Origin of the sequence: Sphingosinithalassobacter sp. CS137 (assembly GCF_014334115.1) — a bacterium.
Lineage (GTDB): Bacteria > Pseudomonadota > Alphaproteobacteria > Sphingomonadales > Sphingomonadaceae > Sphingomonas.
In genome coordinates, this window is record NZ_CP060494.1 from 913251 (window position 1) to 969417 (window position 56167).

A 56167-nucleotide genomic window follows, 5' to 3' on the forward strand; every position below is an offset into this window, starting at 1 on the left:
AGGCCGCCTCGAAGGCCGTTTCGCCCCCGCTCCCAAGCCGCGCGCGCCGGTGGCGATGATCCTGCACCCGCACCCCTCGTCGGGCGGCACGATGAACAACCGCATCGTGCAGGAACTCTATAAGACGTTCCAGCGCCGCGGCTTCGCGACGCTGCGGTTCAACTTCCGCGGCGTGGGCAAGAGCCAGGGCACGTTCGACAATGGCGTCGGCGAGCTATCCGATGCGGCGAGCGCGCTCGACTGGGTGCAGAGCTTCCACCCCGAAGCATCGACCACCTGGGTCGCCGGCTTCAGCTTCGGTGCTTGGATCGGCATGCAGCTGCTGATGCGGCGCCCGGAGATCCGGGGCTTCATCTCGATCGCGCCGCCGGCGAACATGTACGACTTCACTTTCCTGGCGCCCTGCCCCAGCTCGGGCATCATCATCCAGGGCGAGAATGACGAAGTCGCGACCCCGGGCGCTACGCAGAAGCTGGTCGACAAGCTGCGCACCCAGAAGCACATCACCATTCATCACGACACCATCCCGGGCGCCAATCACTTCTTCCAGGACGAGATGGATCAGCTGATGGGCAGCGTCGACAACTATCTCGACATGCGGCTCGACCCGAACTCGCCGATCCGGTGACCGGCGCCGGGCTGGCGCTGACGGCGGCGACGTTGGGGCTCACCGGCGGCCTGTCGCTGCTCGCGGGCCGCACGCTTCGGTCGATGCCGGGCACGGTGCAGCCTGCCGCGCGACGCATGCTGCTCTGGTTCATCCCCGCCGTGGCGCTGCCGCTGATGCTGCTGCTCGCGCTGCTGGTGCCCGAGGGCAGCGAACGCGGGCTGAAGGGCATCGGCGCGATGGGCGGCACCTTCCTTCTGGTCCACCTGTTCCATCTTCGGCTGCTGCGGCGGATCGCGGCGCAACGCCCCCCGAGCCCGGCGAACCAGCCCTCAGGCTGACGCCGAGGCTAGACCACCCAGATCAGCACATTGCCGAGCACCACGGCGGCGCAGACCAGCATCAGCACGCCCTTGGTCCGGTCATGCTGCTTCGCGATCATCCAGCTGCCGCCCCCGGCAAGCGCGAAGACCGCCAGCACGGCAAGCGCCATTGTGGTGCTGGCGAGCGGGGAAAGTTCGCCGGTCATGCCGGATTCTCCTCGGCGCGTGCAGCGGTGCGCACGGGCTCGCCGCTCGACAGCACTGCACCATAGGCGGCGGGATCGACGTTGCCGCCAGAGAGGATCACCAGCATTCCCGCCTTCGGCTCCGCCTTGCCCGCGAGCAGCGCGGCGAGTGCGACGGCGCCGCCCGGTTCCACCACGACGCGCAGGTTGCGGGCAGCCCAGCGCTGCGCAGCGCGCACTTCGGCCTCGCTGACCGCCAACCCAGCGACTCCGCGATTCGCCAGAACGCCGAAGGTGAGCGGCGAAACCTCCTTCGTCTGGAGCGCGTCGCACGCAGTAGGCGGCGGGTTCGGGCCGACCGGCTCGATCCAGCCCGATTCGAGGCTGCGGCGCATGTCGTCCCAGCCTTCGGGTTCGACCACCGTCATTTCCGCATCGGGGAGCGCAAGCGCGAGCCCCGCCGCCAGACCGCCGCCACCACAGGGAGTGAGGATTTGCGCGGGCGCGCCGAGCCCCATCGCGCTCATCTGGGCGGCGGCTTCGATCCCGGCGCTCCCCTGCCCCTCGATCACCCAGGCATCGTCGAAGCTGGGAACGAGCGTGGCGCCGCGCGCATGGGCGAGATGCGCAGCGATTTTCTCGCGACTCTCGGTCGCGCGGTCATAGGCGACGATCTCCGCACCCAGCGCCAGCGTTGCCTCGCGCTTCACCGCGGGCGCGTCGGCGGGCATCACGATCACCGCGGGGATGCCGAGCCGCTTCGCCGCCCAGGCGACACCTTGCGCATGGTTGCCCGAGGAGAAGGCGACCACTCCCTTTTCGCGCGCCGCTTCGTCGAGCGCGGTCAGCCGGTGCCAGGCACCACGCAGCTTGAACGCGCCGATCGGTTGCAGGCACTCGGCCTTGAAAGCGATGATTTCGCCCCCAACTGGTGCGGTCAGCACCGGAGAAGGGGGCAGGATTGCCGCGACTTTCGCCGCAGCATCGCGCACGCCGGCGCGGGTCGGTTGTCGCACGATCGTCACGGTTCGCCCTCGCAATGAAACTCCGGCACCCTACACACTTTACATAGGGGAGTGGCGCCCCTATGTGGCGCATCCGCTGCCCCATGGGACTTCCAACCGCAAGGCAGCTTTTGTGTCGAACTACCCGTTGGAGGTCCCTTGAATTGGCCAAGCATCATCGCGCGCTGGGGCTAGCTACCGCCCGTATCGAAGCCGGTAGCGGCTACGACATCGCTGTGACGTGCCCGGTGGAGCCGGTCACGCTCGTCCGTCCGCATGCCGCGGCACGGGCAGCCCGATTCTTCGTCGAGAAGTTTCCGGGCCGGTCGATGTATGCCGTGAAGGCCAATCCCTCGCCCGAACTGATCGAGATCCTCTGGGACAACGGCATCACGCACTATGACGTGGCGTCGATCGGCGAAGTGCGAATGGTCGCGCGGACGCTTCCCGACGCCACCTTGTGCTTCATGCACCCGGTGAAGGCAGTCGAGGCGATCGAGGAAGCCTATTTCCAGCACGGCGTGCGCGTCTTCTCGCTCGATACGATGGAAGAGCTGGAGAAGATCGTCCGCGCCACGCGCGGCGCCGAGGATCTGACGCTCTGCGTGCGGCTGCGCGTCTCGTCGGACCTTTCCAAGCTGAGCCTCGCGGCGAAGTTCGGCGCGGGCCAGGGCGAGGCGAAGGAACTGCTCCAGGCGGCGCGCCAGGCAGCCGATTCGCTGGGCGTGTGCTTCCATGTCGGCAGCCAGGCGATGTCGCCCGACGCCTATGCGCAGGCGATGGAGCGCGTGCGCATCGCGATCGTCGAGGCATCGGTGCTGGTCGACGTCATCGACGTCGGCGGCGGTTTCCCGTCGAGCTATCCCGGCATGGAGCCCCCGCCGCTCGAGCGCTATTTCGAGACGATCCACCGCACCTTCGAGGATCTGCCGATCAGCTATTCGGCCGAACTGTGGGCCGAGCCGGGCCGCGCGCTGTGCGCCGAATACAGCTCGCTGATCGTCCGCGTCGAGAAGCGCCGCGGCGACGAGCTGTACATCAACGACGGCGCCTATGGCGCGCTGTTCGACGCGGCGCATATCGGCTGGCGCTTTCCGGTTCGGCTGCTGCGCGACGAGGAGTCGCGCGCGAAGGACATGGCGTTCAGCTTCTATGGCCCGACCTGCGACGATCTCGACCATATGGCGGGACCGTTCGATCTGCCGGCGGACATCCGCGCGGGCGACTATATCGAGATCGGCATGCTCGGGGCCTATGGCTCGGCGATGCGGACCGCGTTCAACGGCTTCGGCTCGGACGCGACGGTGATCGTCGGGGACGAACCGATGGAGTCGCTCTATGACGGCGCCTATGAGGAGCCGGCCGACAATGTGGTGCGCATCGGCGCACGCTGAGGGCCCAGGACGGGGCGGTTGGATGCGCAAGGCTTCGCAACCGCCCCGCTCTCTCCTATGCCGACGGCAATGGCGGATTCCCTTCCCCAGCTGACGCTTCGCACGTCCGATCGCGGCAACGGCGCCGTCTTCGATGCGTTTTTCGCAGGGTATGACCGTGCTTTCATCCTGCCTGACGAGAAGGAGGACGAAGCCGGGCTGCGCGCGTGCCTGGAACTGAACCACGGCGACGCACGCAAGACGATCGAGGCGCGGTACGGGCCGTTCGTCGAATGGGTAGCGCTGGCCGAGGTGAACGGAGCGCCGGTCGGCGGCGCGAACCTGCTGGCGACGCTCGTCCCGGACGGACGCGGCCGCATGCAGGCCACCGCCAACCTCAACTATGTCTACCTCCTGCCCGAGGCGCGCGGGCGCGGACTGCTGCGACCGCTGGTGGCGGCGGTCCGTGGCGCAGTGGCGGCGCGCTTTCGCGAGGGCGGGGCCCCCTTGCTCTTCCTCGAGCAGAACGATCCGTTCCGGATGACCGCCGAGGACTATGTGCGCGACAGCGAAGCCGCCGGGATCGACCAGGTCGACCGGCTGCGCATCTGGGCAAGGCTGGGCGCGCGGATCGTCGACTTCCCCTATGTTCAGCCGCCGCTCGCGCCCGACCGCGCGCCCGAGGACAGCTTGGTCTATGCCGTGCTCGGAGCGCCGGAGGATGCACTGTCGGCATGCGTTCTGGGCGGCCATCTACGCCGGTTCTTCGCCATTTCGGTGCTGAAGGGCGCCCCGATCGACACGGTAGCCGAGGTTTCGCGGCAGCTCACCGCCCTTGATGCCGACTGCCAACGCGGAGCATCGGTCGCACTGCTCGACCCGGCGCCCTTGCTCGAAGCGCTGCACGGCGTTCCTCCGCAGGACGGCTCCGGCGGGTTCCGCGAGCGACTCGTGGCGCTGGAACACCGGGGGGAGCGGCGCTAGGCTCCGCTCCGGGGGGCGAGGATGCAGCTTCAGAGACAATCCGCGGCGAGTGACGGTCGAACCTTTCGCGAAGTGCCGATCTTCGGCCAGCTGCGGGCAACGGCGTTCAGCTATGCCTTCGAACTGACGTTGGAAAAGGCGGCCGGCTGGCGCGTCGGGCGGCGCCGGACCGAGCCGGCGCGCACGGCCTTTCGCCTGCGCGACATCCAGGCGGCGCTGGCGCGCGAAACCGGCAGCGCCACCCATGCCTGCCTGGTCGAGCCGCTCCGCTCGTTCCTCGACGACGTGACGAACGGCGGCATCGGGAGCAACGGCCGACCGCTGATCTTCGCGGCGAGCGGAAGCGCGATCGACAGCGCCGAGCGGCGGCTGACGCTGATCCGGCCCGAATGCTGGCGCTACGAGTTCGAAGGCAAATGCACCGAGCTCCACGTCCCCGACGCGGCGCGACGAACAGCGCTGCGCCTGCAGGACGGTTTCTGCGTCTTCGAGAGCGGCCGGATCTTCTATGTGCTGACGCTCACTCAGCCGCTCGATCCGGTCGATTCGCTCGACGAATATGGCGTGCTCCAGCTCCAGCAGCTCGCGATCGAGCCGGAGCTTCGGATCGACGATGCCGAGTATCTCGGATTCGAGTGGGAGGCGGAAACCGGCCGTCCGCCCTTGTCGCTTCTCGCGCTGGCGGAACGGCGGTTGCAGCTGCTGGAAGCGGAGGCAGTGGAAGCCCCGAACGGAGTCGCCAGCATCCTGCGCCGGCACGGCCTGCTCCGCCCGCAGGACCGGCGCAGGCCGCTCGCGCCCGATGCGCTGCGCAGCCTGTGCGTCGCGATCGAGGATGAGCGGCTGCTCGACACCGCGCAGCGCGCCGAGCGACTGTTCGATGGCGATCGCGGCCAGGGATCGGGAACCAGCCTGATCGACGCCGAATGGGAGAAGGCGATCGCGGCGTCGCCGCCCGGGGCGCAGCCGCCGCATCGCGGTACGGACGACGATTTCGCGCGCAGTCTGCTCGTCTTCGCCGGCCTGGCGCAGGGGATTCCCGACTTTCCCTATCAGGACGAATCGGAAGTCCATGACTCGACGCGCGCGACCTACCGCTCGGTCGAATCAGCGATGTACGTGCATCCGTGCTTTCTGATGGAAGTCGCCAAGAGCTGGCGCACCTTCAATGCGAAGCGCCCGGAAATCGGCACCTGCCCCTATCTGCTGCTGAAATGGCTGGTGGCGACGCACGACGAGCTGATCGTATGCGACATGGAAGCGCAGCTCGACAGGATGCTCTACGACGCCGATCGGATCGCGGCACGATCCGAGCCGATGTCGGACGTGGCGCAAGTGCTCGACACCGCAATCCACTTCTTCGGGTCGGGCAACCGGATCATCGAACGCAATCTCGAGCGCCGGCTGACGCTGTTCCGCTGGGCATCGATCTATCGATCGGGCAATCTCTTTCGCTACCCGCGCGAGCGCGAGGCGCTGGCGGCGGTGCAGCAGTCGATGGGGACCGATGCGCGCTTCCAGCGCACCCATGAAACGGTCGATCGGATCGAGGCGCTGATCGAGGACGTATCCAATCTGAAGGGCAGCTATGGGCAGGCGCGGACCAACCGCATCCTGCTGGCGCTGGCGCTGCTGGGCGTGATCGGCGCCGCGAAGGACATCGGCGAGCTGATCTCGCCCGTGCGCTGGACCTCGATTGCGATCGGCGCGGGGCTGGCGGCGCTGCTGGTACTGCTGACGATCGGAGACCGCTTTGCGCGCAGGCGCTAGCTCAGCCGGTCCCGGAACGTTTCCCAGCCGAATTCGCGGACGATCTCCAGGCTGTCGTCGCGGCTGTCCCAGAGCGCGATCGACGGCAGCGGGACGCCGTTGAAGGTAGTCGTCTTCACCATCGAATAATGTGCCTGATCGAGGAAGGCGATCCGCTCGCCGGGCTCGGGCCGCGCGGCGAAACGGAAGTCGCCGAGAATGTCGCCGGCGAGACAGCTCGGTCCGCCGAGCCGGACCAGCACGCCGCCGTCGGCCGGTTCGCCCAGCAGCGCGGGACGATAGGGCGCCTCGATCACATCGGGCATGTGGCAGGTCGCTGAGATGTCGAGCACGCCGATCGGCATGCCGTTGTCGAACACGTCGACGAACTCGCCCACGAGCACGCCCGCATCGAGCGCGATCGCCTCGCCGGGTTCGAGGATCACGTCGCAGCCGGTCTCGGCGCGCACCTGCTTCAGAAAATCGACCAGATCGTCGCGCTGATAGTCAGCGCGGGTGATATGATGGCCGCCGCCGAAGTTGAGCCATTTGAGCTGCCCGAGATAGGGGGCGAGCCGCGGCTTCAGCGCTTCCCAGGTGCGGCGGAGCGGCGGGAAATCCTGCTCGCACAGGGCATGGATATGGATGCCGTCGATCCCCTCGAGATGCTCGGGGCGCAGCTGGTCGGCGGGATGACCGAGCCGCGAATGCGGCTGGGCGGGATCATATTTGGCGACTTCGCCTTCCGAGTGCATCGGATTGAGGCGCAGGCCGATGTCGAACGTCTCGCCACGCGCGCGCGCGGCGGCCGCCGCCTCGCGGAACCGCGCGGCCTGACCGGGCGAATTGAAGATGACGTGATCGGAGAGCGCGAACACCTCGTCCATCTCATCGGCCTTGTAGCCGGCGCAATAGGTGGCGACCTCGCCGCGGAAATAGGAGCGGCCGAGCCGCGCCTCCCACAGCCCGGAAGTCGCCACGCCGTCGAGATATTCGCCGACGAGATCGGCGAGCGACCACATCGAGAAAGCCTTGAGCGCCAGCAGGAGCTTGATGCCGGCACGATCGCGGACGTCGGCGAGCACCGCCAGGTTGCGTTCGATCGCCGCCCGATCGACCACGAAGCAGGGCGAGGGCACGCGATCGAGGTCGAGCCGGACGAAATCCCCCGCCCCACCCGACTTGGTGGTCATGGCGGGCGCATGGGTGCGGGAATCGGTCATCATCTTTCCTCCTCGGTACGGGGAGGGGAACCGCCGGCGAAGGCGGTGATGGAGGGGACGCTCCACCGAAGGAGGGACTCGCGCTCCTCCCCCTCCACCATGCCGTGCATGGTCGCCCTTCCCCTTGCGGGGGAGAGTCGATCGATCAGAACCGCAGAGGCTCGGGCAGTTCCTTCACCTGCCAGGGCAGGCCGTGATCGTTCAGCATGTCCATGAACGGATCGGGATCGAACTGTTCCATGTTGAACACGCCCTCGCCCTTCCAAGTGCCGTTCAGCATCAGCGCGGCGCCGATCATCGCCGGAACGCCGGTGGTGTAGCTCACCGCCTGGTTGCCGGTCTCCTCATACGCCTTTTCATGGTCGCAGATGTTGTAGACATAGACCGTCTTCTGCGCGCCGTCCTTCTCGCCGGTGGCGATGTCGCCGATGTTGGTCTTGCCCTTGGTCGTCGTGCCGAGAGTCGAGGGCTCGGGCAGCACCGCCTTCAGGAACTGGAGCGGCACGATCTCGCGGCCTTCGTAGAGGATCGGCTCGATCGAGGTCATGCCGACGTTCTGCAGCACCTTGAGATGCGTAAGATACTGCTCGCCGAAGGTCATCCAGAAGCGGATGCGCTTGATCTCGGGCAGATGCTTGGCGAGGCTTTCCAGCTCCTCATGGTACATGAGGTACATGTTCTTGGTGCCGACTTCGTCGAAGTTGAACACCTGACGCTTTTCGAGCGCGGGCGTTTCGACCCATTCGCCGTCCTGATAGTGGCGCGCCGGCGCCGTGATCTCGCGGATGTTGATCTCGGGATTGAAGTTGGTCGCGAAATGCTGGCCGTGATCGCCGCCGTTGCAGTCGAGGATGTCGAGCGTCTCGATCCGGTCGAGCAGATGCTTCCTGATGTACATGGCGAAAACGCTGGTGACGCCCGGATCGAAGCCCGAGCCGAGCAGCGCCATCAGCCCCGCCTGCTTGAAACGGTCGTGATAGTCCCATTGCCAGCTATACTGGAACTTCGCCTCGTCGCGCGGCTCGTAGTTCGCCGTGTCGAGATAGTGGACGCCGGTCTTGAGGCAGGCCTCCATGATCGACAGATCCTGATAGGGCAGCGCCAGGTTGACGACGAGCGCCGGCTTCACCTTCTCGATCAGCGCCGCCGTCTGGTCGATGTCGTCGGCATCGACCTGCGCGGTGGCGATGTCGGCGCCGAAACGCTCCTTCACCGACTTTGCGATTTCGTCGCACTTGAACTGGCGACGGCTGGCGACGGTGATCTTGCCGAACAGATCGGGATTCTTGGCCATTTTGTGGACCGCGACCGAGGCGACGCCGCCCGCACCGATTACCAGAACGTCCTTCACGTGGGAGCTCTCCGAACTTGGGTGAGATTTGGCGAGCGCCATAGCCGAGCGCCCATGCGATGCAAAGCGCGGCACCGCGCCTTCGTTCCCCCGGCGCGCCGGCACTGTCGGGTAATCTGACAGTAACCATCCTCGGCTCGGACGCGTTAACCAGCGATGCGCCCGCTTTCGTGTGGAAACCGCGTTCTGGCACTGGTCCTGCGTGCTCCTTCCCGCGACAGCAGCGAAGGAGACGCAGATGCGCAAGCGCTTTATCATTGCCGCCGCAGTATTGGCAGCGATCCCGGGCACGGCCCTGGCGATGGACAAGGTTCCCGGCGGCCCCGGCGGCGGTGGCCATGGTGGCGGCGGCCACGGCAATCACGGCGGCGGGTCGCCGACGTCGGTGCCCGAGCCGGGCACGATCGTGCTGCTGGGCGGTGGCGTGGTCGCGATGGGCGTCGCGCGGCGGATGCGCCGCCGGCGCTGAGGTTCAGCCGAACAGCCGCGTCAGACTGCGTTCGAGCATCAGCAGCTGCCACAGCGTGCGGCCGTGCTCGGCGCGGCCCGCGCGGTGGTCGGCAGCGAGCGTGCCGACGACCTCCAGATCGAACCAGCCGCTGTCCTTGAGCATGCGCGACTGGGCGAGCCGCGCCGCTTCCTCGGCGAGCGCCTTTCGGAACCAGGCACTCACCGGCGTGACGAACCCCATTTTCGGCCGATAGAGGATCTCGTTCGGCAGATAGGGTTCGAGCACCTTCTTCATCAGCCACTTGCCCTGCCCCGACTTGATGCGGAGCGACGGCGGCAAGGTGGCAGCGAACTGCACGAGGCGGTGATCGAGCAGCGGCTCGCGCGCCTCGAGACTCACTGCCATGCTCGCGCGATCGACCTTGGTCAGGATGTCGCCGGGCAGCCAGTGTCGGATATCGGCATATTGCGCGCGATCGAGGCCGGTGCGCGCCGGCGCCTGGCGCATCGCCTCGACATAGCGCTGCTCGGCGCGGTGGCCGCCCAGCGCAGCCATCGCGCGTTCGGTGTAGAGCCGGCGGCGAAGCCCGGGGTGCGTGACGCCGACCGCCTTGGGATAGGCGAACTCGCCCCCCTCGGCGAGCGCGAGCAGCGTCGTCTTCGCGCGGAACGGGCGCGGCGCCCAATCGGCCTTGGGGTAGAGACGCCCCAGCGTGCCGAACACCGGCTCGCGAAAACGCTGCGGCAGCAGGTCGCGCACCCGCTCCTCGGCGGCGTGGAAACGGTAGCGCCGATAGCCGGCGAACGCTTCGTCCGCCCCGTCGCCCGATAGCGCCACCGTCACGCTTTCCCGCGCCAGCGCGCACACGCGATAGGTCGGCAGCGCCGAGGCGTCGGCGAACGGCTCGTCGAACGCGGCGACCAATGTGTCGATCAGCGCGAAATCGTCCGACGCGACCATGCGGCTGTGGTGGCGCGTGGCGAATCGCTCGGCGACGCGCTGCGCATACGCGGTCTCGTCATGATCGGCCTCGTCGAAGCCGATGGTGCAGGTCTTGACCGCGGCCTTGCTCGCCTCCGCCATCAGCGCGACCACCGCCGAACTGTCGACTCCGCCCGAGAGGAAGGCGCCCAGCGGCACGTCCGCCACCATCCGGCTACGCACCGCCGCGCGCATCCGGTCGATCAGCTCGGCCTCGAGATCGCGCGGCTTGCCGGTCGCGCGGTTCGAGAAGTCGACATCGAACCAGCGCACCGGCGCCGGCACGGGCTTGCCGCGCTCGAGCAGCAGGAAGTGCCCGGCCGGGAGCTTCTTCACGCCCGCAAGCAGCGACGCGTCATCGGGCACATAGCCGAGGCCCATGTAATCCTCGACGGCGCGGAAATCGGGGCTGCGGCGGAACAGCGGGTGCGCGAGCAGCCCCTTGAGCTCGGAGGCGAAGGCGACCGCGCCGTCGGACAATTCAGCATAGTGAAGCGGCTTCACTCCGAATCGGTCGCGCGCGAGGAAGAGGCTGCGGCGCTGCGCGTCGTAGAGCGCGAAGGCGAACATGCCGTTCAGCCGCTCGAGCAGATCGGGCCCCCACGCGCGCCAGCCGTGCAGCAGCACTTCGGTATCGCTGTGCGTCTCGAACCGGGCGCCCAGCGCCTCCAGCTCGGCACGCACTTCGCGGAAATTGTAGATCTCGCCGTTGAAGACAGTGACGAGCGACAGATCGGGCGTCGCCATCGGCTGCGCGCCGCTTTCCAGATCGATGATCGCGAGCCGGCGATGGCCGAGACCCACGCCGGGCGCAGTCCACACCCCCGCCCCGTCGGGTCCGCGATGGGCGAGCGCCGTCGTCATCGCATCCACGCGCGCCGGGTCGACCGGCTTGGGCGTGGCGGGATAATAGAGGCCGGCGATGCCGCACATCAGCGTTTCATCGCCTCAAGGACGGGACAGGAAGAGCACGCGCGCCTAATCGGCTCCGGACGCGCGATCCGCAAGCCCCTCGACCGGCCCGAGCGCGGCGAGGAAGCGTTCGATGGCGGGGCGCGTCTCGCCCTGCGCGCCCTCGGCGGAGACCAGCACCGCGACGCCCGCCTGCGAACCGCCAAGCAGCTTCGCCTTCAGCGTTTCGAGCTTCACTCGCGCGGCACTGCCGGTGAGCGCGTCGCCGACCCGATACCAAGTGACGGTCTCGCGCTCGATCGGGCCGGGGTGCGTCATGCGCAGCGCAGCGCCGCCGTCGAGCGGCGGCAGATCCTCGATGCGGACCCAGCGATCATTCTGGCGGATCGCGCCCTGGCCGAAGCCGACCAGTTCCTTGCCTTCGTACTGGCTGCCATAGACCGCCACCACCAGATCGACAGGCACGCCCGAGCCGTCACGATAGCGCGCATGCGCGAAGTGATCGGCGCCGGGATAATTCGGAGACCAGGGAGCGGATTGGCTGAGCGGCACCGGCTCCCAGCCAGGCACCGCGGGCAACGTCACCTGCGGCGGGAGCGTGGCCGCGCGCGCGGCGATCGCGCTGCTCCAGGCGAGGAACAGGCTCGCCATCGCCAGCACCAGCAGCCCTGCGACGGGCGCGTCGATGCGGCGCGCGGCCGGCGACGGGAAATCTGCAGGATCGAACCAGCGCGCATCGGGATCGCGATCGAACCAGCGCCAGCCGATCGCGAGCACGCCCGCCATCACCACACCGAAAAAGACCCAGCCATAGAGGATGTGATCGAACCCGGTCGCAGCCTCGACCGAAGTATGGAAAGCAGCGAAGATCGTGCCCCAGGCGCGCAGTCCGTTGGCGATCATCGGCACGGCCAGCGCCATGGCGAGGAAGGCGATCCGACGCGGCCAGGAAATATAGCAGACGTTCGCAACCAGCACGCCATAGGCGAGCATCGCGATCACGAACTTTGCGCCCGAACAGGCCTCGGCCACTTCGAAATAGCCATTGGGCGTGGTGATGAGCACGCCATCCACCGTCGCCGGGACTCCAGTGACGTGCAGCAGCGGCATCAGGATCGCGACGGTGAGATCCTGCAACGGCTTCTGGAGCGCCTCGCCGAAAGGCACGAGGAAAAGCATGTAGGCGAGCGGAAACAGCAGCGCACGCGCGACATGCGGGCCGAGCACCGTCACCACCGCGCCCTGCAGCATCAGCACCAGCCCGAGATGGCGGAACAGCGCGACACCCGCCGCATCGCCGAGCAGCCAGCCGAACCCGCCCGCGCCGACCAGCGCCAGCCCCGGCCACCAGCTCGCGGGCGCCAGCTGCGAAAGCCCGGCGCGGCGTTGCCACACCAGCCAGCCCACCACCGGCCCGACGAACAGGCAATGGCCGAAGGTGGTGTTGGTCCAGTAGATCGTCGCGAGATCGGCGACGTCACCGCGAAAAAGAAACAGCAGCACTGCCCAGGCACCGGCGAGCACGGCGCCATGGCGTTGCCAGCCGCGGCCGAAACGGACCTCGTCGGGCGTGAACTCCGACGCCGGATAGGCGAGCGTCACGCCGCCGACCGCCGCGGGGATCGAAGCGGCAGCCCCAGCACCTCATCGAGCGGGGCGAGCCGGGCTTCCCAGCTGTAGCGCTCCATCACCTGGCGCCGTGCGGCGGCGCCGAGCTCGGCGGCCTTGGCCCGATCGGAAAGCAGTTCGGTCACGGCTTCGGCGATTTCGCCCACCGTGGATCCGACGCGGATCGTGCCGCGATGATCGATTCCCTGCGCCGCGGCCGTGGAAGCGACCATCGGCCGCGCCATCGCCATCGCCTCCAGCACCTTGTTCTGCACGCCGCGCGCCAGCTTCAGCGGCGCCACCGTGACCGCGGCGGCGGCAAGCCAGCCGCGCACATCGGCGACTTCGCCGGTCACCATCACGCCGCGCTGCTTTGCCAGCGCCTTCACTGCCTCGGTGGGATTGCGCCCGACGATCGCGAATTGCGCATCGGGATGCGCGATGCGGATGTGCGGCAGCATCGTTTCGACGAACCAGGTCACCGCCTCGATGTTCGGGCGATAATCCATCTGGCCGGTGAAGACGATCAGCGATCCCATCGAATCGATGCGTTTGAACTGGGCGGCCGGATCGAAGAAATCGGTATCGATCCCGTTTTCGATCGCGTGCACCCGATCGGCGCCCGTCCGCTCGCGAAACAGCTGCGCCTCGGCCTCGCTGACGAAGAGATTGGCGTCGGCGCGTGCGGCGACGGCCTTTTCATGCTGGAGCAGCAGCCGCGATTCGCGCGCCAGCATCCAGCCCATCGGCCCCTTCGCCCCCTGCGCATAGGCAGCGAATTTGGCCGAATCCATGTCCACGAAGTCCATAATGACACGCTGGCGCGGCCGCGCCGGGAGATATTGCGCCATCTGGCTGGAGAAGACGAAGATGGTGTCGATCGCATGGCGCGCGAGGATATTGTCGACTGCCTGACGCAGCGGCTGGTTGTCGAACGCCGTCAACGACATCGGCCGGTGCGACATCAGCGCCTGCAGCCCCGCCGTCACCTGCGGCTTCGAGCGCCAGATGATCGAGCGGTTGCCGGTGTATTTCGCAAGACCGCCCTTGCGCTTCAGATCGGCGGGATCGTCGGCGAAGGCGATCAGATGGACGCGCTTCTTTTCCGACAGATGCTTGAGAATATGAAAGCCGCGGATCTTGTCCCCGCGATCGGGCGGGAAGGGAATCCGGTGCGCGAGGAACAGGATGTCGCCCATCACCCGAGGCCCTTCGAAATCCAGGGGCCGAGGCGATTGGCGATCGGAAGCGGCAGGCGCTGCCACGCCGCCACCTGCAGCCGGTAGCGTGGGTTCTGCGGATTGACGACGCGCGGCGCCGCGCCGTTGGCGGTGCGCGTGAAATAGGCGAGCGGCCGGGGATCAAAACCCCAGTTCTTCTTGAAGGCGGCGGCGCCCGTGCCGGTCTTGGATCGGCCGAAGTCGAAGCGACGGCACCCGCGCTCGCGGGCATGGCTCATCAGACCGAAATACATATGATCGTTCGCGCGCAGCGCGCGTGCGGCGGCCGTTCCGCCGCCCCAGTAAGGATAGACGGTTCCGTTCCAGTACAGGCTCAGAACGCTTGCCACTGCCACTCCCCGATGCCGAACGGTCAGCATATCCGCGGAATTGCCAAATTCCCGTAAAACCTCCGAAAAGAGCCTCCGGGGAAATACGGGGGTCCCCAAGTTGCGGACCGACTCGGCATAGACGGCATAGTGCGCCGCAGCGTCATCGACGTGACAGCCGACGGATATTTCGAGTTCCTTCTCGAACGAGCGGCGCACCTCGGCACGCTGCTTGCGCGGAACGGCCTTGAGCTCGGCCTCGTCATCCTCGGCAAGATCGCGGGTGAAGCCGCAATAGGTGGTCTCGTCCGCCATCCAGGCGCCGCCCGGATGCGCCCCGCCACGAAGCTCGACCGTCGGACAGCTCAGCCGGGCGGCCAGTTCCCATGCGGCTTCGGCGAGAGGAGCGACAGGCCCCGCTCCCTCGGCAAGAATGCCGCCGCCGACGCCGAAGCCCGCCGAGACGAGCGCGCGGCCGAACAGCGGCGAGTGAACTTCCGTGAGCGGCAGCACGCCGGCGACTTCGCCATTGGCACGCTGGGCGATCAGATAGTGCGCCTTCTGACCGCAGCCGCGCGCAACCGCCGTGCTCCAGGCAGGCAAGTGAAACGGCGTGCCCTCGGGATGATCGTGCACAAAGGCGCCGATCCGCGCCCGTTCGATCGGGTCGGCGAGGTCGGCGCTGCGCAACGCCAGCGGCCGCGAGAGCAGCGGCGCGTTCAAGCGCGCACCTCTGCGACGCCGTCGAGGACGCGATCGACTCGGTCCCAGCGGTGGGCCGCGATCAGCGCCGCCAGCTTGCCGCGCATCGCGCCAAGCCGGGCATAGTGCCGCAGGCGGGATTTGAACGGCGCGGAATCGACGCGCGGCTGGCCGGGATCGATCTCCCAGGGGTGGAAGTAGAAGACCGCGGGTGCGCCCTCCGCATTGGCCGCGCGGATCGCCCGGTCGGTGACGCTGGCCGGGAGCAGGCGAAAGAAGCCGCCGCCCGCCGTCACTTCGCGCCCCATGAACCGCGCGAGCGTGACCGGCAGCTCGATCAGACCCGAATCGTTCAGCGGGCGATAGGCGCGGCGCGGCGCATCGGGCATGCCGTAATGATCGTGCCGGAGCGGCGCGACGCTGGACGAATAGGCATAGCCCTCCTCGGCCAGCACGCGGTGCGCCCAGGGCGTGCGGCTATCGAACGAGAAGCTCGGGGCACGATAGCCAGAGATCTTCGCTCCCGTCGCGTCCTCCAGCGTCGCCCGGGCGCGAGCGAGATCGGCGCGGAACTGCTCGGGCCCCATGGTGAAGACGCGCTGATGGTCCCAGCCGTGGCTGGCGACTTCATGCCCCGCCTCGACGATCCGCCGCATCAGCGCGGGATAGCGGTCCGCCACCCAGCCGAGCGTGAAGAAGGTCGCGGATACGCCACCTTCGGCGAACAGCTCGAGCACTGCATCGGTGTTCCGCTCGACGCGGTGTTCGAGCACACTCCATTCCTCGCGCGCGATCACCGTTTCGAAGGCGCCGACCTGAAACCAGTCCTCGATATCGACCGAGAGGGCGTTGGCGACCATCGACCCGCCTCAGGCGGCCGTGTTGCGGAGCGCGGAGATGTCCGGCCGCTTCGCGCCGTCGCTTTCGACCCAATCGACCAGCAGCGTCAGCACGCGCCGCAGCGCCTCGTCCTGCCCCCGCAGCTGAGTCTCGAGGTCGGCGATGCGGCGAGCGAGCGTCGCGTTGTCGCCAGCGCCCGCTGCCTCTGGGCGCGGTTCCGCGTCCTTGACGGCCGGGGCGGATGCGGACGCGGGCTGCGCCACCGGCTCGGGCGGCGCGACCGGCGCAGGCCCCGACCGCGGATCGGCCGACAGCGGCGTGTCATGATCGAGATCGGCGATCACCGCGTCGAGTTCCGGACCACCGAACGTGTCGATCCGCTCGATCGCGCCATAGAGGAGCACGCGGCCGGCGAGTTGGTTCAGCCGGCGCGGACTGCCGCTCGACCAGCGGTACATCGCCGCGACGGCATCGTTGGTGAAGCGCGGCTTGCCGCGCCAGCCGACGATCGAAAGCCGATGGATCAGATAGGGCTCGACCTCGTCGGCCTCCATCCCGCTGAGATGGTGCATCGCGATCACGCGCTGGCGCAGCTGCTCCAGCCGCGGGTCCGAGAGAGTCGCGCGGAATTCCGGCTGGCCGAGCAGGAAAATCTGCAGCAACGGAAAGCCGCCGGCCTGAAAATTGGAGAGCATCCGCAGCTCTTCCAGGCTTTCGAGCGGCAGTGCCTGCGCCTCGTCCACCACCAGGAGGGTGCGCCGGCCCGTCCGGGCGACGCCGTGCAGCCCCTTCTCGATCGCGGCGAGCATCGCCGCCTTCGGTTGGCCGAGCAGATCGAGATCGAGCCCGGTGCCGACCATCAGCAGCAGATCCTCCGCCTGCACCTGCGTCGAGACGATCTTGATGACGTTGAGCCGTTCCTCGTCGATCTGGCCGAGGAGGTGCCCCATCAGCGTCGTCTTGCCCGCGCCGGGATCGCCGGTGACGACGACGAAGCCCTCCCCCTGCGAAAGACCATAGCCGAGATAGGCCATCGCCTTGCGGTGCGTGGCGGTATCGAACCAGAATTTCGGATCTGGTGTCAGCGCGAACGGCCGGCCGCTCAGTCCGTAGTGGTCATCGTACATCATCTCACTCCGCGGGAAGCCCCCCTCCCCGTTCAGAAACCGTAGCGCAGGCCCAGCAATGCCTGGGCGGCGACGCTGTTGTCCGCTTCCGCCGCCTGGCCGACACCATAGATGCCGAGCGCCGCAGTGGCGCCGAGGCGGCCGAAGCTGTGCGAATAAGCAGTATTCGCGCCCCAGCCGAACAGCCCCTCCGAACCCGGCAGGCCACTGTCGTAATAGTTCACGAAGAGATTGCCGCTCAGCTGGCCATAGGCGCCGACCTGCTGCCCCGCGAAGAATTGCGCGTAGAAAGTGTCGTCGCTCAGCCCGTTCACGCTGAACCCGGAGCCGACATCGGGCGCGATGAATTCGCGGTTCGAATAGCCCGCGCCCAGCCCCATCCGCAGCGGACCGCGATTGATCGCGAAGACCGCGTCGATGCCGCGCGCGCGATAGTTGGCGGTCGCGATCGACTGGAAGACGCCCGGCAGGCAGCCGCCCGCAGCCGAACCGGAAGTGCCGAACACGCATCCGTTGTAACCGCTGTTGAACGGATCGGAGATCGGGCGGAAGTCGGTCGGAAGCGATGCCAGGCCGTTGCGCAGTTGGCGGCCGAAACTCTGCACGCTGTCGTAGACGCCGACCTGGATCGCGCTCGCGCGGCCGAGCTGATAGCTCAGCGAACCCGTGTAGCTCCAGCTTCCGTAGCGCTTGCCGACGCGCGCCTCAAGCGAAGTACGCGTGCTGGGGCGCCAGATCACGCCGGCATCCCAGAAAATGCCGTCGATGTCATAGGCGATGCGGCGCGGCGAGGCGGGATCGGTGACCTGGCGGCCATTGCCGTCCGTCACGGGATTGCCCGAGGAGTCGCGCAGCGGATCGCGCTGGCTGATCTCGATCTCCTCATAGCCGACGCCGCCCACGACCGCGAGGCCGCGGCCGACCGGCAGCACTGCGTCGCCGCGCGCATAACGCCCCTCGTAGCGCTGATCGAGCTGGCCCGCCTCCTCGCGCTCCCAGGCGCCGCTGGCGGTGAGGCCGACCGGCAGGACCGCGCCCGCGCGAACGCCGACGCTGGCAGTCGCCAGATGCGACGTGGAATCATCGTAGAAGTCGATCGGCGGCTGGCCCGTCGGGGCGCCGGTCACCCCCGGCGCCTCCACGCGCGTATAGCCGAAGCGATAGCCGGCGTTGACGTTCGCCGGACCGACGCGCGTGGCGAGAGTCGGCCCCGCATAGCCCGAGTAGATCTGGCTGACGTTGCTCGTGTTGCCGATCAGGCTGCCGGGGACGTCGCCGCGGATGTCGGCGCGCGCGCGCGTGGCGACCGCACCGCCTTCGACGCTGAAGCCGGGCAGCACCATGGCGGCGGCGCGGGCGACGCCGGTATGCACCGAGCTGTCCGCCAGATCGTCCTCATAGGCGAAGCGATGCTCATAGTTGTACGAGACTGCCACCTGGACGCGGCGCGTCTGCACCGAAGCGTCGACACCGGCCGAGACGCGCGTGTAGGTGAGCACGTCATCGCCCGATAGATCGCCGGTGAGAACCTGCCCCACTTCGATATAGGGCGCGATGTCGGCGCGCCGCTGGCGATCCTGCGCCGCGGCCGGAAGCGCGAGCGTCGCCGCGGCGGCGAGCGCGATCGCCGAGCACGTCGTTCGCGCAGAGAAGGCACCGTTCGGCAGAGTCACTTCGCCGCCTCCCCGTAATAGGAGCCGAAGCGATAGCCGCTCGGCTGAAACGAAACGCCGTTCAGCACGAGCTGGATATGCTCGCAGGCGTCGACCATGGCGACGGCCTCGCGCAGATCGCCCTCATTGGTCTGGTCGGCGCGCACGACCAGCATCACCTGCCCGACGTGCAGCGCCAGCACCGAGGCGGGCGACGCCGCGAGCACCGGCGGCGAATCGAAGATGACGATGCGGCGCGAATTGGCCGCGGCGAGCGCGTCGAGCACGGCGCGGGCACGGTCGCTGGCGAGCAGTTCGGTGTCGTTCGCCGATTTCGTGCCGGCGGGCAGGATCGAAAGCTGCGGAATATCGGTATCGAGGATGCATTCCTCGACATCGGAGATGCTGCCCGAAAGCGCGTCGAGCAGGCCCGGACCCTCGTCCGCGCCGAGCCGCTTCAGGATATCGGGCTTGGCGAAATCGGCGTCGACGAGCAGGATTTCGAAGTCCTTCTCGGCCGCCATCGAGAGCGCCAGATTGATCGCGCAGAAGGTCTTGCCCTCGTTCTGCCGCGCCGAACAGACGAGCACCATGCGCGCGCGATCGGCGTCGGCACCGGCGACGGCCCGCGCGGTGAGCAGCAGCTGGCGCTTCACCAGCCGGAATTCCTCGGCGAGCGGCGTGACGGCGCTGCCGGGCACGATCATTCCCAGCTCGCTCAGCCGCTCGCGATCGATCGCGACGCGGCGGCGGCCCGGCGCGGCGGATCGGGGCGCCGGATGATCCGGTACGTCGCGGACTTCGGAGCCGCGGCGAATCGTCGGTCCTTCGGGAGCCTGCGCCTTCTCGAACGCAGGCTGTGGGGCCGGTGCCGGGGGAGCGGCGGGAGCCGGCGCGGGGACCGGAGCCGATCGCTCGCGCACTTCGACTGCGGGAGCGACGGGCACTCCGAAATGATAATGCTCCGCCGCTCGCTCGAGCAACGTTCCCTTGTAGCGGCGCGATGTGGAGTCGTTCATCTGCCCCTCCTCACGCGATCATGCCGCGCTGCACGAATTCCACGCCGACAAGGCCGACATAGGCGATCACCAGTGCGACGGTGCCGCCCGCGAAGAGCGTGAGCCGCTTGCGCCGCAGCGCGCGCTGCGCATCGGTGACGACTTCGCCGATCGCGCCGATCACCGGCATGCCGCTCGCCTTTTCCAGCCGCCGCGCGGTCGGGAAGGTCGTCTGCAAGCGGCCGAGCGCGAAGGCGGCGCCGACGCCCGCGCCGAGGCCGACGATCAGCACGGCGGTGAGCAACAGCGGGCGGTTGGGCGAAGTCGGCACGCGCGGCGCCGTGGGCGGATCAATCACGCTGAATTTCACCGCGTCGGTTTCGGTCTGCACCTGCGAGCGCAGCCGCACCTGTTCGCGGTCGGCGAGAAGCTGCTCATATTGCGCCCGGAGCACCTGATAATTGCGTTCGCTCGCCGATTGTTCGGTAGCCGCGCCGGGCTCGGCCTCGAGCCGCTCCTGCAGCTGCTCCAGATCGCCTTCGATCTGCGCCTTGCGCTGCGTGAGCGCCGCCACTTCCGCCTGGCGATCGGCCTGCATCGACTGGAGCCCGACGAGCGCGGGATTCACGGTCGATCCCCCGCCGCCATATACCGGCTCGCTGCGGGCTGCCGCACGTGCCGCCGAAAGCTGGCTCTGCAGCGCCACCACATCGGGATGATTGTCGGTCCAGCCGCGTGCCCGCGCTTCCGCGAGCTGGCCTTCGATCGCGGCGAGCCGCGCCCGGGCCGGGCCGGCGGTGGCGGTTCCACCGCCACCCGCGACGGTGCGCGGCGTGGCCGCGATCCGTGCATTGACCGAGTTGAGGCTGCTCTGCGCGGCGACGAGATCATTCTCGATCCGCGAGAGCTCGGTGCGCGCCGCCGACAGGCGCTCGGAAAGCGATCCGGTGCCCGGCAGCGATCCGAGGAACCGCTGCTCGAATTCGGCGCGCGCGGCCTCCGCTTCCTGAAGCTGGCGCTGGCGCTGCTCGAGCTGCTGGTCAAGGAAGCGCAGCGACTGGCTGGTCTCGTCGCGGTCGCTCGCCAGATTGTCCTCGACGAAGATGTCGATCATCTTCTGGACGATCGACTGGGCCAGCCGCGGATCGCCCGCCGTCGCCGAAATCTCGAACAGATTGTCCTGCTGGGCAGTGAGCTTGATCATTTTCTGGAGCGAGGCGACGCGATCCGCCACGTCGCGGTCGCTGGCGACCGTGTTGGCGAGTTCGGTGCCGCGCACGACCTTCTCCAGATTGACCGCAGACGTGAGCGTCTGACGCACGCGATCGATCTCGCGCTGCTGCTGGGCCACCTGATTGACGTTGGTCTGGTTGGGCAGGATCTGGCGCAGCTGGACGAAGACCCGTGCGCGCGATTCATAGACGTTGGGGATCTGCGACACGACGAGCCAGCCGAGCAGGCACACGCCCCAGGCGACCGCCAGCGCGATCCAGCGGCGCATCCAGATCGCGTGCAGCGCAGCGCGAAGCTCGTCGTAGAGACCTCCCATGCGCGGCTCCTCAGAACATGCTTTCTGGGATGATGATCACGTCGCCCGGTTCCAGGCGCACGTTGGCGGAAACATCCCCGTTCTTCAGGAGATCGGACAGGCGCAGGCTATATTCGCGCTGGCGGCCCGAGCTTGCGTCGAACCGCACCAGCCGCGCCCGGTTGCCCGAGGCGAATTCGGAAAGCCCGCCGACGGTAATCATCGCGTCGAGCAGCGTCATGTTCGCGCGATAGGGGATCGATGCCGGCCGCTCGGTGGCGCCGACGATCCGCACCTGCTGGCTGGAGGTGCCCGAGAAATTCTCGACGATCACCGATACGATCGGGTCGCGGATATATTCGCTGAGCGCGATCTTCATGTCGTCGGCCAGCATCGCCGGCGTCTTGCCGGCGGCGGGCATGTCGCTGATCAGCGGCGTGGTGATGCGGCCGTCGGGACGCACCTGAACCTTGGTCGAAAGCTCTGGATTGCGCCAAACGAACACCTGAAGCGAATCCATCGGGCCGATGATATATTCCTCGCCGGGCGCTTCACGGGTGCCGCCGAAGGTTGCCGGCGGCAGTTCGGGGCGGCTCGCGCCCATACAGCCGGCGAGCAGCAGCGCAGCCACAAGCGGCACCGCGAGAGTCTTGCCGAATCCGTACAAACCCATTTTCGAACCTCCCGCCACGCACGGCTACTCGCCGGCGACGTCTCGACCGGCCAATCCGCGCAGGAACGGTGAAGCTATGGGGGGCAAGAGGTAAAATTAGCGTTAGGAGTTTCTGCCATTCGCCAGCAGTTCGCGCGCAGGCGGATGGCCTAGGAACGCGCTTGGGCTCGCCGTCGCGCCATAGGCCCCGGCAAGGAACACCGCGACGAGATCGCCGACTTGCGCCTCCGGCAGTGCCGCTCGATCCGCCAGCCGATCGAGCGGCGTGCACAGCGGACCGACGACCGAGATCGTGCCCGCGGGCCTTGCCTGCATCCGCGCCGCCACTGCGACCGGATAGTTCCGGCGGACGACGGTCCCGAAATTGCCGGTCGCGGCGAGCTGGTGATGCAGCCCGCCATCCACCACATAGAAGGTTTCGCCGCCGCTCTCCTTCGTGTCGACGATGCGCGTCAGGTAAACGCCCGCCTCTCCCACCAGCCAGCGGCCGAGCTCGATCGCGAAGCGGCTGTCGTCCAGCCCCGGCGGGCGGCTTGCCAGCGCCTCACCGAGCGCCGCGCCGATCGCTTCGACATCGACGGGCGCATCGCCCGCGAAATAGGGGATGCCGAATCCGCCTCCCAGGTTGACGAGCGGCGGCACCCGGCCGACCCTTTGCGCCAGCGCGGCGGCGAGCTTCACCGTCTCGGCCTGTGCCTCGATGATCGCCGCGGTGTCGAGCGACTGCGACCCGCCGAAGATGTGGAAGCCCTGCCAGTCGGCATTTTCCGCGAGCAGGCGGCGGACGAGGTCGGGCACGCGCTGCGAATCGATGCCGAAGGGGGAAGCGCGGCCGCCCATGCGCATCCCCGATCCGCGCAGCTCAAAGTCCGGATTGACGCGCACCGCCACGCGGGGAGCGATACCCAGCCGCAAGCCGATCGCCAGCGCCCGATCCGCTTCGCCTTCGGACTCGAGATTGATCGTCGCGCCCGCGCGAAGCGCAGCCTCCAGCTCGGCGTCGCGCTTGCCGGGGCCGGCGAAGCTGATGTGCGCGGCGGGCTTCACCGCCAGCGCCTTCGCCAGCTCGCCCGCCGAAGCCACGTCGAGACCGCCGACCCGCGGCGCGATCGCTTCGAGAAGCGGCGCGAACGGATTGGCCTTGATCGCATAGTGGATCTCGACCTCGCCCGGCAGCGCGGCGCGCAGCCGCGCGATCCGCGCAGCGACAATGCCGAAATCATAGACGAAGAGCGGCGTGTCGCCTGCCTCGGACGCCCAATCCCCTGCCGTACGCCCGGCGATGGTGAGCACGTCCTGTCCGGCGAATTCGGGAGGGATCGGCCCCATCGGCTTCGCGCTCGTCATGCTCGTTCCCTTTCGCCGAGCGTCGCCTTCAGCATGGCGCGATCCAGCTTGCCGTTCGGATTGCGCGGCAGATCGGCACGCCAGACGAACTCGCGCGGCTGCTGGAAGCTAGGCAGGTCGCGGCGCAGCCGGGCGCGCAGTTCCTCCTCGCGCGTGGAGTCGCCGCGTACCACCACGACGACCGCCTGCCCCAGCCGATCGTCGGGCACGCCGAACGCCGCTGCCTCGGCCACTTCACCGCCGGCCAGCACCGCATCCTCGATCTCGGTCGGGCTGATGCGGTTTCCGGCGCTCTTGATCATCTCGTCGTCGCGGCCGACGAAGCGGAGCAACCCGTCGCTCCCTTCGACCACCGTGTCGCCGGACCAGACGGCCATGCCGTGGCTTTCGGCAAAGCCTGGCGCAGGCCGGAAACGCTGCGCGGTCCGCTCGGCGTCGCGCCAATATCCCTGTGCCACCAGCGGTCCCGCATGGACCAGCTCGCCCGGCTCGTCGGGGCCGGCGCGGCTGCCGTCGGGACGGACGACCAGGATCTCGGCGAACGGAATCGCGCGCCCGATCGAATCCGGGTGAGCGTCGATCAGCGACGGATCGAGATAGGTCGAACGGAACGCTTCGGTGAGGCCATACATCGCGTAGAGATCAGCCTGCGCGAACCGGCCGCGCAGCCCGCGCACCATGCGCGGAGTCAGCGCGCCGCCGGTATTGGTGAGCCGCCGCACGCGCCCCGCCGTCTCCTCGGGCCACTCGGCCTCGAGCAGTTGCACCCACAGCGGCGGCACGCCGGCGATGGTCGTGACGCGGTGGCGCTCCACCGCCTTCACGACGTCGCGCGGCGTGAGATAGTCGAGCGGCACGACACAGGCCCCCGCCGCCCAGCTGTTGAGCAGCTGATTCTGGCCATAGTCGAAACTGAGCGGCAGCACCGCGAGCTGGCGATCGTCGGGAGTGACCTTCAGATAATGCGCGACGCTGATCGCACCGAGCCAGAGGTTTGCGTGGCTGAGCATCACGCCCTTCGGGCGCCCGGTGGAACCCGAGGTATAGAGAATCGCCGCCAGATCGGTCGAATCGGCGGCCGAGGGCGGCAGCGCATCCCCCGCCTCCGCGAGTTCCTCCTCGGTGACGATGCGGCAACCCGGCGGGACGTCGCCCGGCTCGAGCGTGGCGATCCGGGCGGGCTGAGTCACGAGCAGCTCGGCCCCGCTGTCGGCGAGGATATGCGCCACCTGCGCACGTTTCAGAATCGGATTGATCGGGACATGCACCTGGCGCGCGCGCGGCACCGCCAGCGGCAACAGGCAGGCAGTGCGCGTCTTGGGAAGCCAGCTCGCCACGCGGCCGCCGAGGCCCGGCCCAAGCGCCGCCAGCACATGCGCCAGCCGCCCGACCCCCGCCTCGAGCTCGGCGTAGCTGAGCGTTCCCGTGCGATCCTCGAGCGCGGCCGCATCCGGACTGCCGCGCAGCGGCAGCGCGTCGATCGGATGCGGCACGGGATCGAGCGGGATCATCGCATCCCGCATAGCGCCACTGGCCGCTCCGCAGAAACCCCCTTGGTCTTGGCATCGCCGTCGACAGCCGCTAGCGACGCTGCACCAGCGAAGGAGACGGCGCGTGCTGCCCGAAAGAACGGTCGAGGTAGAGAACACGGTGCGTGCGGTGCTGCGCGACGTGCTTGGCCTGGCCCCCGCCCGCGCCGCGGCGTTCGATGCGGCCACGCCGCTGTTCGGCGCGCTGCCCGAACTCGATTCGCTGGCCGTTGCAGGTGTGCTCACCGAGCTCGAGGATCGGCTCGGCATCCTGATCGAAGACGACGAAGTCGATGGCGAGATGCTGGAGACGTTCGGCGCGCTCACTCATTTCGCGGCGGCCAAGGCATTGAAATGATCGACGGGTACGACTGGGCCGGCGGGCGCGAGGCGATGCTGCGCTTCGGCCCGGTCGACGCTCCGGTCGTGATCCTGGCACTGCCGCTGTTCGAGGAAGCGAACCGCACCCGCGGCTTTTCCGTGACTCTGCTACGCGCACTCGGCGAGCACGGCATCGGCGGCGCGCTGCCCGATCTGCCCGGCACCGGCGAAAGCCCGATGCCGACCGAGGAAGCGACCATTCAGGGTTGGCGCGCCGCCTTCGCCGCGGCGGCTGCGTCGATCGACGCGCCCTCGATCCATGCGGCGGCGATCCGCGGCGGCGCACTGCTCGACCGGGACGCGGCAGTGGCGAGCCGCTGGCAATTCGCCCCTGCCGCAGGCGATGCACTGGTCCGCGAGCTGCTGCGTGCACAGCGAGTCGCCGAACCCGATTCGGCAGTTACGCTGGATCTCGCCAATCCAGCCGACGACGGCCCGCCGGTGACGCTGGCAGGCAATCGCATTGCCCGGGGGCTGCTGCGCGAACTCCACGTCGCCGAACGGAGCCGCGAAGCGCCGCTCCGAGTGGTGCGGCTGGAGAGCGATCCGGCCGTCGCCGATGCGCGCGTGCCCGGCGTGCCACTCTGGCGGCGTGCGGAACCGGACAACGACCCCGCGCTCGCGGCGGTGCTCGCGCGCGATCTCGCGGAGTGGGTGCGGCAATGCGGCGGCTGATCGCGTTTCCCTGCGCCGGCGAGACTCTCGTCGGCACGTTGGACCTTGCCGAGGGCCCCGAGGGCCTGTTGATCGTTTCCGGCGGCAACGAAGTGCGGATGGGCGCACATCGCGGCATGGCGCTCCTCGCGGGGCGCGTGGCGGCCGAGCTGGGCGTTTCCGTCTTTCGATTCGACCGGCGGGGAATCGGCGATTCAAGCGGCGAGAATCGGGGGTTCGACAGCAGCCGCGACGACATCGCAGCGGCGGTGCGCGCCTTTCGCGATGCCGTGCCAGGGCTCCAGCGGCTGACCGGACTCGGCAATTGCGACGCAGCGAGCGCGCTTGCGCTGTTCCACGAACATACCGGCTTCGATGCACTGATCCTCGCGAACCCGTGGACGATCGAGGCGGTCGACGATCTGCCGCCTGCCGCGGCGATCCGCGCGCGCTATGCCGCCAAGCTTAGGGATCCGCGCGAATGGCTGCGGCTGGTACGCGGCGGCGTGGACATCCGGAAGCTGGCCCGCGGCCTGGCCAAGGCTTCCGCCACCCCTGCCCCCGCCGCACCAGCCAGGCTGGCGGCGCGGCTCGCCGGTGCGCTCGATGCCTCGCCGGTACCGGTCACGATCCTGCTTGCTGCAGGCGACAATACGGCGATCGCCTTTCGGGACGAGTGGAAGGCGCCGATGTTCGATCGGGTCCGTACACGCGCCGCCCTGCACGGCCGCGATACCGACAGCCACAGCTTCGCGCGCGAGGGCGACAAGCAATGGCTGTTCGAGCGCGTGCGCGAAGCGCTCGGCTGAGCGCTCCACGCAACGATCAGCGCGTCATTCCGCCGCGCGGGCGACGTTCTCAAAATCGGCTTCTGCCAGGAAACGCTCGGCATCGAGCGCAGCCATGCAGCCGGTGCCCGCCGCCGTCACTGCCTGGCGATAATGCTTGTCCATCACGTCGCCGCAGGCAAACACGCCGGGTACGTTGGTCTTCGTGGTGCCCGGAGTGACGATGACATAGCCGTCGTCGTCCAGCGCGACATGGCCGCGGAACAGCTCGGTCGCCGGATGGTGACCGATCGCGACGAACCCGCCCTCGACGTCGAGCCGAGAAAGCTCGCCGGTCTGCGTGTCCTTCAGCTGCAGCGCGACCAGCCCGGCCGGATCGCCCTCCCCCACGAAACGCTCGACCTGCTTGTTCCAGAGCACCGTGATCTTCTCGTTCGCGAACAGCCGATCCTGCAGGATCTTTTCGGCGCGCAGCGAATCGCGGCGGTGGATCAGCGTCACGTCATGGCTGTGATTGGTGAGGTACAGCGCCTCCTCGACCGCAGTGTTGCCGCCGCCGATCACCGCCACCTTCTTGCCGCGATAGAAGAAGCCGTCGCAGGTGGCGCAGGCACTGACGCCCTTGCCCTTCAGCAGCTCCTCGCTCTCCAGTCCCAGCCACTTGGCCTGGGCGCCGGTGGCGATCACCAGCACGTCGCCGACGTAAACGGTGCCGCCGTCGCCGACGAGCCGGAACGGCCGTTGGCTGAGGTCGACGTCGACGATCGTGTCCCACATCATCTGTGCGCCGACATGCTCGGCCTGCGCCTGCATCTCCTCCATCAGCCAGGGACCCTGGATGACGTCGCGAAAGCCGGGATAATTCTCGACATCGGTGGTGGTCGTAAGCTGGCCGCCCGGCTGAATTCCCTGGACGACGATCGGCGCCATGCCCGCGCGCGCGCCATAGATGGCCGCCGACAGACCGGCAGGGCCGGAGCCGAGGATGAGCATGCGCGTGGAGTGGGTTGCAGTCATGGGTCCGTCCGATGTTGGCGATGCCGCATCTAGGGGAACGGCACCGCCATGCGCAACATGGGGCGTGCCGGTGATGCGGCAATGGACGGAGCGGATATTATTGCTGTGGCGCCGCCAAGCCGGGCTTGCTTGCGACGCAGCGACCGATCAGAGCACCGCCCAGGCGAGCGCCACCCAGACCAGCAGCGACGCGCAGACGGCAAGGCCCAGCAAGAGCGGCGCGGCCACGTGCGGCATGTCGCTGGGCTCTGCAAAATGCGCGGGCACGTCAGAAAGCTTCCGCATGGTGCCATCTCCTTCCGCCGATCGTCTCATGCAATCCTTGTAGAAGGTTTTACGACGCACGCCTTCTCCGGAGAGGTGCGTATTTCGATGCGAGGACGAGTATCGGCGGGGAATGGTGGTAGCGGAGGAGGGACTTGAACCCCCGACACGCGGATTATGATTCCGCTGCTCTAACCAACTGAGCTACTCCGCCATCCCGCCAGGCGCAAAGGCGTTCCCGTGCGCGGAGCGCGCCACATAGGTCCGGCCCGTGCGGCGGTCAAGCGAACATATGACGTGAATAGGCCTCCCAGGGTCCGTCACGATACATCCAGCTCGCCAGCCCAGCGATCGCGAGCGGTCGCGGCGTGAAACCGGCGCTCAATTCGGTGAACAGCGCCCGCGCCATTCGCGGCTCCACCTTGTTCTGGATCGTCACGTGCGGCCGCCACCCCGCCTGATCCTGCGGCACCAGCATGCCGGTGAATGCCTCCGACAGCGCGTCGCGAATCTGCTCGAGCTCGGGCGATTCGATGCGGAAGGCCACTCCGCCGCCAAGGTTCAGCAGCCCCGCCAGCATCGCACGCGGTGCAGCCACGCCGCGCGTTTCGGCCGCGAGGCGCCGTTTGAGCTCCCCGCCGAGCTCGGGCGCAAGATGGTGGAAGAGCGTGCAATGCGCCGGCACCAGGTTGCGCTCGGGCGGGAAGTGCCGCCGCCGCAGCCCGTCCAGAAAGGCGAAATCCTCGCCGCCGAACAGCGCCGTCACGATGAGCGGCGCCGTGCGGCTCAAATCTCGACCTGACTGCCCAGTTCGACCACCCGATTGGTGGGAAGGCGGAAGAACTCCATCGCGCTTTCGGCGTTGCGGAGCATCCAGGCGAACACCTTCTCGCGCCACACCATCATCCCCGGCTTGGCGGAAGGCAGCAGAGTCTGGCGGGCGAGGAAGAAGCTCGTTTCCATCATCCGGAACTCGTCGCCGCAAGTATGCACCTTCTTCAGCGCCGCGGGCACGTCGGCATCCTGCATGAAGCCGAAGCGGATCACCATGCGGTGGAAGCCCTTGCCGAGATCGTCGATCCGGACGCGATTCTCCTCGGCGACGAACGGCTCGTCGAGGATCTTCACGGTGAGCAGCACCACGCGCTCGTGCAGCACCTTGTTGTGCTTGAGGTTGTGGAGCAGCGCGTGCGGCACGCCTTCGGGCGTCGAGGTCATGAACACGGCAGTGCCGGGCACGCGAGTCGCCGAATTGGCGGCGCTCTCGATGAAGATCTTGATCGGCATCGCGCTCTCGCGCAGCCGCGCCATCATCAGTTTGCGCCCCTTGGACCAGGTGGTGAGCAGACCGAAGATCACCACGCCCACCAGCAGCGGGAACCAGCCGCCATCGGGCACCTTCGTCAGATTCGCGGCGAAATAGGCGCCATCGACGATGAAGAAGAGCGCGAGCAGCGGGATCGCGTAGCGCTTCTTCCACTTCCACAGGAAGAACAGCACGACCGCGAGCAGGCAGGTGTCGATCAGCATCGCGCCGGTGACGGCGATGCCATAGGCGGCGGTGAGGTTCGACGAGCTCTGGAAAGTGAGGACGAGCAGAATCACCATTACCATCAGCAGCCAGTTGATGAGCGGGATGTAGATCTGTCCCGCCGCCGCGGCGCTGGTATGATCGATCCGCAGCCGAGGAATGAAGCCAAGCTGGATCGCCTGCTGCGTCACGGAGAAGGCGCCGGAGATCACTGCCTGCGAAGCGATGATCGCGGCCGCCGTCGCGACGAGCACCAGCGGCAACTGCAGCTGCTGCGGCGCAAGCAGGTAGAAAGGATTTTCGAGCGCGAGAACGCCGTCGCGGATCAGCAGCGCGCCCTGTCCCAGATAGTTCGCCATCAGCGCCGGCAGGACGAACCACAGCCACGAGATGCGGATCGGCCGGCGACCGAAATGGCCCATGTCGGCATAGAGCGCCTCGGCACCGGTGACGGCGAGCACGACCGATCCCAGCGCCAGAAACGCCGCAAGCGGATCGTCGACGAAGAACATCACGGCATAGTGCGGCGAGAACGCCCACAGCACCTGCGGCGTCTGTACGACGCTGATCAGCCCGAGCGTGGCGATGGTGAGGAAGTAGAACATCATCACCGGCCCGAAGAAGGCGCCGACGCGCGCCGTTCCGGTCCGCTGGATCGAAAACAGGCCGACCAGGATCACTACCGCCAGCGGCACCACCCAATGCTCGAACGGCGGAGCGGCGACCGCCAGCCCCTCGACCGCGCCGAGGACGGAGACCGCCGGAGTGATCATGCTGTCGCCATAGAACAGCGCAGTCGCGAACACGCCGAGCATCACGATGCCCGCCGCCCAGCGACGCTCGCCCGAGCGGCTGGAAATCAGCGCCAGCAGCGCCAGGCTGCCGCCTTCGCCCTTGTTATCGGCGCGCATGATGATCGTGACGTATTTGAGCGTCACCACGATCATCATCGACCAGAACATCAGGCTGATGACGCCCATGATGTGCGGCGTATCGAGCGCGAGCGGATGATGCCCCGCAAAGGTTTCGCGGAACGCATAGAGCGGGCTGGTACCGATATCGCCGAAGACGACGCCGACCGCGCCGACGGCGAGCTTCCACAGCGCCTGCTGGTGTGCATGGCCGCTATGCTGATCGGGCAGGATCTCGGGCGCCGCGTCGGGCGCGCCGTCTTGCTCGGTCACGGGTGCAGCGATCGGGCCGGTGTGAAATGCGACTTGGTCATGCGACCGGTTCTTTTCGTCTCGGGACGCGGGCCGTTAGCACGCGCACCATGCACTCGCAACAAGCGGAGAAACACGGTGGATTCACGGCTGCTGGCCGAACAGCGCATCGGCTTCGGCCCGGGTCGGCACCGATCGTAGTACAAAGCTGCTGTTGATCGTCACCACGCCGGGCAGCCGGCCGAGGTGTTCGCGGTGGAGCCGCTCGTAATCGTCCAGATCGCGGCAGACGATCTTGAGCCGATAATCCTGCCCGCCCGAAACGAGCGCGCATTCGACGATTCCGTCGATCTGGGCAACCGCACGTTCGAATCGGGCGAGGTCTTCCTCGACCTGGGTTCCGAGGGTGATGTCGACCAGCGCGGTGACGCGGAAGCCGAGTCGGCGGTGGCCAAGCCGCGCCGCATAGCCGAGGATATGCCCCGACGCCTCCAGCGCCTGGATTCGCCGCGTGCACGCCGATTGCGACAACCCCACCTGGGCGGCGACTTGCGTGACCGGCGCGCGCGCGTCACGGGCAAGCAGCTTCAGGATTTCGCTGTCAATAGCGTCAATCTGCATGAAATCCCCTTCTCTCCGGCGATGGGCAGGGCTTCCATGTGCCGCAGTGCAGCCACGCGCGCAACTTTGCAGGGACTCGCGGCGCGGATCACGGCTAAGCTGCGGGCACAGCAAGGAGAGGTTCGAACATGCGCGTCGGTGTGCCCAAGGAGATCAAGAACCACGAATATCGCGTCGGCCTGACGCCGCCCTCGGTCGCGGAGCTCGTTGCGGCGGGGCATGAGGTGATCGTCGAGACGACCGCCGGCGGCGGGATCGATTTCGAGGATCAGGATTATGTCGACGCAGGCGCGCGAATCGTGCCGACCGCGGCGGACGTCTTCGCCCAGGCCGACATGATCGTGAAGGTGAAGGAGCCGCAGCCGCAGGAGATCGCGATGATCGAATCGCGGCACACGCTGTTCACCTACCTCCACCTCGCCGCCGATCGCCCGCAGACCGAGGGGCTGGTGAAGTCCGGCGCCACCTGCATCGCCTATGAAACGGTGACCGGCGCACGCGGCGGCCTGCCGCTGCTCAAGCCGATGAGCGAAGTCGCCGGGCGCATGTCGGTGCAGGTCGGCGCGCATTATCTGGAGAAGGAACAGGGCGGTCGCGGCGTTCTGCTGGGCGGCGTGCCCGGCGTGGCGCCCGCGCGCGTGGCGATCCTGGGCGGCGGCGTCGCCGGCGTGAACGCGGCGCAGATGGCGGTCGGCATGCGCGCCGACGTGACCATCTACGACATCAACAACGACCGCCTCGCCGAGCTCGACATGTTCTTTTCGAGCCAGATCAAGACCGCCTATGCCAGCAAGGCGGCGATCGAGGCGGCGGTCGCCAAGGCGCATCTGGTGATCGGCGCGGTGCTGGTGCCGGGCGCGGCGGCTCCCAAGCTGGTGACGCGCGAGATGCTCAAGACGATGAAGCGCGGCAGCGTGCTGGTCGATATCGCCATCGATCAGGGCGGATGTTTCGAAACGTCGAAGGCGACCACGCACGACGATCCGGTCTATGAGATCGACGGCGTGACGCATTATTGCGTCGCGAACATGCCCGGTGCAGTCGCGCGTACCTCCGCTTTCGCGCTCAACAACGCGACGTTGCCCTTCGTGCTGGCGATTGCCAACAAGGGCGCGGCGCGGGCGATGGCCGAGGACGGCCACCTCGCCAATGGCCTGAACGTCTCAGACGGCAAGATCCGCCACGCCGCAGTCGCCGAGGCGTTCGGCATGGAATATGAGGCCTGGAACGGAACACACTGAGAACATTGCGCGTTCGGCCATCGACGACATTCTGAAGAGGAACGACGATGGCCGACGGCAATCCCAAGGCGGAGCCCTTCTCGAACGCCGAGAAGGATCCCGAGGACTGGACCACCGGCGACGAGCCGATGACGGGCGCCCAGGCCTCCTATCTCAAGACACTGAGCGAAGAGGCCGGCGAACCGTTCGACGAGACGCTGTCGAAGGCGGAGGCATCGAAGCGGATCGATGCGCTGCAGGAAAAGACCGGGCGTGGCTCGGACGGCTGAGGTCGGGTTCGCTGTTAGCGCGCCTGCGGCGACTCTGCCGTGGGTGCCTCGACCTGCGTGGATTGCTCGAGGAAGCGATCGAGCAGGAAAAGCCGCATCACCAGATCGTTGCGATAGCTGGCATCTTCGGGGGTGAGTTCCACTGCGCGCGCCCACCAGCGCCGTGCACCGGCAAAGTCGCCCGCCCGGACATGGGCGAGCCCGCGATAGAAGGGCGGTCCCGGATGCTCTGGCCACAGTTCGATCGCGCGGTCGAACGCCAGCTCGGCCGGAGGAGAGACATTGTTGCCGTCGCGCTGCGCCAGCGCGAGTCCCAACCCCGCCCAGAGCGAACCGTCCTGCGGCGCGGTCCGCACGGCACCGAGCATCACCGCGGCGGCGTTGTCGTAGTTGCCGCGCCGAGTCATCGCGTCGGCCGCGACGAAATAGCCCCGCGCGAAGGTCGCCTGGCCGTACATCGCGTTGCGCAGTGCGACGAGGTCGGGCTCGACGATGCCGGGCCTGCTGCCTGCATCTTCGACCGTGCTGCCGGCCAGGCCGGGGCTTCCCTGCCAGGCGTAGCCTGCCGCGCCGAGCATCAGCGCCGTCGCCGCGAAGGTCCACAGCCGCCGCGGATAGCCGGCGAGCCACAGGACGACCGCCGCCAGCAGCGCGACCAGCGCGAGTGCAATCCAACCGATCATGACCGGCGCCTCCTGAAACTCCGCCGCGCGATCAGCACGCCCAGCGCCAGCAATGCCAGCGGTGTGAGCCAGAGCGGCGCTGTCGCCCAGCTCCACGGGGGATCATAGGTCACATAATCGCCGTAGCGCGCGATCAGCCATTCGCGGACGTCGTCGGGCGATTCGCCGGCCGCGATCCGCTCGCGCACCAGCCCGCGCATGTCGCCCGCCATTTCGGCGTCGCTGTCGGCGATCGACTGGCCCTGGCAGACGAGGCAGCGGAGCTCGTTCATCAGCGCCTTTGCCTGCGCCTCCTGCCGCGGATCGGAAAGCTGGCGATAGGCAAATTCGGCCTGAGTGTTCGTCTGTGCCGTCGCTGGCGCTATCGCAGCCGCAAGCGCCGCCAGCGGCCCAAGCGTGCGGAAAAGGATGCCGGGCGCCGTCATTCCGCTTTCCGCAGTGCTTCGAGCAGCTCGGGCACGTCCTCGGCGCGAATGTCGCCGATATGCTGCGCCACGATCGTGCCGTTGCCGTCCACGACGAAAGTCTCGGGCACGCCCGACGATCCGAGTGCAAGCTGGATCTCACTCGTCGAGGCGTCGCCGATCGCCGTGTAGGGATCCCCGTTGCGCGCCAGGAAGCCGCGCATCGCCTCGGCCGTGTCGCGCACGGCGATGCCCTGGATCTCGACGCCCGCTTGCTTGAGCGCCATCAGCTGCGGCGCCTCGGCGATGCACGGCGCGCACCAACTGGCGAAGATGTTGAGCAGCCGGGGCTTGCCGTCCGCAAATTGCGCGGACGAGACCCCCGGCCGGCCTTCGAGCAACGGCTCGAGCGCGAATTCCGGCAGCGGCTGCCCCACCATCCGCGATGCCACCGCCCGATCGGCAGGCGACAACAGCCCGCTCCAGACGAGAGCGAGCAATGCCACGAATGCCGCCAGCGGCAGCCAGAGCAAGACGCGCTTCATTCCGGCTCCCCGTCCCGTTCGCGGCGCCAGTCGCGGCGCACCCGGCCGAGCAGCGACAGCGCGCCGCCCAGCGCGATCAGGCCGCCGCCGGCCCAGATCAGCGTGACGAACGGCTTCCACCACAGCCGCAACTGCCAGCGCCCCTGCTCCGCCGATCCGCCGAGCACGCCATAGAGCTGCCCATTCCACAAGGTCGCGATCGAGGCCTCGCTGGTGGTCGTCACCGGCGCGGAAAAGAAGCGCTGCTGCGGCGTCAGCTGGAAGAGCACGTCGCCGCCGCGGTCGACGTTCAGCCGTGCCTCGATCGCCGACCAATTCTCGCCGAGTGCAGGACGCACTTCCATCAGCCGCACGCGGAACGGCCCGACCTCAACCGCGTCGCCGACCCGCACCGCCGCCAGGCGCTCCTGCGTGAACGCGGTGTCGCTGGCCATGCCCGCGATCGCGACCGCCACGCCGAGGTGGCCGATCACCATGCCCCAGGTGAAGAGCGGCGTGCGCCGCAGGTTGCGCTTCCACAGGGGTGCGACGCTCGCCACCGCAAGCCCCGCCGCCAGCGCAATGCCGAGCAGCGGCATGATCCCGGTTGCCGGAGCCGTCAGCAGCACGGCCGCCAGCGCCAGGACGGCCGCGGCGATCGCCGGCAGCATCCGCCGCGCGAGCGCACGCGAACTGTCGCGCCGCCAGCGCAGCAGCGGCCCCGCCGCGGTCGCTGCGACCAGCGCCAGAGCGATCGGCCCGGCGGTCTTGTTGAAGAAGGGCGGTCCGACCGAAAGCTGCTCCCCCAGCGCCTGGGCGACGAGCGGATAGAGCGTGCCGATCAGCACGATGCCGAGGATCACCGAAAGCAGGAGGTTGTTGAGGATCAGCGCGCCCTCGCGGCTCACCGGCTCGAAGGTGGCGCCCGCCTTCACGGTGCCGATCCGAGCCCCGAACAGCGCGAGCGCGCCGCCGATGTACAGCGCCAGCAGCACCAGGATGAACGTGCCGCGCTCAGGATCGACCGCAAAGGCGTGCACGCTCGTCAGGATGCCCGAACGGACCAGGAAGGTGCCGATCATCGACATCGAGAAGGCGACCACCGCCAGCATCACCGTCCAGGCACGCAGTCCGTCGCGAGTCGCCAGCACCGTCACCGAATGGAGCAGCGCAGTCGCCGCGAGCCAGGGCATCAGCGAAGCGTTCTCGACCGGATCCCAGAACCACCAGCCGCCCCAGCCGAGCTCGTAATAGGCCCAGTAGCTGCCGGCGGTGATGCCGATGGTGAGGAAGATCCAGGCCGCCAGCACCCAGGGCCGCATCGCCCGCGCGAACGCCGGCCCCACGTCGCGAGTCACCAGCGCTCCGACCGCGAAGGAAAAGGCGACCGACAGCCCGACATAGCCGAAGTAGAGCGTGGGCGGATGAAAGGCGAGGCCGGGATCCTGCAGCAAGGGATTGAGCCCCAGCCCCTGCGGCGCCGCCGGGTCGAGCCGTGCGAACGGATTGGAGGCCCAGAGCAGGAACGCATAGAAGCCGAGTGCGATCAGCGCCTGTGCGCCCAGCGTGGCGGCCAGCGTGCGCGCCTCCAGCCGCCGCTCGATCAGGCCGATCGCCGCCCCGGCAAGGCCGAGCACCGTCACCCACAACAGCATCGAGCCTTCGTGATTTCCCCAGGCGCCTGCGATCTTGTAGAGCAGCGGCTTGGCCGAGTGGCTATTCATCGCGACCAGCAGCACCGACATGTCGGACCGCACGAACAGCGCGATCAGGATCAGGAAAGCGAGCAGCCCGAGCAGCCCCTGCACGATCGCCACCCGGCGAGTCGCGAGGAGGAAGAGCCCGCCCATATCGCCGCCCTGACGCGAGGAGACGACGCCCGCCCAGGCCAGTGCGAACTGGAGCAGCCCCACGGCCGCGGCGAGCCAGAGGGCGGCGAGCCCCGCTTCGGCGATCATTGCTCGATCGCGTCCATCTTGCCGGCCAGTTCGGGCGGCATGTAGCGCTCGTCATGCTTGGCGAGGAGATTGTCGGCGGCGAAGCTTCCGTCCGCCAGGAACCGGCCCTCGGCAACGACGCCCGATCCTTCGCGAAAGAGGTCGGGCGCAACGCCGGTGAACGCCACCGGCACCTGCGCCACGCCATCGGTGACGACGAAGCGGATCGAGACGCCGTCGGACTGGCGCTCGATCGATCCGTCCTCGACCATTCCGCCCAGCCGCACCGCGCGGTCGGTAGGCGGCGCCTTGGCCGCGACGTCGGCGGGCGCATAAAAAAAGGCGGCTTCGTCGCGCAACGCCGAGAGCGCGAGTCCGCTCGCCCCGCCCACCGCGCATAGCGCGAGCAGCCCGAGCACGAGCCGCTGATGCTTCGCCTTCATGGCCGTTTCCTCAACGATTCGGCGGCCGCTTCGGCACGGCGCATCGCGCGCCAGCTGAGCAGCGCGAGCAGCGCGGCGCCGCCGATAGTGACTGCATAGGCGGCGATGACGAAGGGCCAGGGGTTCATCCGCGCGCCATCCGCTTCATTCGAGCCTCTACTTTCGCCTGCGCCAGCATGGCGCGCATCCGCATCAGCACCACGCCGCCGAAGAACAGACTGAATCCCGCCAGGGTGAACCAGAGCGGCCACAGCATCGAATCGTCGATGGTGGTGCGCGTCAGGCCGATGCTCTGCCCCTGGTGCAGCGTGTTCCACCACACCACCGAATAGCGGATGATCGGCAGCAGCACCGTGCCGGCAATGCCGAACAGCGCGGGAACCCGTCCGTCGCCGCCGCGCTCGGCATCGGCGCGCGCGAGCGCGATATAGGCGAGATACACGAAGAACAGCAGCAGCATGCTGGTGAGCCGCCCGTCCCATTCCCACCAGGTGCCCCAGGTCGGGCGGCCCCAGATCGATCCGGTCGCGAGACAGATCGCCGCGAACAGCGCGCCCGCAGGCGCGATCGCCCGCCCCGCCACCGCCGCCAGCGGATGCCGCCAGACGAGATAGACGAGGCTCGCGATCGCGATGCCGCTCCACCCGCCCATCGCCAGCCACGCCGCCGGCACATGGATGTAGAGAATGCGCACCGTCTCGCCCTGGAGATAATCGGCCGGCGTTTGCGTGAGCCCTGCCCAGCCGCCGAACAGCGCAAGCGCCACCCCCGCCCAGAACAGGATGGGCGTCAGCGGTCGCGCGAGCTTCAGAAAGCGCGTTGGATTGGCGAGTGCGTGGATCACGATACTGGGCGCCCAATAGCCGGGTTCGTCACCGGAATCCATGTCGGGGGTTTTGCGGATCGACGATCGGCGCAAAATCGCGCGACGGCGCCCCCCGGGGCGCCGACGATGGGGCGTTCACCTTCTTGAGTGACGGTCTCGAAAGGTCGCTCGCCGATGCTGCGCATCCAGCTGCGGGGCGCAAAAAAAGACCATGTCCGAACATCTTCCGATCGAGCGGCGGCACGACGCGCGGTTTGCGCTAAAGGCCGCGGTGTCGATGCGCCTGCCCGGCGAACCGCGCACTCCGGGCCGGCTGCTCGATATTTCGCGGACCGGTTGCCGGCTGATGACTCACCGGCCGCTCGCGACCGGCACCGGCTTCTGGCTGATGGTCGGCAACCTCGAACCTCGCTTCTGCCACATCGTCTGGGCCCATGAGCGGTTCGCGGGTGCGCGCTTCGCCGTCGAGCTGGAGGCGCCGGCGCTCAAGCGGCTCACCGAAGAGTTCAGCCCGCTCAGCGAGCGCGATGCCGCCGAACTGCAAGCGCTGTCGGCGAAATGCAGCGAGCTCGCCCGTTCGGCGACCGGAGGCAGCGCGGCCGATCATCTCGCGACGTTGGCGGACGATTGCGAGGCGGAGGCGATCGCCTTCGCCGCCGCGCGGCAGCGCGAGCGAGTCGAGGAGCTGTTGAAGCGGCTTTCGGTCGCCGGCGACTGACACCGCAAGCCGGTCAACCGGCTCCGGCCACGGGTCAGCCCCGGCCGATGATCCGCTGCGCGATCCGGTCGGCGACTTCGCTCTCGGAATCGCCGGTGCGCTCGCTCTCGTCCCACACTTCGGTCAGCCGCTCGGGAATGCGGGCGATCCGCGCCTCGACCTCCGCCCGGTTCCCCTGCCCCAGATATTCGAGGCCGACATTGATGATGCCGCCCGCGTTGATGACATAGTCGGGCGCGTAGAGGATGCCGCGCGCGTGGAGCCGGCGTCCGTCGACGCGAGTCGCGAGCTGATTGTTCGCGCCGCCCGCGACGACCTGGCACTGGAGCGCCGCGATCGAGCTTTCGGTCAGCACCGCGCCGAGCGCGTTCGGGCTGACGATATCGGCCTTCATCGTAAGGATTGCGTCCGCCGCCGCGGTTTCCGCCCCCAGCTCTGCAGCGAGCGCCGCCGCCTTCTCCGAATTCACGTCGGCGATCGTCAGCTTCGCGCCGTCCTTCGCGAGCAGCCGTGCGAGCCCGCCGCCGACGCTGCCGACGCCCTGAATCGCCACATGCACGCCCTCCATCGTCGAAACGCCCAGCGCACGCTGCGCAGCCGCCTTGACGCCCAGATAGACGCCCATCGCCGTGAATGGGCCCGGATCGCCGCCCGCGCTGCCCGCCTCGACCGGAAGGCCCGAGACGTGCCGCGTCATCGTCGCGATCACCTTCATCCGCGCTTCGGACATGCCGACGTCTTCGGCGGTCACATAGCGGCCGCAGAGCGATTCGACGGCGCGGCCGAACGCCTCGAGCTGCGTGTTCGTGATCTCGCCGCCGGCCTTGTCGGCCAGTACCACGCCCTTGCCGCCGCCCATCGGCAGCCCGGCCATCGCATTCTTGTAGCTCATCCCGCGCGAGAGCCGCAGCGCATCGGTGATCGCCGCGGCGCTGTCGGCATAGTGCCAATAGCGCACGCCGCCCGCCGCCGGCCCCAGCGTCGTCGAGTGCACCGCGATCACGGCGCGCAGGCCCGATGCGGGATCCGTAAAGAGGTGCAGGCCCTCATGATCGTCGAAGTCGGGGAAACCCCAGTCGGTGGTCACGCTATACGGTCCGGGCTGATGCAGAGAAAATGGGGCGACCGACGGGACTTGAACCCGCAACTTCCGGCATCACAAGCCGGCGCTCTGACCAATTGAACTACGGTCGCCGTGGAGGATGCGCGCTTAGCGGGCGCATGGCCGAGGCGTCAAGCGCGTCTCCCGCGCTGATGTGGGGATGCGCCGTGTCGACATCAACAGATCGGCACGAGCGCCTCGCCGCGCGAGATGCGGACTGCCTCGTCAGGTGTCGTCACCCCTTCGCGGACCAGCGCCCGCGCCGCCGATCCGAGATTCGGCGCGTTGAGGAAGGCATGGCGCGACAGGATCGCCGCGTCGCCGCCATCCTGAATCAGCCGGCGCAGCGGCGGATCGGCCTCGATTGCCTCGAACACGCCGGTGAGACCGGAATAGCCGGTTCCCTCGCAACACGCGCAGCCCACCGCCGAATAGACGATTGCACCTGGGTCGAAGCCCAGGAGCGCGGAGGTCGAGCCCTGAGCCTGCACCGGCTCGCGGCAGGCGTCGCACAGGCGCCGCACCAGCCGCTGCGCCAGCACGATCGTGAGCGCCGAGGCGAGCGGAAACGGTTCGCCGGTGCTGGCGCGCAGCGCCAGTATCGCCTCCACTGCGTCGCCGCTTGCGACGCTCGCCACCACGAGCCGTCCAGCCAGCGCCGCCTGCACGGCCACCAGAACCGATGCGCGATCGTCGAGATTCTCGACCACCACCACGTCCGGATCCTGCGGAAGCAGCGCCCGCAGCCGCCCGGCAGTGTCTCCGGCCGCCGCGATCTGACTGACCCCCTCGAGGGCGGGTGCGAAATTTTCCTCGATCGCAACGACGTCGCGGGCGCTCCGGTCCAGGCTCTGCAGCATTGCGCGCAAGGTGGTGCTTCGGCCCGAACCTGCCGGTCCGCTCACGATCACCAGGCCCGCGCGGCGATCCAGCGCAGCGGCGATCCGTCCCGCCTGCGCCGGCGGCATGCCGAGCGCAACCAATGGCCTGCCGCGGGCATTCGCCCCGGCGCCCTCGAGCCGCAGGACGATGCGCTCTCCGGTGCGGACGCGAAGCGCCGTGACGGCCGCCTCCGGCAGGTCGGATCGTGCCGAGCAACAAATGCGGCCCCGTCGGGTGCCGTTCAAATCGGGCTCGAACCTCGCCATCATGTCGAGGTCGCGGACCAGCGCATCGCCTTCGGCCGGCCCAAGCCGGAGCACTTCGACGAGAAGGCCAGACGCACGCACGCGCACCGCCAGCGCATCCTCCTGCGGCTCCAGATGAACATGCGTGGCGCCGCGCCGCGCAGCATCGGCCAGCAGCGCGACGAGCAAGCCCTCAGCCTCGGCCATTCCCGCTGAGGCACAGTTCAGCGGCGCGAACTGCGGCATCGCGCCCGAAGGAGCGTCGAGCCATGTGTCGGCGCGCTCGGGCGCCTCGGCTTCCCCTTGCATCGCGTTCCCCTTTTCACCGCTCGAATCCGCGCGATGTGACCCTTGTCTTACGAGGAGGCTACAACCGTGTGACAAAAACGATGCGGCGGACACGGGTAGCTTCGGACGGCAGGATTTGGCAGAATCACGCCATGCTCGAAACAGCCGCAGCGCCCGATTCCGCGACACGCCCCAACTTCGGCTCGGGCTATCCGCAGGAGCCGGTCGTCGCCCATCTGACCGCACGACCTGGCGTGCAGCGCGTTCCGAATCCGAAACTGACTCTGTTCATCGCCAAGCGCTTCCTGGATGCCCGGCTGTGCGCCGAGATCATGCGCCAGATCGACGCGCAGCGCCGCCCCTCGACCATCTCCGATCCGAACGGCGACGACCGCTTTCGCACCAGCGAAACCTGCGATCTCGATTCCGGCGACCCGCACGTCGGCGAAGTTGAACGCCGTATCCTGGAATTCATCAGGCTCGACGGCGCGCATGGCGAACCGATCCAGGGCCAGCGCTATGCGGTCGGCCAGGAGTTCAAGGCGCACACCGACTATTTCGAGCCGGCTGGCGTCGATTTCGAACGTTTCTGCAGCGTTGCGGGCCAGCGCACCTGGACCGTGATGCTCTATCTCAACGAGCCCGATGCCGGGGGCGCCACGCGCTTCAAGGCAATCGACAAAACGGTGCAGCCGGAAACGGGCAAGCTGCTCGCCTGGAACAATCTGCGGCCGAACGGTACGCCGAATCCCTCGACTCTCCACCACGCGATGAAGGTGCGCGCGGGCACGAAATACGTGATCACCAAGTGGTTTCGCGAGCGCCCCTGGTCCTGAGCGCCCGAAGCGCCGCGGCGTCCGTTCCGCCCGGAGTTAAAAAGAAAGGGCCCCGGACATGCGTCCGGAGCCCCCCTCCCCCTCTTGGTACCGTCGCTCAGAAGGTCGTGCTGACTCCAAGCGAGAAGACGCGGCCGAGCCGATAGGTGTTCGTCTCCACCCGTCCGGCGTCGCCGAAATCCTGGAACTCCTCAAAGTCCTCGCCGGTCAGGTTGCGCGCCTCGAACTTGATCTCGAACGAGCCGCCCAGCACTTCAAAGCCCTGGCGCGCAACGAGATCGAGCCGAAGCCCGGGGCGCTCCGTCACCGGCGGCAACGACCCGCCACCGTTCTGCACGCCGCGGGCGACGATGCGGTCGCTCGCATAGTTGAAGAGCAGCGTCAGCTGCGACAGCGTGTCGGTATCCTCGATGCCGACCTGCACGTTCACCAGATGCTCGGACTGGCCGACGAGCGGCAGGCCCGAAGCGAACACCTGGCTCGCCGGAACGAAGTTGGCGGGCGTGATCGGATCGCGCACCTGCCCGTCGGTCAGCACTTCGGACTGGCTGTAGGTGTAGTTACCGATCAGCAGCAGGCGACGCGAGGCGAAGAAATCGCCCACGAAGTCGAGCGGAACATATTTCTGCAACTCGAACTCGACGCCATAGAGTTCGGCCCGCGGCGCATTGGTGAAGTTGGTTTGAAGGCCGCTGCTCCCCGGCAGGAAGTAGGTGACCGTCTCGATCGGGTTTTCGATATCCTTGTAGAAACCGGCCACCAGAACGCGCTCGTTGTTTCCGAAATACCATTCGTAGCGGGCTTCGAGGTTCCAGATCTCCGTGTCGACCAGGAAGGGGTTGCCATAGAAGGTGCGGCTGGAGTCGAAGTCCGAATAGAGCTGCGGCGCAAGCTCGCGAAACTGCGGCCGGGCGATCGTCTTCGAACCGTGCAGGCGCAGCTGCATGTCTTCCATGAAGTTCCAGGTGATGGTGCTCGCGGGCAGCCAATAGTCGTTCTCGAGAAGCGACGCCGGCTGGTTGTCCGACGGCCGCACCTGCTGCTCGGCCGATTCGTAGCGCACGCCCACCTGGGCGCGCAGCGCGTCCCACAGTTCGGTCTCAGCCTGGACATAGGCGCCGTGGATCCGCAGCATCGCATCATAGGACCGCGCACCGAGCGAGGTCGACAGCGGCCGCAGGATGATGTCGTTCTGGAAGATACTGGTGTCGGAGATCAGCGCATCGGGCCGCTGCTGCGAAGCGAGGAAGCCGAGGCCACCACCGCCCTCGACTGCATAGTCGAATTCGTAGCGATAGGAGTCGCGCGCGGTGTCGGTGTAGGCATAGCCCGCCGAGAAGGTGATCGGCGTGTCCAGCAGCCACTCATAGGCCAGATCGACGCCGCCGGCCCACACGTCCTCGTTGAGATCGCTAAACACGATCGTCGCGCCCGACGGGTTGTTGCCGAGACCGTTGACGAAATCGTCGACGGCGCTGCTGTAGACGTAGGTGAAGGTGCGCTCATAGGGCGAGCTGCGCTGCGTGTTGGCATAGGCGCCGCGCACGTCCACATCGAATTCGCCGAAGTCGAATTCGCCGACCAGCTGGCCAGTGTAGAGCTGGCGCTCAAACCAGTTGGTGTTCTGCACGTTCAGCAGATTGTTGTTCTCATTCTCGCCCTGACCGAGACGGGTCTGCTTCAGCGTGTCGTGGATGTAGAGATTTGTCGCGCGGATGCGGTGGTCGCCGAACTCGAGGCCGAAGCCCAGCAGACCGTTGACCAGCGCGCGGTGGTCGGTTGTCACCCGCCGGAAATCGCTGCCCAGCGTGGCGATGTCGTCGATCGCCACCTGCTGGATCGCATCGCGCGTGCGCCAGCTGTTGCTGATGCCGGCGCCGGCGATGATGCCGAACTCGGCGTCGCCGCCCATCGGAACCGTCGTACCGAAGCTCGCTTCGCCGGAAAAGTTCGGCGGGATGTGCCACTGCGCCTGGACGAGGGTGGTCTCGGCATTCGTGAGCTGGGCAACCTGCGCCGACTCGATCGGAGTCTGGTTCTCACCGGCTCGGATGACGAACTGCGGAACGTCGCGCTCGCCTGAATCGAAGCCGGTCCAGTCGTAGGAGCCGCCGTCGTGGACATAGCCGAGTTCGCTCGTGGTCACCGTGTCGAAGCCGACCGAAGCTCCGATCTGGAAGAACGTCTCGTCGGGAGTCGCGCGGGTCGTCAGATTGATGACGCCGCCACCGAACTCGCCCGGATAGTTGGCGGAGAAGCTCTTCTGCACCAGCGATGAAGCGATGACGTTCGTGGGGAAGATGTCGAGCGGAACGACTCGGCGCAGCGGCTCGGGGCTCGGCAGCGGCAGACCGTTCAGCAGCGAAAGCGAATAGCGGTCGCCAAGACCGCGGACATAGACGAAGCCGTTGCCGACGACGCTCAGGCCGGTCACGCGCTGCAGCGCGCCAGCGATGTCGCCTTCGCCCGTGCGGGCAATGTCGGCGGCGGAAAGCACCGAAACCACCTGTGGCGTGGCGCGCACGACGCTCGGAATGTTGCCGCGCACGACAATGTCGCCGATGTCGCTCGCGCCGGGCGCGGAGATTTCAAGTTCCTCCGCGGGGGCTTCCTGCTCCGGCACGTTCTGCTGGGGCGCGGGATCGACGACGGCACCGGACGGAGGCGCTGCAGGCGCAGGCGCTCCCGACGACTGCGCCAGTGCGGCAGGCGCGACCAGGCACGAGGAGAGGAACAGAAGGCTTCCGAAGGCGAGCTGGTTTTTCATCGGGCTATCCGGTTCGTTTGAGAAAAGGACGGAAAGGGGAAGCGAGCGCGAGGCCCGCCTCCCCCGAATTCCAGTCCCGCCTTAGGTGGACGGCACGGCCGTGCAGTTGCCGCTCGCCGCACCGAAGTTCGCGCGGTTGGAGTTGCAGGTCCAACCCTGGAACCACGTGTCACCCGAGCCGCTGACGGCACCGATGTAGCTGGTGTTGACGAGGAAGCCGTTGTTACCCGGGAGCGTCGAGGCATTCGTCGGGGTAACGCCGGTGGCGCCGCTACCCGGGAAGAAGCCGTTCTGAACGCCGTTGGTACCGCCAGCCACGTTGTTCGCGCTGCTGCCGGCAGTGAGCAGGGCCTCTGCATCGCTTGCCGTGATCGTCACAGCCGAAGCTCCCGAACCACGCGTTCCGGCGATCGCGAACGGCGAGCACTGGAAGAACATCGAGTTGAAGGTCGGCGGACCGGCATCCTGCAGGCCGGCATCGGCCGGACGGACCGTCGACCGGTCAGAGGTGTCGGCGAGCAGCTGGATGCAGGCCTGGGGGCTGACGACGATACCGTTCACGAACGCCGTGTCGGCGCCGCCGCGGAGGCGGATCGCGGCGCCCGGACCAGCCGACGAGCCATAGTGGATCGCCGTGAAGTTCGCGAGGCGGCCATAGGTGCGCGGCAGGCGATCGTTGTTGCCGTTCGAGTCGATCTCGAGGGCATAGGCGTCGTCGTTCGCCGCAGCGATCGTCTGCGCCTGGATCAGCAGCGCGAACTGCACGAAACCGCGCCAGCCCGAGTCATAGTCGAGGCTGTCATCGTCGGCGCCGGTGATCACCAGGTGACGCAGGTTCGACGTGCCGCCGAAGATCTCGATGCCGTCGTCCGAGCTGTTGTGGACCTGAACATGGTCGATCACGGTGCCCGAGCCGGCGCCCGCGAGCGTCAGGCCCTGCAGCTCGTTGCCCGAGATGCCGCCGATGACGGTGCCCGAGTAGCGGATCTGGACGTACTGGAACACGCCCGAGCTGTCGCCCTGCGCGTTACCGCCATAGAGCGCGTTGCCGGTACCCTCGACGGTGGCTTCGCAGGTCGTGCTGGTGCCGCCCGCATCGTTGCCGGTGGCGCAGTCGGCGATCGGCGCGCGGCCGGCCAGGATGACGCCGCCCCACAGGCCCTCGGTTTCGTCGGTGACGTTGCCGGTCAGGTTTTCCTGCGCAGTGAAGATGATCGGCCGTGCCGCAGTGCCCTGGGCATTGATGGTCGAGCCGCGGTTGACGATCAGATAGTCGGGATCGGTGAGCGTGGTGTTCGCGAAGATCACGGCGCCCGGCTCGATCGTCAGGTTACCGGACTGGCCGGCGGTGCCCGTGGTGCCGCGGTCGATACCCACGTTGACGCGGCCGTTCAGCTCATAGGCGACGCCCGCTGCCGCCGGCAGCGTCGTGTTGGTCACCAGCGCCGGAATACGGCAGACGCGGAAGTTGCCGATCGTGCCGGCGTCGGTGAGTGCCTGGCCCGTGTTGGTCGGGCAGGCTGCGGCCGGACCGGTGGTGGGGGTCGGCGTGGGCGTGGGCGTCGGCGACGGCGCGGGCGCCGGAGCAGGCGTCGGGGCCGGGACGATCACCACGCCTTCGCCGGGCGAGGCGACGCTGGTCGCGCCGTCGCACGCCGAAAGGGCGGCGCCTGCGCAGCTGGTCATCAGAATAAGGCTGAGGCGTTTGAAGCTGGCCATAAATTCTCCGTATCCGGGTCGGTGCCGAGTGGCGGTTTCGCGTGCGATCGGATCGACTCGGTGAACCCCCTGTCGACCTCAGTCGCGGCCCCTACGGATGCGGCGTGACCGCTGGATGCGGTTTTCGAGACTGCTTCGTTGCGTTTTCGCGACGAATTTGTGACGAACGTGACGCGCGCGTGACAGATGCGCCGCCGTGCGTTGCCGCGCCCGCAGCGATCCGGCGATTTCACGGACCTATGGCGTGCCCCGCGGCAGCGCCCCGGGAGCGTTGCACATGCGCAACAGCAAGTAGGAAAGCGTCGCGGTTGGGTCGGCCAGAGGTCATTGGATCACCCGCCCGTCGCGGGGAACAGCACGCGCTGCATGCGCACGCGGGTCAGCGCGATCGGTACTACGGGCCTACAGCGCAAACGAAAACGCCCGCCGGAGGATGTCCGGCGGGCGTTTCGAAGATGGTGGGCGCGGCAAGGATTGAACTTGCGACCCCTGCGGTGTGAACACAGTGCTCTACCACTGAGCTACGCGCCCTAACCTGTCGCGCGGAAGGCCTTGACCATGCGCGCGGGAGGCGAGCCTCTAGAGAAGCGCCAGGTGCTTGTCCAGCCCCGGCGCAACTCGATCAGTTCACCGAATCCTTCAGGCCCTTGCCGGCCTTGAACTTGGGCTGGTTCGACGCCTTGATCGTCATTTCCTCGCCGGTACGGGGATTACGGCCGGTCGAAGCCTTGCGCTTGCTGACGGAGAAAGTGCCGAAGCCGACCAGACGAACTTCGTCGCCCTTCTTCAGCGCCCCGGAAATCGCGTCGAACACCGCCTCGACGGCCTTGCTCGCATCGCCCTTGCTGAGGCCCGACGTGTCGGCAACCTGCCCGATCAGCTCTTGCTTGTTCATACCTGGGAGTCCCCTGTTGCGTTCGTTTCTAATAAATGAGTCGCGGCATCAGCCGGTGACGCAATAAGGACGTTCGAGTTCGCACTGTCAAAGGATTTCCGCGGTTTTCCGTCGGAAATTTAAGGCCTCTTGCCGCTCCCTCAATGCGGAAGCGGCTCACCGATGCCCTGAACGACCGTCGGCGGATGCGCCGCGAGCTCATCGGCGTCGCTCCAGTCGATCGGAGCGAGCGTCTCGGTGAGTGCCAGGCGCAGCACTTCGTCGACATGGCTGACCGGCACAATCTTGAGCCCCTCCCGGATGTTCGCCGGAATTTCAACGAGATCCTTCTCGTTCTCGGCCGGGATCAGCACGGTCTCGATGCCGCCGCGCAGCGCCGCCAGCAGCTTTTCCTTCAGCCCGCCGATCGGCAGCACGCGGCCGCGCAGCGTTACTTCACCGGTCATCGCGATCTCGCGGCGCACCGGCACGCCGGTGAGCGTCGAAACGATCGACGTTACCAGCCCGATGCCCGCCGAAGGGCCGTCCTTGGGCACCGCACCTTCGGGGAGATGGACGTGGACGTCCTTGCGGTGGAACAGGCTGGGCTTGATGCCATAGGTGGGGGCGCGCGCCTTCACGAAGCTGAACGCCGCGTCGACCGATTCCTTCATCACGTCGCCCAGCTTGCCGGTCGTCTTGATGTTGCCCTTGCCGGGTACGGTGACGCTTTCGATCGTCAGCAGCTCGCCGCCCACTTCCGTCCAGGCCAGGCCAGTAACGGCGCCGATCTGATGCTCTTCCTCGGAAAGCCCGAACCGATATTTCCGCACGCCCGCGAACTCGTGCAGATTCTCGGGCGTGACGACGACGCTTTCCGCCTTTCCTTCGAGGATGCGGCGCAGCGCCTTGCGCGCGAGCTTCGCGATCTCGCGCTCGAGCGTGCGGACGCCCGCCTCACGGGTGTAGTAGCGGATCAGGTCGCGCAGCCCTTCCTGCGTCAGCTCGAACTCGCCATCCTTCAGCCCGTGCGCCTCGACCTGCTTGGCCAGCAGGTGGCGCTCGGCGATCTCGACTTTCTCGTCCTCGGTATAGCCCTCGAGCCGGATGATCTCCATGCGGTCGAGCAGCGGCTGCGGCAGGTTGAGCGTGTTCGCGGTGGTCACGAACATCACGTCCGAGAGATCGATGTCGATCTCGAGATAATGGTCGTTAAACTTGTTGTTCTGCTCGGGATCGAGCACCTCGAGCAGCGCCGAGGCGGGGTCGCCGCGGAAATCCTGACCGAGCTTGTCGATCTCGTCGAGGAGGAACAGCGGATTGCCCGTGCCGGCCTTGCGCAGATTGGTGACGATCTTGCCCGGCAGCGAGCCGATATAGGTGCGGCGGTGGCCGCGGATCTCGGCCTCGTCGCGCACGCCGCCCAGCGACTGGCGCACGAATTCGCGGCCGGTCGCCTTCGCGATCGACTTGCCGAGGCTCGTCTTGCCCACGCCGGGAGGCCCGACGAGGCACAGAATGGGCCCCTTCAGCTTGTTGGTACGCGCCTGGACCGCGAGATACTCGATGATCCGGTCCTTGACCTTCTCGAGCCCATAGTGATCCGCGTCGAGCACTTCCTCGGCCTCGACCAGATCCCTCTTGAGCTTCGACTTCTTGCCCCAGGGCAGCCCCAGCAGCACGTCCAGGTAATTGCGCACCACGGTCGCTTCGGCGCTCATCGGCGCCATGGTCTTGAGCTTCTTGAGCTCCGCCTGCGCCTTGGTGCGGGCTTCCTTGGAAAGCTTGAGCGTGGCGATCTTGTTGGTCAGCTCGGCGATCTCGTCGCCGTCGCCTTCCTCGCCCTCATTGCCCAGCTCGCGCTGGATCGCCTTGAGCTGCTCGTTGAGGTAATATTCGCGCTGGGTCTTTTCCATCTGCCGCTTCACGCGGCTGCGGATCTTCTTCTCCACCTGGAGCACGCCCAGCTCGCCTTCCATGAAGGCGAACACCATCTCCAGCCGCTTCTGCGGATCCTGCTCGACCAGCAGCGCCTGCTTGTCGGACACCTTCACTGCGATGTTCGCCGCGACGGCATCGGCGAGCCGCGACGCATCCTCCAGCTCGGCGAGCTGCACGGCGGTCTCGGCCGGCAGCTTGCGGTTGAGCTTGGCGTAATTTTCGAACTGGTCGATCACCGAGCGCATCAGCGCCTGCACTTCGGCGCCCTCGACCGCGACCTCTTCGACCGGACTCACCTCCGCGACGAGATATCCCTCGCGCTCCTCGACGCCGTCGAGCGATCCGCGCTCCTTGCCCGCCACCAGCACGCGAACCGTGCCGTCGGGCAGCTTCAGCAACTGGAGCACCTCGGCCGAAACCCCGGTGTCGTACAGATCCTCGCGCCCCGGATCGTCCTCGGCCGGGTCGAGCTGCGCGACCAGGAATATCTCCTTGTCATCGGCCATTGCCGCTTCGAGCGCGGCGACCGACTTGTCGCGGCCGACAAACAGCGGCACGATCATGTGCGGAAAGACGACGATATCGCGCAGGGGCAGGACGGGATAGGATTGCTTCATGGATACTCCGACACCGCCCGAGGGGGGCGGCCTACCCTCACTATATGGGAGTTCCGTCGAAGGCATCAATCGCGCGGCAGATTTCGTGTCGCGGCGGGCGCTGCTCGGCGCCGGTCTCACGCTGCCGATGGCCGCGCATGCGGTGCCCCGATCCCGGCAGGAAGGCACCTTGCTCGAGCGGGCGATCGCTGCCCGCGGCGGGCGGGCGCTGATCGAACGGGTGCGGGCGATCGCCTGGACCGGCACCTATGGCCATGTGACCGAGAGAGGCCTCACTACCATCGCCGTCCGAACGTCGATCGAGCCGTTCGGACGGATCGAGATCAAAGAGAGTTACGAGGGTGAGGCGGAGGTCCTCCACACCATCATCGGCCCCGCAGGCGGCACGGCGGGAGACGGGCGGCGTGAGCCACGGACGCTGAGCGAACAGAAGGTCGCGGCCATTCGTGCGGAATATGGCTTCTATGGCTATCTTTTGCTCGGCCGAAGCGAGACGAGCATCGTCGGCGACCGCCTCCATTCCGAAAAGCCTGGATTTCCGCCGATCGACTTCGAAGTCGCGCCGTCCGGCACAGTGATCGCAGGCTATTATGCCGCGGGCGTGGGCTACGGCGGCGGGCCGCGCCTGCTGCGCTACGCACTCGAAGGCGAAATCGTCGACCACGGGCTCCGCTGGCCGCGCCGGATCACTGCATCAAACGAGCGGGGGCAGATGGACCACCAGCTCACCCTGGACACGCTGAGCATCACGCTCGGATGACATCTTCTGGAGAATGACCATTCGTACCGATCTCTTCCGCCGCACCGCATCCGCCGCGCTGCTGCTGCTGCTCGCCAGCACCGCGCCGGCCGCCTACGCCGCCGATCCGGGCCAGCCGCCGCTGACCGAACAGACCGCGCGTTCCGGCGCGCCGCTCGACCCGGCACAGGAAAAGCTGCGGTTCGATTCGGCCGACCTGTCGTTCGAAGTCTTTCCGGAGCGCGAATCGATCGCCGGTGTGGCGAAGCTGCGCTTCACCGCCACCGATCCGCTCGAGACGCTCGTCGTCGACCTCGATCCCAACCTGCCGGTGTCGGCGATCTCGATCGACGGCACGCCGCTTCCTGAGAGCGCATGGGAGAACCCCGAAGGTCGGCTGTCGATCCGGCTCCCCGCGACCATCCCCGCCGGCCGCGCGTTCGAAGCGACGATCGCCTATGCCGGAACGCCGCACGTCGCGGTGCGCGCGCCCTGGGAAGGCGGCTTCGTCTGGTCGCAGACGCCCGAGGGCAAGCCCTGGGTGGCGACCGCATTCCAGATGCAGGGCTGCGACCTCCTGTGGCCATGCATCGACTATCCGACCTACGAGCCTGATTTCGTCGATCTGCACATCACTGTGCCGGAAGGGCTGAGCGCTCCGGCGAACGGCGTTTTCCGCGGAGTCGAGCGGCTCGCGGACGGGCGCTCGACCTGGAGCTGGCACGCCACCGATCCGACGATCTATGGCATCACGCTGAACGTCGCGCCTTATGAAGAGATTTCGGGCACCTATGCCAGCCGCTTCGGCAACAGCATTCCGATGCATTTCTGGCACCTGCCCGGCCGCGACGAGCGGGCCCGCGAACTGTTCGCCGAGTTCGCACCTACGCTCGACTTCTTCGAAAGCGTGATCGGCCCCTATCCCTTCGCCGACCAGAAGCTGGGCGTCGTCGAAACGCCACATCTCGGCATGGAGCATCAGACGATCAACGCCTATGGCAACGAGTACAAGAAGACGCCCGACGGCTTCGACGAGCTGTTTCAGCATGAATTCGCGCATGAGTGGTTCGCGAACCAGCTGACCGCGGCGAATTGGGACGATTTCTGGCTGCACGAAGGCTTCGGCAGCTACATGCAGCCGCTCTACGGCCAGTGGCGGGAGGGTGACGGCCGCTATCTCTCGATGATGCTGGCGCTGCGCAACGGCATCCGGAACCAGCATCCGATCGTGTCGGGCGAGCCGCAGGACGCAGGCCATGTCTATCGCGGCGACAGCGGGCCAAGCGGCGACATCTACAGCAAAGGCGCCTGGGTGCTCCACACGCTGCGCAACCTGATCGGCGACGAGGCCTTTTTCGATGCCGTGCGCCTGGCGGTATACGGCCGTACCGATCCGCGGCCCGGCAATTTCGAGCCGCTCTATCGCACGACGCCCGAATTCATCGGCTTCGTGAACCAGGAAGCGGGCCGCGACCTGCAATGGTTCTTCGACGTGTACCTCTATGAGGCCGCTCTGCCCGAGCTCGAGCAGAGCCGCGAAAACGGCCGCTTGAACCTGCGTTGGAAGACGCCGAACGACCGCCCCTTCCCGCTGCCGGTCGAAGTCCGCATCGGCGATCGGGTCGAAACAGTCGTGATGGAGGGCAATCGCGGCAGCATCGCCGTGCCCGAAGACGCGCATGTCGTGATCGACCCGATGTCGAAGATCCTGATGCAGTCGGACAGCGTCGACGCCTATCAGCAGTATCTCCTCCGCCGGATGCGGGGAGGCGGGCACTGATGCGCGGCAGGATCGGCACCGCATGGCTCGCGGCGGCGGTGCTGGCGGTTCCCGCTGCGGCGCAGGAGGCGGAAGTGCCGGCGCCACGCCCCGGGGAGCCGCCGATCTCGGCGCAGACGCAACGCTCGGGCGGCGTCCGTCCAGCTGAACAGGCAGGGCTGCGGCTGAAGCACGCCGATCTGGCGCTCGAGCTATTCCCAGACGCACAGCGGATCGCCGGCGCGGCCACGCTCAGGCTCACGAGCGAGCGGCCGGTTTCGCGGCTGCTCATCGATCTCGACACCAACCTGCCGGTATCGGCGGTGTCGATCGACGGCCGTCCGCTCGCCGCCGGAAGCTGGAGCAATGCCGAGGGACAGCTTTCGATCCCGCTCCGCCGGCCGCTCGCCTCCGGGCGGGAAGTCACCGCGCGCATCGCCTATGCGGGCACGCCGCACGTCGCGGTACGGGCACCTTGGGACGACGGCATCGTCTGGGCGCGAACGCCGTCGGGTGCGCCCTGGGTCGGCACCACCTCGGAGGGCTTCGGCTGCGACCTCTACTGGCCCTGCCTCGATTTCCCCCGCGGCGAGGCCGAGGCGGTCGACCTCCACATCACCGTTCCGGAAGGGCTGAAGGCGCCCGCCAACGGCACGCTCCAGGGCGTCGAGACTCTGGCCGACGGCCGCACGACCTGGCACTGGCGATCGCGCAGCCCCAACCCTTATTCGCTGGCGCTCAACGTCGCGCCCTATGCCGAGATCGGAGCGGAGTATCACAGCCGCTTCGGCAACAGCTTCCCGATCCGCTTCTGGCACCTGCCCGAGCATGCGGCGCAGGCCCGGCGGCTGTTCGACGCCGAGTTCGCGCCGACCATCGACTTCTTCGAAGCCGTGGTCGGCCCCTACCCCTGGAGCGACGAGAAGCTGGGCGTGGTCGAGACGCCGTATCTCGGCATGGAGCATCAGACGATCAACGCCTATGGCAACGGCTATCGCGCCACACCGCATGGCTTCGACGATCTGTTCCAGCACGAGCTGGCGCACGAGTGGTTCGGCAATCAGGTGACCGCCGCCAACTGGGACGATTACTGGATCCACGAAGGCTATGCCGCTTACATGCAGCCGCTCTACGGCCGCTGGCGCGAGGGCGACGCGCGCTATGCGGTGATGATGGACGAGCTGCGCCGCGGCATCGCGAACCGCGCCCCGATCGTCTCGGGCGAAGTGCGGACCGAGGAAGAGGTCTATCGCGAGGAGACCGGAGGCCCGGGTGGCGACATCTACAGCAAGGCCGCCTGGGTGCTCCACACGCTGCGCCACACCATCGGCGACAATGCGTTCTGGGAAGCCACGCGCCGGCTGGTCTACGGCCGCCCTGATCCGCAGCCCGGCAATTTCGCGCCGCGCTTCGGCTCGACCGAGGACTATGTCGCGATCGTCGATCAGGTGACGGGCACCGACTATGGCTGGTTCTTCGACGTCTATCTGCGTCAGGCCGAACTGCCCGAGCTGATTTCCGAACGGCGCGGCGACCGACTGCTGCTCAAATGGCGCGCTCCGGCAAACCTGCCCTTCCCGCTTCCGGTCGAGGTGCAGATCGATGACCGGATCGAGCGGCTGGCGATGACCGGCGGCAGCGGCAGCATCGCCGTGCCGGAAGGCGCTCATGTGGTGATCGATCCGCACGCGAAGCTCTTGCGCCACTCTCCGGCGCTCGAGCGGCTGCGGCAGCAGCGGCAGGCAGGAGGGCAATGATGATGCCGAAGCGCTTCCTAGTCCGGCTCGCGCTTGCGGCCGGCTTCGCCTCGACCCTCGCCGTTCCGGCGGCAGCGCAGCAGGTGCGCGAGATTTCGGCGCCGCCCGGCCCCTGGTCCCCGCCTGGCGTGGACGTTCAATTTCCCGAAGCGGCCGGCGAATATCGTCGCGGGACCGTGCGGGCATATGGGGCGGACGATTGGAGCGTCAGCTATGTGCGCCGCGATGCAAACGGACTGGCCAGCCTGGTGAGCGTCTATCTCTATGTGCCGCATGGCCGTTGCGCCGCCGAGTTCGAAGGCGCCGTCGCGGCGCTTCGGAACGGCCAGCAGGACGCACGGGAAGTCTGGCGTTCCAAGGCGCCTGCGCCGGGCGGAGCGCCCGCGGACGCGGCCGATCACGCCCGCTTCACGATGAAGGCGACGGTGGGAGGCACGCCGACGCCCGTTGTCTCCGACGTGTATGTCTATTGCCCGCAGGGCTCGCGCTGGGCGATCAAATATCGCGCGACCTGGCCTGCCGCCAACGACGAATCGTCTGCCGGGCAAGCCGTGCTCGGCGCGATCGACTGGTCGGGCCTCCGCGCCGATTAGCGCGGCTGCGCCACTTCGATCCGGAACAGCTTCGGCGGGATCGGCATCAGCCAGGCGAGGCTCGCAGCGAATCCCACCTGCCACGGCAGGTGCACGCATTCGAGCCACAGCACCAGATCGTTCGGAGCCATCGTCCGCAGCGCGTTTGTCCAGCGCAATCCCCAGGCCATGCCGTAGGCGCCGACCGTGCCGAGCAGCAGCGTCGCGAACGCCGCCTTCCAGACGCTGGCCCGCCGCCGCGGCACCAGCGCCAGGAACGGCAGCACCGCGAAGCTAAGCGTCGCGCCGGTGACGCCGCCGACGGCGCCAGCGAACAGGTTTCGCGCGAACTCGCGTCCATCGGGGAAAGGTCGGAAATGCTCGACCGCCCAGGCCCAGGCGACATAGCTGGCGGCGGCATGCGCCAGCGGCACCAGCAGCAGGAAATAAACCAGCCGGCGCAGACGGCCGTTGCGCTTCAGCCGCGCCAGCACGAACGGCAGCCCGAACAGCGGCGTCAGCTGCACGCTGGGACCCAGTACCGGCGTGATCGCCAGCTGCGGGTCCGCCCGCACCGCGAAGGGAAGTGCCGCGGCATAGACCAGCGCCCCCAGCAGCAGCCACAGGAACGCGCCGCCGAAGTCGCCGCGATAGTCCGGCCATCGAGAGGGCGGCGTCAGCGGCGGTTCGGAGAGGCGGGCGGGCGCAGTCACGGAGCGCATCGTGCCGCGGCTTTGTGGCGGGAGAGTGGACGCCGCGCGGTCAGCTCGCCACCAGCAGCGCCAGCGAAGGCATGGCGTTGTTGAGCGCATGGATCGCCGCCGCGACTGCAATTCCGGTCCAATAGCCCGAGCGGCTGCGCCAGTGCAGAAATGCGATCGAGAAGATGAGGAACCCCCACCAGATCACCAGCCCCCACCCCGGTGCCTGGAGACTGTGGACCACGCCCCAGCCGATCGCACTGGCCACGGCGGCAACGCCCGGCGCGGTGAAGCGGGTGAGCACGAGCAGCGGCACGCTCATCAGCAGCGTTTCGACCACCGGGGCGAAGACGACCAGCGTGAAGAACAGCGCGAGCCGTTCGGCAGTGCCGACCGGCATCGCGATCTCGGGCCCCGCCTGGATCGGCAGGAGCAACGCCACCCCGGCGCCGAGCACCATATGCCCGACGATCGCCAGCAGCGCGGCGAGCAGCACATAGACCGCCGCCGGCATGCGGGCCGAAAAGAGAAAGGCCGGGAGCAGCGGCAGATACCGCGACTCGCCGGCCGTTTCCTGGTCCATCGGAGGTCAGCCGCGCGTCAGGCCGCGCCGCCCGCCTTTTCCTTCTTGGTATAGACGCGGACCGGCTCCTTGCGGCCCTCGACCACGTCCTTGTCGATCATCACTTCGTCGACCGCGTCCATCGACGGCAGGTCGAACATGGTGTCGAGCAATATGCCCTCGAGGATCGAGCGCAGCCCGCGCGCGCCGGTCTTGCGCTCGATCGCCTTCTTGGCGACCGCGACCAGCGCGTCGTCGTTGAAGCCGAGCTTCACCGATTCCATGTCGAACAGCTTCTGATACTGTTTCACCAGCGCGTTCTTCGGTTCGGTGAGGATCTTCACCAGCGCCTCGTTGTCGAGGTCCTCGAGCGTCGCGATCACAGGCAGACGGCCGACAAATTCGGGAATCAGGCCGAACTTGAGCAGATCCTCGGGCTCGACCTGGCGCAGCGTTTCGCCGGTGCGACGCTCCTCGGGAGCGGCGACATAGGCGCCGAAGCCGATCGACTTGCCCTGCAGGCGATCGCCGATGATCTTCTCGAGACCCGAGAAGGCGCCGCCGCAGATGAACAGGATGTTGGTCGTATCGACCTGGAGAAACTCCTGCTGCGGATGCTTGCGGCCGCCCTGCGGCGGAACGCTCG

General features: G+C 67.6%; 54 protein-coding genes and 3 tRNA genes (2 of these 57 only partly in view). 17 read left to right on the plus strand and 40 right to left on the minus strand.

The window, feature by feature from the left end; genetic code table 11:
- On the plus strand, window positions 1-628 hold the 3' portion of the coding sequence (locus tag H7V21_RS04255; RefSeq protein ID WP_188055583.1) for an alpha/beta hydrolase. Its footprint begins 29 nt before the window's first position; only the last 628 of its 657 coding nucleotides appear in the window; its start codon lies beyond the left edge, outside the window; its stop codon occupies window positions 626-628.
- Window positions 625-948 (plus strand): hypothetical protein, encoded by a 324-nt coding sequence (locus H7V21_RS04260; protein ID WP_188055585.1) that lies wholly within the window; start codon window positions 625-627, stop codon window positions 946-948. The genes H7V21_RS04255 and H7V21_RS04260 overlap by 4 nt, the downstream gene beginning before the upstream one ends.
- 8 nt (window positions 949-956) lie before the next feature.
- On the opposite strand, the gene H7V21_RS04265 is transcribed toward H7V21_RS04260, so the two are convergent.
- Both H7V21_RS04265 and H7V21_RS04270 read right to left on the minus strand, forming a co-directional pair.
- Window positions 957-1136: a hypothetical protein gene (locus tag H7V21_RS04265; protein WP_188055587.1), complete on the minus strand. Its 180-nt coding sequence runs from the start codon at window positions 1134-1136 to the stop codon at window positions 957-959.
- Window positions 1133-2140 carry a threonine/serine dehydratase gene (locus H7V21_RS04270; protein WP_188055589.1) on the minus strand — a complete coding sequence of 336 codons (1008 nt, stop codon included), beginning with the start codon at window positions 2138-2140 and terminating at the stop codon, window positions 1133-1135. The genes H7V21_RS04265 and H7V21_RS04270 overlap by 4 nt, the downstream gene beginning before the upstream one ends.
- A 143-nt stretch (window positions 2141-2283) precedes the next feature.
- On the opposite strand from H7V21_RS04270, the gene H7V21_RS04275 reads away from it, so the two are divergent.
- The 3 genes from H7V21_RS04275 (at window position 2284) to H7V21_RS04285 (ending at window position 6246) form a co-directional block, all read left to right on the plus strand.
- Window positions 2284-3513, plus strand: coding sequence for a type III PLP-dependent enzyme (locus H7V21_RS04275; RefSeq protein ID WP_188055591.1), 1230 nt, complete (start codon window positions 2284-2286; stop codon window positions 3511-3513).
- A gap of 69 nt (window positions 3514-3582) precedes the next feature.
- Window positions 3583-4476 carry a hypothetical protein gene (locus tag H7V21_RS04280; protein WP_188055593.1) on the plus strand — a complete coding sequence of 298 codons (894 nt, stop codon included), beginning with the start codon at window positions 3583-3585 and terminating at the stop codon, window positions 4474-4476.
- Between the two features lie 21 nt (window positions 4477-4497).
- Window positions 4498-6246 (plus strand): hypothetical protein, encoded by a 1749-nt coding sequence (locus tag H7V21_RS04285; protein WP_188055595.1) that lies wholly within the window; start codon window positions 4498-4500, stop codon window positions 6244-6246.
- On the opposite strand, the gene H7V21_RS04290 is transcribed toward H7V21_RS04285, so the two are convergent.
- Both H7V21_RS04290 and H7V21_RS04295 read right to left on the minus strand, forming a co-directional pair.
- Window positions 6243-7418 (minus strand): carboxynorspermidine decarboxylase, encoded by a 1176-nt coding sequence (locus H7V21_RS04290; RefSeq protein ID WP_188056351.1) that lies wholly within the window; start codon window positions 7416-7418, stop codon window positions 6243-6245. The two genes, H7V21_RS04285 and H7V21_RS04290, sit on opposite strands and share 4 nt — an antisense overlap.
- A gap of 175 nt (window positions 7419-7593) precedes the next feature.
- A complete protein-coding gene (locus tag H7V21_RS04295; RefSeq protein WP_188055597.1) occupies window positions 7594-8799 on the minus strand; it encodes a saccharopine dehydrogenase family protein in 1206 nt (401 codons plus the stop codon).
- Window positions 8800-9037: 238 nt separating this feature from the next.
- Here H7V21_RS04295 and H7V21_RS04300 point away from each other — a divergent pair, with 238 nt between their 5' ends.
- On the plus strand, window positions 9038-9268 hold the full coding sequence (locus tag H7V21_RS04300) for a PEP-CTERM sorting domain-containing protein (RefSeq protein ID WP_188055598.1): 231 nt from the start codon (window positions 9038-9040) through the stop codon (window positions 9266-9268).
- A 3-nt stretch (window positions 9269-9271) separates the two neighbouring features.
- On the opposite strand, the gene H7V21_RS04305 is transcribed toward H7V21_RS04300, so the two are convergent.
- The 12 genes from H7V21_RS04305 to H7V21_RS04360 all read right to left on the minus strand — a co-directional run bounded on the left by H7V21_RS04305 (window position 9272) and on the right by H7V21_RS04360 (window position 24678).
- Window positions 9272-11164 carry an XrtA/PEP-CTERM system amidotransferase gene (locus H7V21_RS04305; protein ID WP_188055601.1) on the minus strand — a complete coding sequence of 631 codons (1893 nt, stop codon included), beginning with the start codon at window positions 11162-11164 and terminating at the stop codon, window positions 9272-9274.
- A 45-nt stretch (window positions 11165-11209) separates the two neighbouring features.
- Window positions 11210-12745: an exosortase A gene (gene xrtA / locus H7V21_RS04310; RefSeq protein ID WP_188055603.1), complete on the minus strand. Its 1536-nt coding sequence runs from the start codon at window positions 12743-12745 to the stop codon at window positions 11210-11212.
- Window positions 12742-13950: a TIGR03087 family PEP-CTERM/XrtA system glycosyltransferase gene (locus tag H7V21_RS04315; RefSeq protein WP_188055605.1), complete on the minus strand. Its 1209-nt coding sequence runs from the start codon at window positions 13948-13950 to the stop codon at window positions 12742-12744. The genes xrtA and H7V21_RS04315 overlap by 4 nt, the downstream gene beginning before the upstream one ends.
- The gene (locus H7V21_RS04320; RefSeq protein WP_188055606.1) at window positions 13950-15023 is read right to left on the minus strand and encodes a FemAB family XrtA/PEP-CTERM system-associated protein; all 1074 of its coding nucleotides are present in this window, start codon (window positions 15021-15023) and stop codon (window positions 13950-13952) included. The genes H7V21_RS04315 and H7V21_RS04320 overlap by 1 nt, the downstream gene beginning before the upstream one ends.
- A complete protein-coding gene (locus tag H7V21_RS04325) occupies window positions 15020-15862 on the minus strand; it encodes an XrtA system polysaccharide deacetylase (protein ID WP_188055608.1) in 843 nt (280 codons plus the stop codon). The genes H7V21_RS04320 and H7V21_RS04325 overlap by 4 nt, the downstream gene beginning before the upstream one ends.
- Window positions 15863-15871: 9 nt before the next feature.
- Complete coding sequence (locus H7V21_RS04330; RefSeq protein ID WP_188056352.1) at window positions 15872-16969, minus strand: AAA family ATPase; 1098 nt, start codon at window positions 16967-16969, stop codon at window positions 15872-15874.
- 32 nt (window positions 16970-17001) lie between these two features.
- Entirely contained in the window at window positions 17002-18642 is a 1641-nt protein-coding gene (locus tag H7V21_RS04335; protein WP_262504004.1) for a hypothetical protein, read from the minus strand.
- A complete protein-coding gene (locus tag H7V21_RS04340; protein ID WP_188055610.1) occupies window positions 18639-19640 on the minus strand; it encodes an AAA family ATPase in 1002 nt (333 codons plus the stop codon). Before H7V21_RS04340 ends, H7V21_RS04335 begins: the two co-directional genes overlap by 4 nt.
- Window positions 19641-19650: 10 nt before the next feature.
- Complete coding sequence (locus H7V21_RS04345; RefSeq protein WP_188055612.1) at window positions 19651-21168, minus strand: XrtA system polysaccharide chain length determinant; 1518 nt, start codon at window positions 21166-21168, stop codon at window positions 19651-19653.
- Between the two features lie 10 nt (window positions 21169-21178).
- The gene (locus H7V21_RS04350) at window positions 21179-21820 is read right to left on the minus strand and encodes an XrtA/PEP-CTERM system exopolysaccharide export protein (RefSeq protein ID WP_188055614.1); all 642 of its coding nucleotides are present in this window, start codon (window positions 21818-21820) and stop codon (window positions 21179-21181) included.
- A 102-nt stretch (window positions 21821-21922) separates the two neighbouring features.
- Entirely contained in the window at window positions 21923-23167 is a 1245-nt protein-coding gene (locus tag H7V21_RS04355) for a pyridoxal-dependent decarboxylase, exosortase A system-associated (RefSeq protein WP_188055616.1), read from the minus strand.
- Window positions 23164-24678, minus strand: coding sequence for an acyl-CoA ligase (AMP-forming), exosortase A system-associated (locus H7V21_RS04360; RefSeq protein WP_188055618.1), 1515 nt, complete (start codon window positions 24676-24678; stop codon window positions 23164-23166). Before H7V21_RS04360 ends, H7V21_RS04355 begins: the two co-directional genes overlap by 4 nt.
- 103 nt (window positions 24679-24781) lie before the next feature.
- Here H7V21_RS04360 and H7V21_RS04365 point away from each other — a divergent pair, with 103 nt between their 5' ends.
- The 3 genes from H7V21_RS04365 to H7V21_RS04375 are packed head-to-tail and all read left to right on the plus strand — an operon-like array spanning window position 24782 to window position 26540.
- Window positions 24782-25054, plus strand: a complete 273-nt coding sequence (locus H7V21_RS04365; protein WP_188055620.1) for a phosphopantetheine-binding protein — start codon at window positions 24782-24784, stop codon at window positions 25052-25054.
- Window positions 25051-25752 (plus strand): hypothetical protein, encoded by a 702-nt coding sequence (locus H7V21_RS04370; protein WP_188055622.1) that lies wholly within the window; start codon window positions 25051-25053, stop codon window positions 25750-25752. Before H7V21_RS04365 ends, H7V21_RS04370 begins: the two co-directional genes overlap by 4 nt.
- Window positions 25740-26540 carry a hydrolase 1, exosortase A system-associated gene (locus H7V21_RS04375; protein WP_188055623.1) on the plus strand — a complete coding sequence of 267 codons (801 nt, stop codon included), beginning with the start codon at window positions 25740-25742 and terminating at the stop codon, window positions 26538-26540. Before H7V21_RS04370 ends, H7V21_RS04375 begins: the two co-directional genes overlap by 13 nt.
- A gap of 24 nt (window positions 26541-26564) precedes the next feature.
- Here the strand turns inward: H7V21_RS04375 and trxB are convergent, their stop codons facing one another.
- From trxB to H7V21_RS04405, 6 genes are all read right to left on the minus strand, one after another.
- Window positions 26565-27536, minus strand: a complete 972-nt coding sequence (trxB, locus tag H7V21_RS04380; protein ID WP_188055625.1) for a thioredoxin-disulfide reductase — start codon at window positions 27534-27536, stop codon at window positions 26565-26567.
- Window positions 27537-27683: 147 nt separating this feature from the next.
- A complete protein-coding gene (locus tag H7V21_RS04385) occupies window positions 27684-27821 on the minus strand; it encodes a hypothetical protein (RefSeq protein ID WP_188055627.1) in 138 nt (45 codons plus the stop codon).
- Window positions 27822-27937: 116 nt separating this feature from the next.
- Window positions 27938-28014: transfer RNA gene (locus H7V21_RS04390), tRNA-Met, on the minus strand.
- Window positions 28015-28080: 66 nt separating this feature from the next.
- Complete coding sequence (locus H7V21_RS04395; protein ID WP_188055629.1) at window positions 28081-28590, minus strand: 2'-5' RNA ligase family protein; 510 nt, start codon at window positions 28588-28590, stop codon at window positions 28081-28083.
- Window positions 28587-30515: a potassium transporter Kup gene (locus H7V21_RS04400; RefSeq protein WP_188055631.1), complete on the minus strand. Its 1929-nt coding sequence runs from the start codon at window positions 30513-30515 to the stop codon at window positions 28587-28589. The genes H7V21_RS04395 and H7V21_RS04400 overlap by 4 nt, the downstream gene beginning before the upstream one ends.
- 123 nt (window positions 30516-30638) lie before the next feature.
- On the minus strand, window positions 30639-31115 hold the full coding sequence (locus H7V21_RS04405) for an Lrp/AsnC family transcriptional regulator (RefSeq protein WP_262504005.1): 477 nt from the start codon (window positions 31113-31115) through the stop codon (window positions 30639-30641).
- 128 nt (window positions 31116-31243) lie between these two features.
- On the opposite strand from H7V21_RS04405, the gene ald reads away from it, so the two are divergent.
- Together ald and H7V21_RS04415 are read left to right on the plus strand one after the other, a co-directional pair.
- Window positions 31244-32356, plus strand: coding sequence for an alanine dehydrogenase (gene ald / locus H7V21_RS04410; protein ID WP_188055633.1), 1113 nt, complete (start codon window positions 31244-31246; stop codon window positions 32354-32356).
- Between the two features lie 47 nt (window positions 32357-32403).
- Complete coding sequence (locus H7V21_RS04415) at window positions 32404-32625, plus strand: DUF3072 domain-containing protein (RefSeq protein ID WP_188055635.1); 222 nt, start codon at window positions 32404-32406, stop codon at window positions 32623-32625.
- A 14-nt stretch (window positions 32626-32639) separates the two neighbouring features.
- Here H7V21_RS04415 and H7V21_RS04420 read toward each other — a convergent pair whose 3' ends face one another.
- From H7V21_RS04420 to ccmC, 7 genes are read right to left on the minus strand one after another with little or no spacing between them, the layout of a single operon-like run.
- Window positions 32640-33308, minus strand: a complete 669-nt coding sequence (locus H7V21_RS04420) for a tetratricopeptide repeat protein (RefSeq protein ID WP_188055636.1) — start codon at window positions 33306-33308, stop codon at window positions 32640-32642.
- Window positions 33305-33733 (minus strand): cytochrome c-type biogenesis protein, encoded by a 429-nt coding sequence (locus H7V21_RS04425; RefSeq protein WP_188055638.1) that lies wholly within the window; start codon window positions 33731-33733, stop codon window positions 33305-33307. The genes H7V21_RS04420 and H7V21_RS04425 overlap by 4 nt, the downstream gene beginning before the upstream one ends.
- Window positions 33730-34257 (minus strand): redoxin family protein, encoded by a 528-nt coding sequence (locus tag H7V21_RS04430; RefSeq protein WP_188055640.1) that lies wholly within the window; start codon window positions 34255-34257, stop codon window positions 33730-33732. Before H7V21_RS04430 ends, H7V21_RS04425 begins: the two co-directional genes overlap by 4 nt.
- The gene (locus H7V21_RS04435; protein WP_188055642.1) at window positions 34254-36194 is read right to left on the minus strand and encodes a heme lyase CcmF/NrfE family subunit; all 1941 of its coding nucleotides are present in this window, start codon (window positions 36192-36194) and stop codon (window positions 34254-34256) included. Before H7V21_RS04435 ends, H7V21_RS04430 begins: the two co-directional genes overlap by 4 nt.
- Window positions 36191-36616, minus strand: a complete 426-nt coding sequence (ccmE, locus tag H7V21_RS04440; protein WP_188055644.1) for a cytochrome c maturation protein CcmE — start codon at window positions 36614-36616, stop codon at window positions 36191-36193. Before ccmE ends, H7V21_RS04435 begins: the two co-directional genes overlap by 4 nt.
- Window positions 36613-36744, minus strand: a complete 132-nt coding sequence (locus H7V21_RS15820; protein WP_262504006.1) for a hypothetical protein — start codon at window positions 36742-36744, stop codon at window positions 36613-36615. The genes ccmE and H7V21_RS15820 overlap by 4 nt, the downstream gene beginning before the upstream one ends.
- The gene (ccmC, locus tag H7V21_RS04445; RefSeq protein ID WP_188055646.1) at window positions 36741-37502 is read right to left on the minus strand and encodes a heme ABC transporter permease CcmC; all 762 of its coding nucleotides are present in this window, start codon (window positions 37500-37502) and stop codon (window positions 36741-36743) included. Before ccmC ends, H7V21_RS15820 begins: the two co-directional genes overlap by 4 nt.
- Window positions 37503-37653: 151 nt before the next feature.
- Here ccmC and H7V21_RS04450 point away from each other — a divergent pair, with 151 nt between their 5' ends.
- On the plus strand, window positions 37654-38160 hold the full coding sequence (locus H7V21_RS04450) for a PilZ domain-containing protein (protein ID WP_188055648.1): 507 nt from the start codon (window positions 37654-37656) through the stop codon (window positions 38158-38160).
- Between the two features lie 34 nt (window positions 38161-38194).
- Here H7V21_RS04450 and H7V21_RS04455 read toward each other — a convergent pair whose 3' ends face one another.
- The 3 genes from H7V21_RS04455 to H7V21_RS04465 all read right to left on the minus strand — a co-directional run bounded on the left by H7V21_RS04455 (window position 38195) and on the right by H7V21_RS04465 (window position 40698).
- Window positions 38195-39247 carry a Glu/Leu/Phe/Val family dehydrogenase gene (locus tag H7V21_RS04455; protein ID WP_188055650.1) on the minus strand — a complete coding sequence of 351 codons (1053 nt, stop codon included), beginning with the start codon at window positions 39245-39247 and terminating at the stop codon, window positions 38195-38197.
- Window positions 39248-39277: 30 nt separating this feature from the next.
- Window positions 39278-39354: transfer RNA gene (locus tag H7V21_RS04460), tRNA-His, on the minus strand.
- A gap of 84 nt (window positions 39355-39438) precedes the next feature.
- Window positions 39439-40698 (minus strand): GspE/PulE family protein, encoded by a 1260-nt coding sequence (locus tag H7V21_RS04465; RefSeq protein ID WP_188055652.1) that lies wholly within the window; start codon window positions 40696-40698, stop codon window positions 39439-39441.
- A gap of 131 nt (window positions 40699-40829) precedes the next feature.
- Between H7V21_RS04465 and H7V21_RS04470 the strand changes: the two genes are divergently transcribed.
- Entirely contained in the window at window positions 40830-41513 is a 684-nt protein-coding gene (locus tag H7V21_RS04470) for a prolyl hydroxylase family protein (protein WP_188055654.1), read from the plus strand.
- 97 nt (window positions 41514-41610) lie between these two features.
- Here the strand turns inward: H7V21_RS04470 and H7V21_RS04475 are convergent, their stop codons facing one another.
- The 5 genes from H7V21_RS04475 to lon form a co-directional block, all read right to left on the minus strand.
- Complete coding sequence (locus H7V21_RS04475; RefSeq protein ID WP_188055656.1) at window positions 41611-44280, minus strand: outer membrane beta-barrel protein; 2670 nt, start codon at window positions 44278-44280, stop codon at window positions 41611-41613.
- Between the two features lie 81 nt (window positions 44281-44361).
- Window positions 44362-45999, minus strand: a complete 1638-nt coding sequence (locus tag H7V21_RS04480; RefSeq protein WP_188055658.1) for a hypothetical protein — start codon at window positions 45997-45999, stop codon at window positions 44362-44364.
- Between the two features lie 456 nt (window positions 46000-46455).
- Window positions 46456-46530, minus strand: a tRNA-Val gene (locus H7V21_RS04485).
- 91 nt (window positions 46531-46621) lie between these two features.
- Complete coding sequence (locus H7V21_RS04490) at window positions 46622-46894, minus strand: HU family DNA-binding protein (protein WP_188055660.1); 273 nt, start codon at window positions 46892-46894, stop codon at window positions 46622-46624.
- 140 nt (window positions 46895-47034) lie between these two features.
- Window positions 47035-49431, minus strand: coding sequence for an endopeptidase La (lon, locus tag H7V21_RS04495; RefSeq protein ID WP_188055661.1), 2397 nt, complete (start codon window positions 49429-49431; stop codon window positions 47035-47037).
- Between lon and H7V21_RS04500 the strand changes: the two genes are divergently transcribed.
- From H7V21_RS04500 to H7V21_RS04515, 4 genes are read left to right on the plus strand one after another with little or no spacing between them, the layout of a single operon-like run.
- Window positions 49430-50191, plus strand: coding sequence for a hypothetical protein (locus tag H7V21_RS04500; protein WP_188055663.1), 762 nt, complete (start codon window positions 49430-49432; stop codon window positions 50189-50191). The genes lon and H7V21_RS04500 overlap by 2 nt on opposite strands.
- Window positions 50192-50204: 13 nt before the next feature.
- Window positions 50205-51950 carry a M1 family metallopeptidase gene (locus H7V21_RS04505; RefSeq protein WP_188055665.1) on the plus strand — a complete coding sequence of 582 codons (1746 nt, stop codon included), beginning with the start codon at window positions 50205-50207 and terminating at the stop codon, window positions 51948-51950.
- Window positions 51950-53686, plus strand: a complete 1737-nt coding sequence (locus tag H7V21_RS04510; protein WP_188055667.1) for a M1 family metallopeptidase — start codon at window positions 51950-51952, stop codon at window positions 53684-53686. Before H7V21_RS04505 ends, H7V21_RS04510 begins: the two co-directional genes overlap by 1 nt.
- Complete coding sequence (locus H7V21_RS04515) at window positions 53683-54279, plus strand: hypothetical protein (RefSeq protein ID WP_188055669.1); 597 nt, start codon at window positions 53683-53685, stop codon at window positions 54277-54279. Before H7V21_RS04510 ends, H7V21_RS04515 begins: the two co-directional genes overlap by 4 nt.
- Here H7V21_RS04515 and H7V21_RS04520 read toward each other — a convergent pair.
- The 3 genes in view from H7V21_RS04520 to clpX are tightly spaced (at most 49 nt apart) and all read right to left on the minus strand, a layout consistent with a single transcriptional unit that may run on beyond the window.
- Entirely contained in the window at window positions 54276-54971 is a 696-nt protein-coding gene (locus H7V21_RS04520; protein WP_188055671.1) for a hypothetical protein, read from the minus strand. The genes H7V21_RS04515 and H7V21_RS04520 overlap by 4 nt on opposite strands.
- A 49-nt stretch (window positions 54972-55020) precedes the next feature.
- Entirely contained in the window at window positions 55021-55542 is a 522-nt protein-coding gene (locus H7V21_RS04525) for a type II CAAX prenyl endopeptidase Rce1 family protein (protein ID WP_188055673.1), read from the minus strand.
- A gap of 17 nt (window positions 55543-55559) precedes the next feature.
- On the minus strand, window positions 55560-56167 hold the 3' portion of the coding sequence (gene clpX / locus H7V21_RS04530) for an ATP-dependent Clp protease ATP-binding subunit ClpX (protein WP_188055675.1). It continues 658 nt past the right edge of the window; the window shows 608 of its 1266 coding nt (coding positions 659-1266); its start codon lies beyond the right edge, outside the window — the gene reads right to left on this strand; its stop codon occupies window positions 55560-55562.

Coding starts and splice junctions, on each gene's coding strand:
- H7V21_RS04350 (WP_188055614.1), bottom strand. CDS start 21,820: ATGGGTTTGTACGGATTCGGCAAGACTCTCGCGGTGCCGCTTGTGGCT.
- H7V21_RS04465 (WP_188055652.1), bottom strand. CDS start 40,698: ATGCAAGGGGAAGCCGAGGCGCCCGAGCGCGCCGACACATGGCTCGAC.
- H7V21_RS04360 (WP_188055618.1), bottom strand. CDS start 24,678: ATGATCCCGCTCGATCCCGTGCCGCATCCGATCGACGCGCTGCCGCTG.
- H7V21_RS04415 (WP_188055635.1), top strand. CDS start 32,404: ATGGCCGACGGCAATCCCAAGGCGGAGCCCTTCTCGAACGCCGAGAAG.
- ccmC (WP_188055646.1), bottom strand. CDS start 37,502: ATGGATTCCGGTGACGAACCCGGCTATTGGGCGCCCAGTATCGTGATC.
- H7V21_RS04290 (WP_188056351.1), bottom strand. CDS start 7,418: ATGACCACCAAGTCGGGTGGGGCGGGGGATTTCGTCCGGCTCGACCTC.
- H7V21_RS04325 (WP_188055608.1), bottom strand. CDS start 15,862: ATGGTCGCCAACGCCCTCTCGGTCGATATCGAGGACTGGTTTCAGGTC.
- ccmE (WP_188055644.1), bottom strand. CDS start 36,616: ATGAAGGCGAAGCATCAGCGGCTCGTGCTCGGGCTGCTCGCGCTATGC.
- H7V21_RS04300 (WP_188055598.1), top strand. CDS start 9,038: ATGCGCAAGCGCTTTATCATTGCCGCCGCAGTATTGGCAGCGATCCCG.
- H7V21_RS04315 (WP_188055605.1), bottom strand. CDS start 13,950: ATGGGCGACATCCTGTTCCTCGCGCACCGGATTCCCTTCCCGCCCGAT.
- H7V21_RS04305 (WP_188055601.1), bottom strand. CDS start 11,164: ATGTGCGGCATCGCCGGCCTCTATTATCCCGCCACGCCCAAGCCGGTC.
- H7V21_RS04330 (WP_188056352.1), bottom strand. CDS start 16,969: ATGTACGATGACCACTACGGACTGAGCGGCCGGCCGTTCGCGCTGACA.
- H7V21_RS04505 (WP_188055665.1), top strand. CDS start 50,205: ATGACCATTCGTACCGATCTCTTCCGCCGCACCGCATCCGCCGCGCTG.
- H7V21_RS04500 (WP_188055663.1), top strand. CDS start 49,430: ATGGATACTCCGACACCGCCCGAGGGGGGCGGCCTACCCTCACTATAT.
- H7V21_RS04355 (WP_188055616.1), bottom strand. CDS start 23,167: ATGACGAGCGCGAAGCCGATGGGGCCGATCCCTCCCGAATTCGCCGGA.
- lon (WP_188055661.1), bottom strand. CDS start 49,431: ATGAAGCAATCCTATCCCGTCCTGCCCCTGCGCGATATCGTCGTCTTT.
- H7V21_RS04435 (WP_188055642.1), bottom strand. CDS start 36,194: ATGATCGCCGAAGCGGGGCTCGCCGCCCTCTGGCTCGCCGCGGCCGTG.
- H7V21_RS04285 (WP_188055595.1), top strand. CDS start 4,498: ATGCAGCTTCAGAGACAATCCGCGGCGAGTGACGGTCGAACCTTTCGC.
- H7V21_RS04450 (WP_188055648.1), top strand. CDS start 37,654: ATGTCCGAACATCTTCCGATCGAGCGGCGGCACGACGCGCGGTTTGCG.
- H7V21_RS04280 (WP_188055593.1), top strand. CDS start 3,583: ATGGCGGATTCCCTTCCCCAGCTGACGCTTCGCACGTCCGATCGCGGC.
- H7V21_RS15820 (WP_262504006.1), bottom strand. CDS start 36,744: ATGAACCCCTGGCCCTTCGTCATCGCCGCCTATGCAGTCACTATCGGC.
- H7V21_RS04405 (WP_262504005.1), bottom strand. CDS start 31,115: ATGCAGATTGACGCTATTGACAGCGAAATCCTGAAGCTGCTTGCCCGT.
- H7V21_RS04480 (WP_188055658.1), bottom strand. CDS start 45,999: ATGGCCAGCTTCAAACGCCTCAGCCTTATTCTGATGACCAGCTGCGCA.
- H7V21_RS04370 (WP_188055622.1), top strand. CDS start 25,051: ATGATCGACGGGTACGACTGGGCCGGCGGGCGCGAGGCGATGCTGCGC.
- ald (WP_188055633.1), top strand. CDS start 31,244: ATGCGCGTCGGTGTGCCCAAGGAGATCAAGAACCACGAATATCGCGTC.
- H7V21_RS04340 (WP_188055610.1), bottom strand. CDS start 19,640: ATGAACGACTCCACATCGCGCCGCTACAAGGGAACGTTGCTCGAGCGA.
- H7V21_RS04515 (WP_188055669.1), top strand. CDS start 53,683: ATGATGATGCCGAAGCGCTTCCTAGTCCGGCTCGCGCTTGCGGCCGGC.
- H7V21_RS04425 (WP_188055638.1), bottom strand. CDS start 33,733: ATGACGGCGCCCGGCATCCTTTTCCGCACGCTTGGGCCGCTGGCGGCG.
- H7V21_RS04385 (WP_188055627.1), bottom strand. CDS start 27,821: ATGCGGAAGCTTTCTGACGTGCCCGCGCATTTTGCAGAGCCCAGCGAC.
- H7V21_RS04420 (WP_188055636.1), bottom strand. CDS start 33,308: ATGATCGGTTGGATTGCACTCGCGCTGGTCGCGCTGCTGGCGGCGGTC.
- H7V21_RS04510 (WP_188055667.1), top strand. CDS start 51,950: ATGCGCGGCAGGATCGGCACCGCATGGCTCGCGGCGGCGGTGCTGGCG.
- H7V21_RS04470 (WP_188055654.1), top strand. CDS start 40,830: ATGCTCGAAACAGCCGCAGCGCCCGATTCCGCGACACGCCCCAACTTC.
- H7V21_RS04265 (WP_188055587.1), bottom strand. CDS start 1,136: ATGACCGGCGAACTTTCCCCGCTCGCCAGCACCACAATGGCGCTTGCC.
- H7V21_RS04430 (WP_188055640.1), bottom strand. CDS start 34,257: ATGAAGCGCGTCTTGCTCTGGCTGCCGCTGGCGGCATTCGTGGCATTG.
- H7V21_RS04525 (WP_188055673.1), bottom strand. CDS start 55,542: ATGGACCAGGAAACGGCCGGCGAGTCGCGGTATCTGCCGCTGCTCCCG.
- trxB (WP_188055625.1), bottom strand. CDS start 27,536: ATGACTGCAACCCACTCCACGCGCATGCTCATCCTCGGCTCCGGCCCT.
- H7V21_RS04375 (WP_188055623.1), top strand. CDS start 25,740: ATGCGGCGGCTGATCGCGTTTCCCTGCGCCGGCGAGACTCTCGTCGGC.
- H7V21_RS04490 (WP_188055660.1), bottom strand. CDS start 46,894: ATGAACAAGCAAGAGCTGATCGGGCAGGTTGCCGACACGTCGGGCCTC.
- H7V21_RS04475 (WP_188055656.1), bottom strand. CDS start 44,280: ATGAAAAACCAGCTCGCCTTCGGAAGCCTTCTGTTCCTCTCCTCGTGC.
- H7V21_RS04345 (WP_188055612.1), bottom strand. CDS start 21,168: ATGGGAGGTCTCTACGACGAGCTTCGCGCTGCGCTGCACGCGATCTGG.